The 54,720-nt window shown below is 73.7% G+C and carries 57 protein-coding genes and 3 pseudogenes (2 of these 60 only partly in view); 25 read left to right on the forward strand and 35 right to left on the reverse strand.

Annotated elements, in window-relative coordinates; translation table 11 throughout:
* The 3 genes from ACFYWG_RS03185 to tgmB all read left to right on the forward strand — a co-directional run.
* Positions 1-218: the 3' portion of a YkvA family protein gene (locus ACFYWG_RS03185; protein WP_376334981.1), read on the forward strand. It extends 94 nt beyond the left edge of the window; 218 of the gene's 312 nt are visible here — the last part of the coding sequence; its start codon lies off the left edge, out of view; the stop codon is at positions 216-218.
* Positions 219-350: 132 nt separating this feature from the next.
* Complete coding sequence (tgmA, locus tag ACFYWG_RS03190; RefSeq protein ID WP_333933193.1) at positions 351-542, forward strand: putative ATP-grasp-modified RiPP; 192 nt, start codon at positions 351-353, stop codon at positions 540-542.
* Between the two features lie 15 nt (positions 543-557).
* Positions 558-1,541 (forward strand): ATP-grasp ribosomal peptide maturase, encoded by a 984-nt coding sequence (gene tgmB / locus ACFYWG_RS03195; protein ID WP_389198936.1) that lies wholly within the window; start codon positions 558-560, stop codon positions 1,539-1,541.
* A gap of 75 nt (positions 1,542-1,616) precedes the next feature.
* On the opposite strand, the gene ACFYWG_RS03200 is transcribed toward tgmB, so the two are convergent.
* The 3 genes from ACFYWG_RS03200 to ACFYWG_RS03210 all read right to left on the reverse strand — a co-directional run bounded on the left by ACFYWG_RS03200 (position 1,617) and on the right by ACFYWG_RS03210 (position 3,895).
* Positions 1,617-1,820, reverse strand: a complete 204-nt coding sequence (locus ACFYWG_RS03200; RefSeq protein WP_376334984.1) for a hypothetical protein — start codon at positions 1,818-1,820, stop codon at positions 1,617-1,619.
* 513 nt (positions 1,821-2,333) lie between these two features.
* A complete protein-coding gene (locus ACFYWG_RS03205) occupies positions 2,334-2,585 on the reverse strand; it encodes a DUF5133 domain-containing protein (protein ID WP_376330169.1) in 252 nt (83 codons plus the stop codon).
* 452 nt (positions 2,586-3,037) lie between these two features.
* The gene (locus ACFYWG_RS03210; RefSeq protein ID WP_389198939.1) at positions 3,038-3,895 is read right to left on the reverse strand and encodes an aldo/keto reductase; all 858 of its coding nucleotides are present in this window, start codon (positions 3,893-3,895) and stop codon (positions 3,038-3,040) included.
* Between the two features lie 226 nt (positions 3,896-4,121).
* Here ACFYWG_RS03210 and ACFYWG_RS03215 point away from each other — a divergent pair, with 226 nt between their 5' ends.
* The 3 genes from ACFYWG_RS03215 to ACFYWG_RS03225 all read left to right on the forward strand — a co-directional run bounded on the left by ACFYWG_RS03215 (position 4,122) and on the right by ACFYWG_RS03225 (position 6,106).
* Positions 4,122-4,352: a hypothetical protein gene (locus ACFYWG_RS03215; RefSeq protein ID WP_376330166.1), complete on the forward strand. Its 231-nt coding sequence runs from the start codon at positions 4,122-4,124 to the stop codon at positions 4,350-4,352.
* 151 nt (positions 4,353-4,503) lie between these two features.
* On the forward strand, positions 4,504-4,917 hold the full coding sequence (locus ACFYWG_RS03220; protein WP_389198941.1) for a VOC family protein: 414 nt from the start codon (positions 4,504-4,506) through the stop codon (positions 4,915-4,917).
* Between the two features lie 289 nt (positions 4,918-5,206).
* Positions 5,207-6,106: a Gfo/Idh/MocA family protein gene (locus ACFYWG_RS03225; RefSeq protein WP_389198943.1), complete on the forward strand. Its 900-nt coding sequence runs from the start codon at positions 5,207-5,209 to the stop codon at positions 6,104-6,106.
* Between the two features lie 79 nt (positions 6,107-6,185).
* On the opposite strand, the gene ACFYWG_RS03230 is transcribed toward ACFYWG_RS03225, so the two are convergent.
* Complete coding sequence (locus ACFYWG_RS03230; RefSeq protein ID WP_389198945.1) at positions 6,186-7,082, reverse strand: GNAT family N-acetyltransferase; 897 nt, start codon at positions 7,080-7,082, stop codon at positions 6,186-6,188.
* A gap of 320 nt (positions 7,083-7,402) precedes the next feature.
* Here ACFYWG_RS03230 and ACFYWG_RS03235 point away from each other — a divergent pair.
* Positions 7,403-7,580 (forward strand): annotated as a pseudogene (locus ACFYWG_RS03235) (glycosyl hydrolase); the annotation flags it as partial.
* An 85-nt stretch (positions 7,581-7,665) separates the two neighbouring features.
* The gene (locus tag ACFYWG_RS03240; protein WP_383512005.1) at positions 7,666-8,787 is read left to right on the forward strand and encodes a PP2C family protein-serine/threonine phosphatase; all 1,122 of its coding nucleotides are present in this window, start codon (positions 7,666-7,668) and stop codon (positions 8,785-8,787) included.
* A gap of 115 nt (positions 8,788-8,902) precedes the next feature.
* Here ACFYWG_RS03240 and ACFYWG_RS03245 read toward each other — a convergent pair whose 3' ends face one another.
* Positions 8,903-9,139, reverse strand: a complete 237-nt coding sequence (locus tag ACFYWG_RS03245; RefSeq protein WP_376330155.1) for a chaplin — start codon at positions 9,137-9,139, stop codon at positions 8,903-8,905.
* A gap of 202 nt (positions 9,140-9,341) precedes the next feature.
* Between ACFYWG_RS03245 and ACFYWG_RS03250 the strand changes: the two genes are divergently transcribed.
* Positions 9,342-9,548 carry a hypothetical protein gene (locus tag ACFYWG_RS03250; protein WP_385414111.1) on the forward strand — a complete coding sequence of 69 codons (207 nt, stop codon included), beginning with the start codon at positions 9,342-9,344 and terminating at the stop codon, positions 9,546-9,548.
* Positions 9,549-9,707: 159 nt separating this feature from the next.
* On the opposite strand, the gene ACFYWG_RS03255 is transcribed toward ACFYWG_RS03250, so the two are convergent.
* The 4 genes from ACFYWG_RS03255 to ACFYWG_RS03270 all read right to left on the reverse strand — a co-directional run bounded on the left by ACFYWG_RS03255 (position 9,708) and on the right by ACFYWG_RS03270 (position 15,199).
* Complete coding sequence (locus ACFYWG_RS03255; protein ID WP_383510417.1) at positions 9,708-10,199, reverse strand: DUF5709 domain-containing protein; 492 nt, start codon at positions 10,197-10,199, stop codon at positions 9,708-9,710.
* Between the two features lie 268 nt (positions 10,200-10,467).
* Positions 10,468-11,958, reverse strand: coding sequence for a hypothetical protein (locus ACFYWG_RS03260; protein WP_389198948.1), 1,491 nt, complete (start codon positions 11,956-11,958; stop codon positions 10,468-10,470).
* 152 nt (positions 11,959-12,110) lie between these two features.
* Entirely contained in the window at positions 12,111-14,465 is a 2,355-nt protein-coding gene (locus tag ACFYWG_RS03265) for a glycoside hydrolase family 65 protein (RefSeq protein WP_389198950.1), read from the reverse strand.
* Positions 14,462-15,199 (reverse strand): HAD family hydrolase, encoded by a 738-nt coding sequence (locus ACFYWG_RS03270; RefSeq protein ID WP_389198952.1) that lies wholly within the window; start codon positions 15,197-15,199, stop codon positions 14,462-14,464. Before ACFYWG_RS03270 ends, ACFYWG_RS03265 begins: the two co-directional genes overlap by 4 nt.
* A gap of 114 nt (positions 15,200-15,313) precedes the next feature.
* Here ACFYWG_RS03270 and ACFYWG_RS03275 point away from each other — a divergent pair, with 114 nt between their 5' ends.
* From ACFYWG_RS03275 to ACFYWG_RS03285, 3 genes are all read left to right on the forward strand, one after another.
* The gene (locus ACFYWG_RS03275) at positions 15,314-15,970 is read left to right on the forward strand and encodes a nucleoside/nucleotide kinase family protein (RefSeq protein WP_389198954.1); all 657 of its coding nucleotides are present in this window, start codon (positions 15,314-15,316) and stop codon (positions 15,968-15,970) included.
* Positions 15,971-16,060: 90 nt separating this feature from the next.
* Positions 16,061-16,552, forward strand: coding sequence for a GNAT family N-acetyltransferase (locus tag ACFYWG_RS03280; protein WP_383510404.1), 492 nt, complete (start codon positions 16,061-16,063; stop codon positions 16,550-16,552).
* Between the two features lie 208 nt (positions 16,553-16,760).
* Positions 16,761-18,425 (forward strand): ArnT family glycosyltransferase, encoded by a 1,665-nt coding sequence (locus ACFYWG_RS03285; protein ID WP_389198957.1) that lies wholly within the window; start codon positions 16,761-16,763, stop codon positions 18,423-18,425.
* Positions 18,426-18,443: 18 nt separating this feature from the next.
* On the opposite strand, the gene ACFYWG_RS03290 is transcribed toward ACFYWG_RS03285, so the two are convergent.
* A complete protein-coding gene (locus tag ACFYWG_RS03290; RefSeq protein ID WP_383510408.1) occupies positions 18,444-18,845 on the reverse strand; it encodes a DUF3662 domain-containing protein in 402 nt (133 codons plus the stop codon).
* 51 nt (positions 18,846-18,896) lie between these two features.
* Positions 18,897-19,058 (reverse strand): hypothetical protein, encoded by a 162-nt coding sequence (locus ACFYWG_RS03295; RefSeq protein ID WP_376330139.1) that lies wholly within the window; start codon positions 19,056-19,058, stop codon positions 18,897-18,899.
* A gap of 157 nt (positions 19,059-19,215) precedes the next feature.
* Between ACFYWG_RS03295 and ACFYWG_RS03300 the strand changes: the two genes are divergently transcribed.
* The 4 genes from ACFYWG_RS03300 (at position 19,216) to ACFYWG_RS03315 (ending at position 23,961) form a co-directional block, all read left to right on the forward strand.
* Complete coding sequence (locus tag ACFYWG_RS03300; RefSeq protein WP_376330137.1) at positions 19,216-20,133, forward strand: MurR/RpiR family transcriptional regulator; 918 nt, start codon at positions 19,216-19,218, stop codon at positions 20,131-20,133.
* 292 nt (positions 20,134-20,425) lie between these two features.
* Positions 20,426-20,803, forward strand: coding sequence for a hypothetical protein (locus ACFYWG_RS03305; RefSeq protein ID WP_376330135.1), 378 nt, complete (start codon positions 20,426-20,428; stop codon positions 20,801-20,803).
* 43 nt (positions 20,804-20,846) lie between these two features.
* On the forward strand, positions 20,847-21,413 hold the full coding sequence (locus ACFYWG_RS03310) for an antibiotic biosynthesis monooxygenase (RefSeq protein WP_376330133.1): 567 nt from the start codon (positions 20,847-20,849) through the stop codon (positions 21,411-21,413).
* A 109-nt stretch (positions 21,414-21,522) separates the two neighbouring features.
* Positions 21,523-23,961, forward strand: a complete 2,439-nt coding sequence (locus ACFYWG_RS03315) for a SpoIIE family protein phosphatase (protein ID WP_389198961.1) — start codon at positions 21,523-21,525, stop codon at positions 23,959-23,961.
* A 439-nt stretch (positions 23,962-24,400) separates the two neighbouring features.
* On the opposite strand, the gene ACFYWG_RS03320 is transcribed toward ACFYWG_RS03315, so the two are convergent.
* From ACFYWG_RS03320 to ACFYWG_RS03340, 5 genes are all read right to left on the reverse strand, one after another.
* Positions 24,401-25,141: a peptidoglycan-binding protein gene (locus ACFYWG_RS03320; RefSeq protein WP_389198963.1), complete on the reverse strand. Its 741-nt coding sequence runs from the start codon at positions 25,139-25,141 to the stop codon at positions 24,401-24,403.
* Positions 25,142-25,278: 137 nt separating this feature from the next.
* On the reverse strand, positions 25,279-26,277 hold the full coding sequence (locus ACFYWG_RS03325) for a YdcF family protein (protein WP_389198965.1): 999 nt from the start codon (positions 26,275-26,277) through the stop codon (positions 25,279-25,281).
* A gap of 244 nt (positions 26,278-26,521) precedes the next feature.
* Positions 26,522-26,962 carry a hypothetical protein gene (locus tag ACFYWG_RS03330; RefSeq protein WP_383511308.1) on the reverse strand — a complete coding sequence of 147 codons (441 nt, stop codon included), beginning with the start codon at positions 26,960-26,962 and terminating at the stop codon, positions 26,522-26,524.
* A gap of 108 nt (positions 26,963-27,070) precedes the next feature.
* Complete coding sequence (locus tag ACFYWG_RS03335; protein WP_389198968.1) at positions 27,071-27,973, reverse strand: hypothetical protein; 903 nt, start codon at positions 27,971-27,973, stop codon at positions 27,071-27,073.
* Positions 27,974-28,057: 84 nt separating this feature from the next.
* Entirely contained in the window at positions 28,058-29,182 is a 1,125-nt protein-coding gene (locus ACFYWG_RS03340; RefSeq protein ID WP_389198970.1) for a hypothetical protein, read from the reverse strand.
* A 490-nt stretch (positions 29,183-29,672) separates the two neighbouring features.
* Between ACFYWG_RS03340 and ACFYWG_RS03345 the strand changes: the two genes are divergently transcribed.
* Both ACFYWG_RS03345 and ACFYWG_RS03350 read left to right on the forward strand, forming a co-directional pair.
* Positions 29,673-30,341, forward strand: a complete 669-nt coding sequence (locus tag ACFYWG_RS03345) for a TetR/AcrR family transcriptional regulator (protein WP_376330175.1) — start codon at positions 29,673-29,675, stop codon at positions 30,339-30,341.
* A gap of 166 nt (positions 30,342-30,507) precedes the next feature.
* Entirely contained in the window at positions 30,508-30,933 is a 426-nt protein-coding gene (locus ACFYWG_RS03350; protein WP_376330121.1) for a Zn-ribbon domain-containing OB-fold protein, read from the forward strand.
* Positions 30,934-30,988: 55 nt separating this feature from the next.
* Here the strand turns inward: ACFYWG_RS03350 and ACFYWG_RS03355 are convergent, their stop codons facing one another.
* On the reverse strand, positions 30,989-31,369 hold the full coding sequence (locus ACFYWG_RS03355) for a PPOX class F420-dependent oxidoreductase (RefSeq protein ID WP_383511303.1): 381 nt from the start codon (positions 31,367-31,369) through the stop codon (positions 30,989-30,991).
* A 44-nt stretch (positions 31,370-31,413) separates the two neighbouring features.
* Positions 31,414-32,592: a MalY/PatB family protein gene (locus ACFYWG_RS03360; protein ID WP_389198972.1), complete on the reverse strand. Its 1,179-nt coding sequence runs from the start codon at positions 32,590-32,592 to the stop codon at positions 31,414-31,416.
* Between the two features lie 209 nt (positions 32,593-32,801).
* Here ACFYWG_RS03360 and ACFYWG_RS03365 point away from each other — a divergent pair, with 209 nt between their 5' ends.
* On the forward strand, positions 32,802-34,163 hold the full coding sequence (locus ACFYWG_RS03365; RefSeq protein WP_376330116.1) for a S1 family peptidase: 1,362 nt from the start codon (positions 32,802-32,804) through the stop codon (positions 34,161-34,163).
* A gap of 124 nt (positions 34,164-34,287) precedes the next feature.
* Here ACFYWG_RS03365 and ACFYWG_RS03370 read toward each other — a convergent pair whose 3' ends face one another.
* The 5 genes from ACFYWG_RS03370 to ACFYWG_RS03390 form a co-directional block, all read right to left on the reverse strand.
* Positions 34,288-34,473 (reverse strand): hypothetical protein, encoded by a 186-nt coding sequence (locus tag ACFYWG_RS03370; protein ID WP_333933234.1) that lies wholly within the window; start codon positions 34,471-34,473, stop codon positions 34,288-34,290.
* A 234-nt stretch (positions 34,474-34,707) separates the two neighbouring features.
* Positions 34,708-35,403, reverse strand: coding sequence for a L,D-transpeptidase family protein (locus tag ACFYWG_RS03375; protein ID WP_389198975.1), 696 nt, complete (start codon positions 35,401-35,403; stop codon positions 34,708-34,710).
* A gap of 168 nt (positions 35,404-35,571) precedes the next feature.
* The gene (locus tag ACFYWG_RS03380; protein ID WP_376330112.1) at positions 35,572-36,486 is read right to left on the reverse strand and encodes an SDR family oxidoreductase; all 915 of its coding nucleotides are present in this window, start codon (positions 36,484-36,486) and stop codon (positions 35,572-35,574) included.
* A 90-nt stretch (positions 36,487-36,576) separates the two neighbouring features.
* A complete protein-coding gene (locus ACFYWG_RS03385) occupies positions 36,577-37,206 on the reverse strand; it encodes an MBL fold metallo-hydrolase (RefSeq protein ID WP_389198977.1) in 630 nt (209 codons plus the stop codon).
* Entirely contained in the window at positions 37,206-38,291 is a 1,086-nt protein-coding gene (locus ACFYWG_RS03390; protein WP_389198979.1) for an S-(hydroxymethyl)mycothiol dehydrogenase, read from the reverse strand. Before ACFYWG_RS03390 ends, ACFYWG_RS03385 begins: the two co-directional genes overlap by 1 nt.
* A 162-nt stretch (positions 38,292-38,453) precedes the next feature.
* Between ACFYWG_RS03390 and ACFYWG_RS03395 the strand changes: the two genes are divergently transcribed.
* Positions 38,454-40,208 carry an ABC transporter ATP-binding protein gene (locus ACFYWG_RS03395; protein WP_389198981.1) on the forward strand — a complete coding sequence of 585 codons (1,755 nt, stop codon included), beginning with the start codon at positions 38,454-38,456 and terminating at the stop codon, positions 40,206-40,208.
* A 59-nt stretch (positions 40,209-40,267) separates the two neighbouring features.
* On the opposite strand, the gene ACFYWG_RS03400 is transcribed toward ACFYWG_RS03395, so the two are convergent.
* A complete protein-coding gene (locus ACFYWG_RS03400) occupies positions 40,268-40,555 on the reverse strand; it encodes a hypothetical protein (RefSeq protein WP_376330105.1) in 288 nt (95 codons plus the stop codon).
* Between the two features lie 173 nt (positions 40,556-40,728).
* Here ACFYWG_RS03400 and ACFYWG_RS03405 point away from each other — a divergent pair, with 173 nt between their 5' ends.
* Entirely contained in the window at positions 40,729-41,094 is a 366-nt protein-coding gene (locus ACFYWG_RS03405; protein WP_376330103.1) for a nuclear transport factor 2 family protein, read from the forward strand.
* A 19-nt stretch (positions 41,095-41,113) separates the two neighbouring features.
* Here the strand turns inward: ACFYWG_RS03405 and ACFYWG_RS03410 are convergent, their stop codons facing one another.
* Both ACFYWG_RS03410 and ACFYWG_RS03415 read right to left on the reverse strand, forming a co-directional pair.
* Positions 41,114-42,205 (reverse strand): CU044_5270 family protein, encoded by a 1,092-nt coding sequence (locus tag ACFYWG_RS03410; protein WP_389198983.1) that lies wholly within the window; start codon positions 42,203-42,205, stop codon positions 41,114-41,116.
* A gap of 442 nt (positions 42,206-42,647) precedes the next feature.
* Positions 42,648-43,154 (reverse strand): annotated as a pseudogene (locus tag ACFYWG_RS03415) (RNA polymerase sigma factor); the annotation flags it as partial.
* 106 nt (positions 43,155-43,260) lie between these two features.
* Between ACFYWG_RS03415 and ctaD the strand changes: the two are divergent.
* Both ctaD and ACFYWG_RS03425 read left to right on the forward strand, forming a co-directional pair.
* Positions 43,261-44,868, forward strand: coding sequence for a cytochrome c oxidase subunit I (gene ctaD, locus ACFYWG_RS03420; RefSeq protein WP_389198985.1), 1,608 nt, complete (start codon positions 43,261-43,263; stop codon positions 44,866-44,868).
* Positions 44,865-45,224 carry a hypothetical protein gene (locus ACFYWG_RS03425; protein WP_389198987.1) on the forward strand — a complete coding sequence of 120 codons (360 nt, stop codon included), beginning with the start codon at positions 44,865-44,867 and terminating at the stop codon, positions 45,222-45,224. Before ctaD ends, ACFYWG_RS03425 begins: the two co-directional genes overlap by 4 nt.
* 97 nt (positions 45,225-45,321) lie before the next feature.
* Here the strand turns inward: ACFYWG_RS03425 and ACFYWG_RS03430 are convergent, their stop codons facing one another.
* On the reverse strand, positions 45,322-45,981 hold the full coding sequence (locus ACFYWG_RS03430) for a TetR/AcrR family transcriptional regulator (RefSeq protein WP_383686557.1): 660 nt from the start codon (positions 45,979-45,981) through the stop codon (positions 45,322-45,324).
* A 144-nt stretch (positions 45,982-46,125) separates the two neighbouring features.
* Between ACFYWG_RS03430 and ACFYWG_RS03435 the strand changes: the two genes are divergently transcribed.
* Positions 46,126-47,379 (forward strand): YncE family protein, encoded by a 1,254-nt coding sequence (locus ACFYWG_RS03435; protein ID WP_389198989.1) that lies wholly within the window; start codon positions 46,126-46,128, stop codon positions 47,377-47,379.
* An 83-nt stretch (positions 47,380-47,462) separates the two neighbouring features.
* On the opposite strand, the gene ACFYWG_RS03440 is transcribed toward ACFYWG_RS03435, so the two are convergent.
* Positions 47,463-49,436: a GTP-binding protein gene (locus tag ACFYWG_RS03440; protein ID WP_389198991.1), complete on the reverse strand. Its 1,974-nt coding sequence runs from the start codon at positions 49,434-49,436 to the stop codon at positions 47,463-47,465.
* Between the two features lie 185 nt (positions 49,437-49,621).
* On the opposite strand from ACFYWG_RS03440, the gene ACFYWG_RS03445 reads away from it, so the two are divergent.
* On the forward strand, positions 49,622-50,728 hold the full coding sequence (locus ACFYWG_RS03445; RefSeq protein ID WP_389198993.1) for an XdhC family protein: 1,107 nt from the start codon (positions 49,622-49,624) through the stop codon (positions 50,726-50,728).
* A 134-nt stretch (positions 50,729-50,862) separates the two neighbouring features.
* Here the strand turns inward: ACFYWG_RS03445 and ACFYWG_RS03450 are convergent, their stop codons facing one another.
* The 7 genes and pseudogenes from ACFYWG_RS03450 to ACFYWG_RS03480 form a co-directional block, all read right to left on the reverse strand.
* Complete coding sequence (locus tag ACFYWG_RS03450) at positions 50,863-51,372, reverse strand: metallophosphoesterase family protein (protein ID WP_376330089.1); 510 nt, start codon at positions 51,370-51,372, stop codon at positions 50,863-50,865.
* 139 nt (positions 51,373-51,511) lie between these two features.
* A complete protein-coding gene (locus ACFYWG_RS03455; protein WP_389198995.1) occupies positions 51,512-52,315 on the reverse strand; it encodes a class I SAM-dependent methyltransferase in 804 nt (267 codons plus the stop codon).
* A complete protein-coding gene (gene rfbD, locus ACFYWG_RS03460; RefSeq protein ID WP_389198997.1) occupies positions 52,302-53,189 on the reverse strand; it encodes a dTDP-4-dehydrorhamnose reductase in 888 nt (295 codons plus the stop codon). The genes ACFYWG_RS03455 and rfbD overlap by 14 nt, the downstream gene beginning before the upstream one ends.
* A gap of 44 nt (positions 53,190-53,233) precedes the next feature.
* A pseudogene (locus tag ACFYWG_RS03465) lies at positions 53,234-53,368 on the reverse strand (sugar phosphate nucleotidyltransferase); the annotation flags it as partial.
* 118 nt (positions 53,369-53,486) lie between these two features.
* Positions 53,487-53,660 carry a hypothetical protein gene (locus tag ACFYWG_RS03470; protein WP_376330084.1) on the reverse strand — a complete coding sequence of 58 codons (174 nt, stop codon included), beginning with the start codon at positions 53,658-53,660 and terminating at the stop codon, positions 53,487-53,489.
* Positions 53,661-53,937: 277 nt separating this feature from the next.
* A complete protein-coding gene (locus tag ACFYWG_RS03475) occupies positions 53,938-54,357 on the reverse strand; it encodes a CBS domain-containing protein (protein ID WP_383511334.1) in 420 nt (139 codons plus the stop codon).
* 96 nt (positions 54,358-54,453) lie between these two features.
* Positions 54,454-54,720, reverse strand: partial view of a LysR family transcriptional regulator gene (locus ACFYWG_RS03480; protein ID WP_376330081.1) — the 3' end only. 669 nt of this gene lie beyond the right edge of the window; only the last 267 of its 936 coding nucleotides appear in the window; its start codon lies beyond the right edge, outside the window — the gene reads right to left on this strand; its stop codon occupies positions 54,454-54,456.

Genomic DNA, 54,720 nt, shown 5'->3' on the forward strand with positions numbered 1-54,720 from the left:
CCCGGCGGGATCTGCGGCGTGCGGGACTGCCCGCGGGTCCGCGCTGGGTCTTCTGGGGCGCGCTGCTCTATTTCGTGCTTCCCGTCGACCTGGTGCCCGACCCGGTGTACCTGGACGACATCGGTGTCCTGCTCCTTGCTCTGCGCACTGTCCGCGGCTCCCTCGGCGAACGGGAGCGCAGTACGGATCACCGGCCGGACCGCCTCCCGGCGCGATGACTACGGAAAGTAAGGAAACCAACCACCCGTTCGATTCGTATAAGTCTCTGGAAGCCGATTCCCGTCGGCGGGGCGGGCGTTCACGTGTCCGCACCGACGACCGGCCGGCGCAGCACCGACGAGGGAGAGACGATGCAACCGTTCGCGCTCAACTACGCGCGCCCGGCAGTGGAGTTGGACGCTGCCATTCCGTACGTGTACGACGCCGGACAGCAGTTGAACGTGCTCCGTGACGGCCGGGTCGCCGCCTGCGACTTCGCCCTGCTGAGGGAGTTCGGCACCACGACGTCCACCGCCGGCTCCAAGACGCACTTCGACGACTGATCACGGGCAGCGAAGATGACCGTACTGATCCTCACCTGCGAGGAGGACGTCACCGCGGACATGGTGGTCGTGCACCTGAACGCGACGGGGGTCCCGGTGGTCCGGATCGACCCCGCCGACCTGACCCGCGGGGTCGCCCTGTCCGGTGAGTATGTGCACGGCCGGTTCCGCGGCCATCTGTCCGCCGGGGGGCGGCTGGTGAGTCTCGCCGGGCTGCGGTCGGTCTGGGTGCGCCGCCCCGGCGCCCCGGCCGGGAACGCGGCCCATCCGTCCTCCTGGCTGACCGAGGAGGCGTCGCAGGCCCTCTACGGCATGCTGCGGGGCACGAACGCGCGCTGGATGAACCATCCGGACGCGGCCCGCCGGGCCCGGCACAAGCCCTGGCAACTGCGGTTGGCCCAGCAGAGCGGCCTGCCCGTGCCGGCGACGCTGATCACGACGTTCCCGCGTGCCGCCCGGGAGTTCGCCGAACGCTATCCGGACCTGGTGGTGAAGCCGGTGTCGGGCGCGCATCCGCAGGATCCGCCCCGGGCGGTGCCGACCAGCCGGGTGGCACCGGACACGGACTTCGCCGCGGTGGCGTTCGGGCCGACGCTGCTGCAGCGGCGGATCGGCAAGCGGGCGGACATCCGGCTGACGGTGGTCGGCGAGCGGATGCTGGCCGCGCGGAAGGAGACGCCCCGGGACGCCGATCCGGACGAGGTCGACGTGCGGTTCGCCGCGCCGGGCTCGCCGTGGCTGCCGGTGGAGGTGCCGTCGTTCATCGGGCCGGGCGTCGGCGCGTACATGCACGAGGCCGGACTGGCGTACGGGGCCTTCGACTTCGTCGAGGACGCGGACGGGGACTGGTGGTTCCTGGAGTGCAACCAGTCGGGTCAGTTCGGGTTCGTCGAGGTGGAGACGAACCAGCCGATCGCACGGACCATCGGCGAGTGGCTGGCGCGCCCGCTCCCGGTCGTGCCGTCGCAGTTCAACGGCTCGGCCACCACGGTCCGTTGACCGCCGTGACCGTGCGGTGTCCGGGCCCGTCGCGGTCCGGGCAGCCGGTGGTGCGCGGCCGGGTGCGGGCGGGGGTCACTGGGGTCGCGGGCCCGGGAGCATGCCCGCGCGCTGCCAGCCCGCGCCCGGGGAGTGGGGCCGGTCGTACCCGAGGGACTGCGAGGGCCGCATGACCAGCTCCAGTTCCCTGCTCACACGTTCGGCCTCGCGGCGCACCTGTCCGGGGACATCGCCGCGCTCCGCGATGAGTCGGTCGTAGATGGGGGAATCCTGGAACACCCGTCAACGTGCCTTTCTGCTCGTCGGCTCCGTACGGTGCCGAGACTGCGAGTGTAGGCGGCAGGATGTCCCGGAGTGTGAATTCCCGGGGATGACTTGACGCAGACCGGACATCCGTGGCCGGCCGACGCACGGCCCGCGGCGGATCCTCAGGCTCCGGTGGTGGATCCGCGCCGGACGCCCACAGGGACGCCGGCCGTCGCGCGGGGCACGTCGAAGACCCCGGTGGGCATGCCGAGTTGCACGGTGCCGCCGTACTCGACGGCCTCATCCCCCTGAGCCGGCCGGGGAGTTCCACCCGGATCCGGCGTACGAGGTGACCTTCGGCACACCGGCGGCGGAGGAACGAGCGAGGCATCCTCAGCCGCACCAGCGTTCCGGGGCGGCCGTCAGGGTGGCGGGGATCACACCGTGCGCCCACCGCGCGGCGTTGCACGGAAAGACCACCGCCCCGGCGGCCCCTTCCTGGGGCCGCCGGGGCGGGACAACCGGTGCCGCCGGGTCTCGCCGCTGTCAGCCGACGAGCTTCAGGCCGGTGTCCCCGTCCGCGTCGGCGACGTCGGGCTTGCCCTCGGTGAGCAGCAGGACATCCGCCTTGGCGATGGCATCGCTGATGTCGGACGTCCCCATCATCACGCACAGCGTGTAGCTGACGTCGTCCAGTTCGCGTGCCGCCGCCGGCACGTGCCTCTCCGACTGAGCGATCCTCAGCGACGCGTACCGCGTCAGCAGCTCTCTGACGATCTTCCGGTCCGGTACCAGCACGTAAGCGCCCCTCTCTCTTTTCGCTGCGTATGCCCGAACCGCACACATCCATTCACACGTTTTTCGCACCTGGGGCGGATATGACGAGAACTGATCGGATGCGCAGCGGGCTCAGCCGAGCCGGCCGCTGTGCAGGGCGGTCTCCGCGCCACCCCGGCGTTCGAGTTCCTCTGCTCGCCGACGAGGGTCTCCGGACTCCGAGCAGCCGGTCGACGAACGTCGTCGCGTTGGCGTCGCGCAGGGCCACCCGCGCGGTCTCCGCACGGGTGGCCGGAATCAGGCGGGTCACTTCGGTCACATGGGACGAGGAACAGCTGCCGCATGCGGGTGCACAGCGCCGAGCGCAGGGCCGTGCCCATGCGGCGGACGCTGATAAGCGGCAGCAGCCAGACGGGGCTGTGCAGTGGGCCCCGGGGCGGCGGGCTGCCGTCCACGGGGCCCGGCAGGAGGGCTCAGGCGGCGTCCAGCTCCGCCAGTTCCCGCGGTGTCAGCGTGAGGTCGGCGGCGGCCAGCGAGTCGCGGATGGTGGCCGGGCGGCTCGCGCCCGGGATGGGGACGACCACGGGCGACCTGGCGAGCATCCACGCCAGGCAGACCCGCTGCGGGCTCACCCCGCGCGCCTCGGCGATCCGGCCGAACGCGGCGTGTCCGGAGCCGAGTTCACCGGCTTTGGAGATGCCGCCGAGCGGGCTCCACGGGAGGAAGGCGATGCCGAGTTCGTCGCACAGGCGCAGTTCCGGCTCGCTGGAGCGGAACGCCGGGGAGAACTGGTTCTGCACGGAGGCCAGTCGGCCGCCGAGGATGTCGTTCGCCCGGCGGATCTGCTCGGGGTTCGCGTTCGAGATGCCGGCCATGCGGATCTTGCCCTCGTCCAGCAGGTCGCGGAGCGCGCCGACGGACTCCTCGTAGGGGACGCGCGGGTCGGGGCGGTGGAACTGGTAGAGGCCGATGGCCTCGACGCCCAGCCGGCGCAGGGAGTCCTCGCAGGCGCGCTTCAGGTGGCGGGGACTGCCGTCGAGGGTCCAGCTGCCGTCACCGGGGCGGAGGTGGCCGCCCTTGGTGGCGACCAGGACGTCCCGGCCGCCGCCGTGGGTGGCCAGGGCCTTGGCGATGAGCGTCTCGTTGTGACCTGTCTCGTCGGCGTCGCGGTGGTAGGCGTCCGCGGTGTCGATCAGGGTCACACCGGCGTCGAGCGCGGCGTGGACGGTGGCGAGGGACCGCTCCTCGTCCGGCCGCCCCTCGATCGACATGGGCATCGCGCCCAGTCCGATCGCGCTGACCTCGACGTCACCGATGCGGCGGGTGTGCATGGCTCGTGACCTCTTCCGGATGCCGGGCGATGGTGCCCTCCAGCCTGATCCCCCCGCGGCCGGGGGTCCAATAGAAAGAGGAGAACGCATTCAGCACCCGGGGCACTGAATCGCGACGCGGATGGGCGTACCTGACGGCCCGGCTGTCGGAAGTCCCGGGCGGACGCCTACCGCTTCCGGGCGCCATCGAGCTGCGAACCGGCGGTCCGGCAGGCATGGTGGGGCTATGGACGGTCAACCCCCTGTGGTCGTACAGCCGCCCGCGACGGACGGCGGACGGCTGGTGACCATCCGCGGCGAGGACAAGGGCGTCGCCTACAGCCTGTTCGACGTGCTCGACCTGGTGCACCGCGAGGGCCTGCCCACCACCGACACGGCCGTGGACGACACCGAGCTGATCGAGTGGCAGGGCGGCGGCCCGTACGACTGGAACACCGGGGCGGCCGAGGAGAGCTGAGCCGCCGTACGGCGGTCGGCCCCGTCCCGGGTGACGCGGTGGCGCTCCCCCGGCGGCGCCCCCGGGCCCGGGGGCGCTCGGCACGCCGCGGCCGGTACCCGGCGCTACGCTGCCCGAAAAGGGCTCTTCGCCCCCTTCCGGGAGGTTTCTCATGGTCTCGCGTCTCAACCCGTACCTCACCTTCAACGGCGAGGCGCGGCAGGCGATGGAGTTCTACCAGCAGGTCTTCGGCGGCACGCTCGACCTCAGGAGCTACGGCGACTTCGGGCAGGCGGACGCCCCGAACGCCGACAAGATCATGCACGCCATGCTGCAGACGCCGAGCGGCTTCACCCTGATGGGCGCCGACAACCCGCCCGGGACGGAGTCCGAACACGGCGGCACCTTCTCGGTGAGTCTGAGCGGCGACGACGAGGCCGAGCTGCGCGGCTACTGGGAGAAGCTGTTGGAGGGCGGCTCGGTGGCGGTCCCGCTGGAGAAGCAGATGTGGGGCGACGTGTTCGGCATGTGCACGGACCGCTTCGGCGTCCCGTGGATGGTCGACATCAGCGGGTCCGAAGGCTGAGCGCCGGCGCCGGGGCCGGTGCCGCGGCCCCCGGCGCTTCGCCGGTCAGGAGCCGGTGAGGACGACGAGCTGCTGCGTCGCCCTGGTCATGGCGACGGCGTCCCGGTCCAGGGCCTGGCGGCCTTGGTCGCAGGGGTCACGTCATGCTCCCGTCTGCGCAGGTCATCGGCTCAGGCCGGACATGGTGCGGGGGCCCGACTCCCCGTCTCTTGCGTGGCGCGGCCCCTCCCGCCGGCCGGCCGGCCGCGTGTGTCAGGCTCGTCGTCCAGGCACAGGGAGAGGCGGCGGCATGCGCATAGGACTGCTCGGCACCGGACCATGGGCGCAGATGGCCCACGCACCCGCTCTGAGCGGACACGGGGAGCTGGACTTCGTCGGCGTGTGGGGCCGCCGGCCCGAAGCGGCGAAGGAACTGGCACAGCGGCACGGCGTGCGGGCCTACGAGGAGGCGGACGAGCTGTTCGCCGACGTGGACGCGGTCGCCGTGGCGCTGCCTCCCGAGGTGCAGGCCGCGCTGGCGGTGCGGGCGGCACGGGCCGGGTGCCACCTGCTGCTCGACAAGCCCCTCGCCCCGACGGTGCGGCAGGGGCGGGCCGTGGTCGAGGCGGTGGAGGCGGCCGGGGTGGCTTCGGTCGTGTTCTTCACGACCCGCTTCCAGCCGGAGCCCCGAGCCTGGATCGAGGAGCAGGCCGCGGTGCCGGGCTGGTTCACGGGCCGCGCCCAGTGGCTCGGGGCGGTCTTCAGCGGGGAGAGCCCCTTCGCGACACCGTGGCGGCGGGAGAAGGGCGCCCTGTGGGACGTGGGCCCGCACGCCCTGTCGGTGCTGCTGCCGGTCCTGGGCGACGTGCGGCGCGTGACGGCGGCGGCGTACGGTCCCGGGGACACGGTGCACGTCGTGCTCGACCACGCCGGTGGCGCCTCCAGCACCCTCACCCTGAGCCTGACGGCACCGCCCGCGGCGGCCGGTTCCGCCGTGGAGCTGCGGGGCGAGGCGGGGGTGGCCCTCCTCCCGGAGAGCTCCGACGGCGCGGTGCCCGCCCTCCGGCGGGCCGCGGACGCCCTGCGCACCGCCGCGCGGACCGGCCGCCCCCACGCGTGCGACGCGGCGTTCGGCCTGCGGGTGACGGAGATCCTCGCGGCGGCCCAGGAGTTGCTGGACGGGGGCCCGCGCCACTCCTCGGCGGACTGAGGACCCGTGGGGAGGGGACCGGAAGGGGATGCGCACCGGAGTCGTCCGGCGCGCTCCCTCCTTGTCTGCCGACGGCCCGTCAGGAGGCGGCTGGCGCCGCGAAGTTGAGCCGCTCCTTCACCACCGGGTAGCCGGCCTTGGCGAAGTGGGCGGCCATGGGCACGTTGGTCCGGTCCGTCGCGGCGGCGACGAACTCGGCGCCGCGTTCCACCAGGAAGTGGGTGCACTCGGCCAGCAGGTCGTAGGCGTAGCCGTGGCCCCGCTGTCCGGGCAGGACCCCGATGAAGCCGACGCACGGGCCCGACGAGTTGTGCGCCGGGATGTGGATGCCCACCGGCTCGCCCTCGGCGGTGTGGGCCACCTGCCACCACTCGCGCGGCGAGGGGCACCAGTGGAAGAAGTCGAGTTCCTCCTGCGCCGCCCGGTCGAGTCCGCCCTGCTCGATCGCCTTCAGCGCGTGGGCGTCGAGGGTGACCGAGTGGATGCGGCGCAATGCGTCGAAGAAGACGGCGTCGTCGGGTTCGGACCGGAAGGTGAGGCGCCCGGGCCGTTCGGGCAGGCCGTCGGCGGGTGTCCAGCGGTACAGCAGGCGCTCGACCAGCAGGTCGTAGCCGGCCCTGCGGGCGGCGGTGGCGCGGGCCTCGGCCGCGGCGCGCAGGGCGGGATCCGCGCGCCAGCCGGCGGGCAGGTTCACTTCCAGTTCGACCTGCCAGGGCGCCGAGCGCAGCAGGGCCGCGCCCGCGTCCTCCTCGCCTTCGGCCACGTCGAACCAGTTGACGTTGAGGGGCTCGGCGTCGTCCGGGCCGCCCCACCAGGCGCCGCGGGCGACGACACGGCCGTCGCGCAGGGCCACCCGCTTCCAGTCGGGGCGGTGCCGGGTGTGCCGGTGGCCCTCGCGGGCGCCCAGCGGGTCGGGCAGGGAGTCGAAGAGTTCGGCGTCGCTCGCGTCGAGCGCGCGGATGACCGGATCGGTCATGGGTGTCCTCCGGGACGGTGCTGCGTGATGGAGCGCTCCCGGGGATCAGCCACTGCACGCCGGAACTACGGGGAGGGAGCGCGGGATCGGTGTGAACTGCACGGCTCTGCCCTCCTTCCGCAGGTCTCGGGGCGCGACGCGGGACACGCTACGCGATGGGCTCGCGGCCCGTCCATCGCATTGCCGCGACGCTCAAGCGGGCCCTCACACGGGGTCAGGCGCGTCCCGGAATCCTCAACTGCCTGTGCTACTCAAGGGATTTCCTCGCACGGGCGGGTTGGCGGGTGTGCGTGCCGTCCGTAGCATCCGGACCCGAGAACGGGCACGGGTTCAACCGGTCCACCCTGCTCGCCTCCGCCGCGCAGCCGACGACCGACCCGGAGTCGTTCTACGGCACCGGTCTGGCCAACCGGGTTCGCCTTCGACGACGTGGCGGACTTCGCCTCCTCCATCCAGGACACCGCGCCCACCGGCCTCCGGCTGACGCTCACGCCGTTCTGGCCGGGCCCTGCGGCCGCACGCCGGGCCCCGCACGTGCGGGGCCCGGCGTGCGGTGTCCGGTGCGGCGTTGCAGCGTGGTGGTGTGAGCGGAGCCCGTGTCCGGCTGCCGCCGCGCCGGGACCGCGACGGGGACCGGCGCGGCTGGCTGCGCGGCGCACCGCCGCCCCTGTGGGCGCGCGTGCTGCCCTGGGCCTTGCTGGTCCTGGTGTGCCTGGCCGAGCTGGTCAGCCCGGAGCCCCTCGACATCGGCTTCCTGCTGGGCGCCATCCCGCCGCTGAGCGTCCTCGCGCACGGGCCGGTGCTGACGGCGGTGCTGGGGACGCTGGCGGTGCTGGTGCTGACCACCCCGGTCTTCGGCCTGGACGACCCCGGCAGCACCGATCTGCTGACGGTGTGCTTCGTGTCGCTGCTGAGCGTGCTGCTGTCGTTCGTCCGCAGCAGGCGCGACGCCCAGCTCGTCACCGAGCGGACCGTCGCCGAGGTCGTGCAGCGGGCCGTGGTGCCGCCGCTGCCGGAGCGGGTCGGGCCGGTGCGCTGCGCCGGGCTGTACCGGGCCGCGCAGCGCGGGACGCTCGTCGGGGGCGACTTCTTCGACGTACGGGCGGGCCCGTACGGGGTGCGGGCGGTCATGGGCGACGTGCAGGGCCACGGGCTGTCGGCCGTGGCCACGGTCACCTCCCTGCTGGGCGCCTTCCGGGAGGCCGTGCTGGACCAGCCGGACCCGGGGGCCCTCGCGGCACGGCTCGACCGCAGGCTGACGGTGGACTCCGCCGACGATCCGCACGCCGAACTGTTCGCCACGGCTCTCCTGCTCGACTTCTCCGCGGACGCCGGGACGGTGCGGATCGTCGCGTGCGGGCAGTCCGGGCCGCTGCTCCTGCGGGACGGCCGGGCCGAGGAACTGGACGTGGAGCCGGGCACGCCGCTGGGCCTGGGACTGGCCGAGGCCGCCCCGCCGGGGGTCGTCACGGTGCGGCTGCGCCCCGGGGACCGGTTGTTCCTGGCCTCGGACGGGGTCACGGAGGCCCGGAACGCCTCCGGCGCCTTCTACCCGCTGGCCGAGCGGCTGCCGGGCCTGGACCGGGAGGATCCGGCGGCCCTGGCCGAGCAGGTGTGGTCCGACCTGCTGCGGCACAGCCCGGACGTGCAGGACGACGTCACGATGCTGGTGCTGGCGCCCGGACCGAAGGTGCCGGGCCGATGAGCCGGGTCCGACCGCACGGCCCGCGTGCGCCCCGGCCTGGAGCCGGGCGCACAGCGGCCGGCGGCGACCCGCGAGTGAGCGCGGGCCGCCGCCGGCGAGCCGTACGGCCGGTGCGTCAGTCCTTGATCTCGCAGACGTTGCCGAACGCCGGGTTGAGCAGGCCGATCACGTTGATCGTGTTGCCGCAGACGTTGGCGTTGATGTCGATCGGGATCTGGATGACGTTGCCGGAGAGAACGCCGGGGCTGTCGGTGGCGATACCGACGGGGCCCGAGTCGGCGCTCGCCGTACCGGCGAAGGCCAGCAGGGCGGCGCAGGCCAGGCCGGCCGCGGCGGTCACACGTGTGCGCATGGAAAAGCTCCTGTCAGTCGCAGGGACACGTGACTCCACCGTCACCCGGTGTAGCGCCGTGCGACATCCCTGGGGGTCCGAACGGGGTGCACGGGCCTTTCCCGTCCTCTCCGGATGCACGCGGCGCTCCGGCGGGGAATGGTGATAGCGGACCCTTTTCAGCACCGGGGCCATCAGCGATCCGGACCCTAGGAGCAGAGACATGTCGACCTCACAGCCCTCCGCGAGCCAGTCCCCCGAGGACCGTTGCACCCCGGACCGTCTGCTCCACACCCGCACCGGCACGGACGTGTCGGCGGAGGACCTCGTCCTCGCCTCGGGCAAGGACATCACCCCGCACAACATCGCGTGGGCCGAGCGCAAGCTGGCGCAGGAGGGGCCGGCGGCCATGGAGAAGCTGCTGCCTTAGCACCCGCGCGCACTTACGAGGCCACCGACCCGGAGTGTCCGGGTCGGTGGCCTCGTCACGAGACGGCTCGCGGGCCGGGCAGAGGATCCGAGGAGGTCCGCGGCGCCGGCGGCCCGCCCGTACCGCTGCGGACCGCGCGCGAGCACCGCCGCCGGCGGCTCACACCCTGCCGTCGTCCTCCGGGAGGAGGGTGTCGTCCTCCACGACGTGCATGGCGGCCTCCTCCGCACCGGCCGCGCCGCCGTCGATGCCGAGGTCGGTCGCGACGGCGTCCTTCTCGGTGTCCTCGTGGGCGCCCTCGTCCGGGGCGACGAGGCGCCCGGCACGGGCGGTGCCCGCCTCGGGGTCCACCGGTTCGCCGTCGCTGTCGGGGCTGTCGCCCACGCCGTCGCCCACCGGCTCGGCGGACACGTCCGGGACCTCCTGGGACAGCCGCTCGTCGAGCGTCTCGCCCTCGTGCTGCTCGGCCGCGGTGACGCCGTGCTTGGTGACGCCCAGCGGCTTCTCGGGCGGGGAGTAGCCCTCCTCGACCATGTCGTCGTAGGTGCGCTCGTCGAGGGCGTCCTGCATGTCCAGCGGCGACGCGTCCTCCTGCTCCTCGTTCGTCCCGGTGGGCTGGTACGCGTCGTCCGCCATCTGTTCGGAGTCCATCCGTTCCGTGCCCATCACTTGCCTCCCTGTCGCGCCCCGCGCGACGTGTCCGATCGTTTCTGCCCGTTCCGCGTTTCCCGTTCCGCGGGCTCTAACCTCGGCGGACGCCCGCCGCCCGGCGGGTCACCCGGATGCCGCGCGGCTCGGCGCGGGCGGCGGCGCACCGGCGACGGGGGCGAGAGTGGGTGCGCCACGAGCGTCAGCGATCGCCGACGGTCAGCGACGGCGACGGGTCAGCGGTCGCGGACGGGTCAGCGGTCGCGGACGGTCACCGGTCGCCCTCGCGCCCCGGGGCGGGCGCGATGCGGACGTCCAGGTCCGAGACGCGGTGCACCGGCCAGTCGCGGGCGTAGCGGGGCGCGGCGCCGCCGGCCGGGGCGATGTGGGCGACCGGCACGCGTGCGGCGGTGTCCAGGACGCCCGCGACCGTCATGTTCTCGTTGTTGCCGGACGTCGCGCCCGAGGAGCAGCCGGTGTAGTAGCCGATGGGGATGGCCTCGTGGCCGGTGAGCAGGCACGGCGGCCGGACACCGAGGCGGTGCAGGGCACCGCCGGTGCGGTCCCAGTCGACGCGGTTGGCGGTGTTGCGGGTGACGGCGCCGTGCACCACGGCGAGCTGCACCGCCAGGTGCCCGGCCAGGCCGAGGACGACCAGGGTGGCGGCGACCGGGCGCCAGGTCCTGCGCGGTGTCCTGACCAGGTACCACAGGCCGTCCGCGACGGGGATCGCGAGCAGGGCGTAGGCGGGCTGCAGGAAGCGGGGCGCTGCGTAGCCGATCATGAACAGGTACGGCAGGGCCGCCGTGGCCGCGCAGGCCAGCGGGACCAGGGTCCGCTCCAGGCGCCGGGCCCGGCCCGCGACGACCAGGCCGAGACCGGCCAGCACCGGCAGCACGAACCACCACGCGAAGACCACCGGCTCGGGCATCGGCCCGGTGCAGGGCCGGCACAGGGCCCGGCCGCCCAGGCTGCGCAGCTGGTCGTCGACGGCGATCTGCCAGCCCAGCCCGCCCTGGATGCGGGAGGCCTCCGCCAGCCGCTGCCCCAGCCCGCCGAATGCGGCGTACGCCTCGATCACCCACGGGACCGCGCCCGCCGCCAGCCCCGCGGCGAGCGGGACGAGCAGGCGCCGGTGGCGGACCAGGGCGAGGACCAGCAGCGGGACACTCGCCCAGACCGCGTCGGTGGGGCGCATCCAGGCCATGAGCGCGGTTCCGGCGGCGATGCCCCACAGCGCGCGGGGCGAGCGGCCCGCCCGGGCCCGCAGGAAGCAGCCCGCGGCGGTCAGGGCGCCGATGGCGACCCAGTAGTTGGGCATGGCCTGCGGCCCGTAGAAGAGGGTCACCCACAGGGAGGCGAAGAGGGCACCCGCGGTCACCAGGACACGCGTCGGGAACAGGCCCCGCCAGCAGCGCAGGGCGAGGTAGAGGGCGAGGCCGGACAGCAGGGCCAGGTAGACGCGCAGCAGCGGGACGGACGACGACCAGGACGCGACGGGGGCGACCAGCAGGGACACGCCGCGGGAGCGGGGCGCGCTGAAGAAGGCGGCGGGGTGGTGCGCGGTGACCTGGCTGACGTAGACGATCTCGTCCCAGCCGAGGCCCAGCACCGGGCGTACCAGTGCGAGCTGGGCGAGGGTGAAGACCGCGGCGAGCAGGGCGAGCGGCCGGTCCGGGCGCCTTCTGCGGCGGGCGCCGGAGGATGTCGCGTGGTCGCGTCGCCGCCTGCGGACGAGGAGGGCGTTCGCGCCGTCGGTCATCGTCCACCCCTTCCCCCGCACAGCGTCGGGCCGCCGCAGCCTCCCACCCGCCGGGGGCCGAAAGCCGAATGATCACCAATACGGCCAAACTAACCCGCACGACGGGGCGACGAGGGATGGAATACGGCCGATCGTCTGACCGGCCGGGTCCGTCAGCGGGCGTTCGGGGCGCGGTGCGGGGGCTGGCTCGGTGCCGGGCGGCGGGCGAGCGCGGGGATGGTCCGCTCGACGGGGCCGTCCTCGCTCACCGTCAGCTCGGTGCCGTGGTGGTGGATCGTCAACGGCCCGCCGGAGTGCAGGGTGTACGTGGCCCGGTCCCTGGTGAGCTCCACGCGCAGGCACCGGCCCAGGAACTGGAGCCGGAAGGCGAGCCGGCTGTACCCCTCGGGCAGGCGCGGAGCGAACCGCAGGGTGCCGTCGGTGCAGCGCATGCCGCCGAACCCGGCCACCAGGGCGAGCCAGGTGCCGGCCAGGGAGGCGATGTGCAGTCCGTCGCGGGTGTTGTGCTCCAGGTCGCCGAGGTCCATCAGCGCGGCCTCGGTGGTGTAGGCGCGGGCCAGCTCCAGGTGCCCGGTGCGGGCGGCCATGACGGCCTGGACGCAGGCCGACAGCGAGGAGTCCCGCACGGTCAGCGGCTCGTAGTAGGCGAAGTTGCGGGCCATCTGCTCCTCGTCGGAGAACTCCGCGAAGAAGCTGTCGCAGGTGTACATGGCGAGCACGAGGTCGGCCTGCTTGACGACCTGCTTGCGGTACAGGTCGAAGTAGGGGAAGTGCAGCATGAGCGGGTACTGGTCCGGCCGCGTGCCGGCGAAGTCCCAGCGCTGGTAGCGGGTGAAACCGGCGTGCTGCTCGTGCACGCGCAGTTCCTCGTTGTACGGGACGTGCACGGCCTCGGCGGCGTCCCGCCAGGCCGCCCGCTCCTCCTCGTCGGCGCCGAGCCCCTGCGCCCGGTCCGGGTGGCGTTTGCAGGCGTCGGCGGCGGCCAGCAGGTTCGCCCGGGCCATGAGGTTGGTGTACGTGTTGTCGTCGGCGATGGCGCTGTACTCGTCGGGCCCGGTCACGCCGTCGATGTGGAAGACGCCCCGGTCGTCGTGGTGGCCGAGGGAGAGCCACAGGCGGGCCGTCTCCACGAGCAGTTCGACGCCGACCTCGCGCTCGAAGGTCTCGTCGCCGGTGGCCGCCACGTAGCGGACGACGGCGTCCGCGATGTCGGCGCCGACGTGGAAGGCGGCCGTGCCCGCGGGCCAGTACGCCGAGCCCTCGGAGCCCTCGATGGTGCGCCAGGGGAACGCCGCCCCGCGCAGGCCGAGTTGGGCCGCTCGCTCCCGGGCGGCGGGCAGCGTGTCCAGGCGCCAGCGCAGCGCCTCGGCGGCGGCCCGGGGCGCGGTGTACGTCAGCAGCGGCAGCACGAACGCCTCGGTGTCCCAGAAGGCGTGTCCGTCGTAGCCGGAGCCGGTGAGGCCCTTGGCGGGGATGGCCCGCTGCTCGGCGCGGGCACCGGCCTGCAGGACGTGGAAGAGGGCGAAGCGGACGGCCTGCTGGATCTCCTCGTCGCCGTCCACCTCGACGTCGGCCCGGGACCAGAAGTCGTCCAGGCAGGCCCGCTGGTCCGCCAGCAGTCCCTGCCAGCCGCTGTGCGCGGCCGCCGCCAGGGCCGCCTCCACCTGGTCGCTCATCGCGGGCCTGGAGCGGGCGCCCGACCAGCCGTGGGCGACCAGCTTCTCCACGCGCAGCCGCTGGCCCGGCTCCAGCACGGAGGTGACGGTCAGCCGGGCCACGTCCACGTTGGACTCGCTGCTGGTGGTGGTGCGTTCGGGGCCGGTGACGGTGTGGTCCGCCGCCACGGCCACCCGCAGGCCGCTGCGGCGGGTGCGGTGCACCAGGCGCAGCCGGTTCCCGGCGGCGAGATCCTCCTCGGCCTCCAGGGGCGACTTCAGGGCCTTGGCGGCGCGCGGGTCGCCGTCGGGCTCGGGCAGGCTCTCGTTGGCGACCAGCTCCGACTGGACGACCACCCGGATGCGGCCGTCCACGGGCTCGACCTCGTAGGCGATGGCGGCGATCGCCCGCTGGGTGAGCGAGACCAGCCGGGTGGAGCGCACCCGGACGGTGGAACCGGCCGGGGAGGTCCACTCGCAGACCCGTTCCAGCACGCCCCGCCGCAGGTCGAGGGTCCGCTCGTGCGTGACGAGCCGCCCGTGGCGCAGGTCGAACGGCTCGTCGTCGACCAGGAGGCGCAGCACCTTGCCGTCGGTGACGTTGATGGCGGTCTGGCCGGACTCCGGGTAGCCGTAGCCGGCCTCGGCGTACGGCAGGGGGTGCAGTTCGTGGACGCCGTTGAGGTAGGAACCCGGCAGACCGTGCGGCTCGCCCTCGTCGAGGTTGCCGCGCCACCCTATGTGCCCGTTGGACAGGGCGAACACGGACTCGCTCTGGGCCAGCAGGCCGAGGTCCAGTTCCGTCTCGCGCACGGCCCAGGGTGCGACGCCGTAGGCCCGCTGGGTGATCACTGCTCGCCTCCCAGTTCCCCGAGGTCCTGGACCACGATGTCGGCGCCGTGGGCATACAGGGCGTCCGCCTGCCCGACCCGGTCGACGCCGACGACGTAGCCGAATCGGCCCGCGCGGCCGGCGTCCATGCCGGCCAGGGCGTCCTCGAAGACGGCCGCCCCGGACGGTTCGACGCCGAGGTCCCGGGCGGCGGCCAGGAACGTGTCGGGGTGCGGTTTGCCGGGCAGGCCGCGCTCGGCGGCGACCACGCCGTCGATGCGCACGTCGAAGTAGTGCTCGGCGCCGATCGAGCGCAGCACGTCGCGGCAGTTGGCGCTGGAGGAGACGATCGCGGTGCGCAGGCCCGCCGCGCGGACCGCGTCCAGGTAGCGCAGGGTGCCCTCGTACGCCTCGACGCCGTCGGTGCGGATCTTCTCCAGGACGAGGTCGTTCTTGCGGTTGCCGAGGCCGTGCACCGTCAGGGCGCCGGGCGGGTCGTCGGGCTCGCCGTCGGGCAGCTCGATGCCGCGTGAGGCGAGGAAGGTGCGCACGCCGTCGGCGCGCGGCCGGCCGTCCACGTACTCGTCGTAGTCGCCCGCCTCGAACGGCCGGAAGTCCTCGCCGTCGCGTGCGCGCAGGAAGGCGTCGAACATCTCCTTCCAGGCGGCCGCGTGCACGACGGCCGTCCGGGTGACGACTCCGTCCAGGTCGAAGAGGCAGGCGTGGATGTGTCCGGGGAGACCGAGCAGCGTCATAAGCAACCCGTTCCCCGCCGCGGGCCGGTCCAGTGGGTGGCGCACGCCACACGGTGGCCTCGCGCGGGCGGCCGGCCCCGCGGGGTCACGGGCCCGGGTGACACACTTTCCCGCGTGGCGCTCACCTTCGACGACCTGGTCCACCGTGCCCGAGCCCTCCCCCGGGACGGCCGGCGCGCGATCCTCGGCATCGCGGGCAGCCCCGGGGCCGGCAAGTCGACGCTCGCCGAGTGCCTGGTGCGGGAGCTGAACGGGACGGGCGAGCCCTGGGTGGCGCACGTCCCCATGGACGGCTTCCACCTCGCGGACGCCGAACTGGAGCGGCTGGGTCTGCGCGAGCGCAAGGGCGCTCCCGAGACGTTCGACGCCGCCGGGTACGCGGCGCTGCTGCGGCGGCTGCGCGACGACGACCCGGCGGAGACGGTGTACGCCCCCGGCTTCGAGCGCGGTCTCGAGCAGCCGCTGGCGGGGGCCATCCCGGTTCCTCCCCCTGCCCGGCTGATCGTGACCGAGGGCAACTACCTCCTGCTGGAGTCCGGGGCCTGGGCGCGCGCCCGCCTCCTGCTGGACGAGGTGTGGTTCTGCGCGCTGCCCGAGCGGGAGCGCCTGCGCCGTCTGATCGCCCGGCACGAGGAGTTCGGCAAGAGCCACGCGGAGGCCGTTGCCTGGGTGCACCGCTCGGACCAGCGCAACGCCGAGCTGGTCGCCACGACCCGGGACCGGGCGGACCTGCTGGTGCCGGAGGCGGCCCTGCCGGGGGCGGACGGCTGAACCCCGCGCGCGACCGGGACCGGGCCGGGGCCCGCGTCAGGCGGGGCGAACGCGTTGAGTCCGTCGGCCCGTTGCGGCAGGATCGACCCCATGATCAGGCCCGCGACCGTCGACGACGTCCCCGAGATCCGGACGATGATCCGCGAACTCGCCACCTACGAGAAGGCCGCGGAGCAGGTCCGGTCCAGCGAGGAGCAGCTGCGCGCCGCGCTCTTCGGGGAGTCCCCTGCCGCCTTCGCGCTGATCGCCGAGGACGACGACTCGGGCGAAACGGTGGGGTACGCCGTGTGGTTCCCGCGCTTCTCCACCTGGACGGGCAGGCGGGGCATGCACCTGGAGGACCTGTACGTGCGGCCCGGGGCCCGGGGCGCGGGCCACGGCAGGGCGCTGCTCGCGTATCTCGCCGCGCTCTGCCGCAGCCGCGGCTACGACCGGTTCGAGTGGTGGGTCCTGGACTGGAACGAGCCGGCGATCGGCTTCTACCGGTCGATCGGCGCCCAGGTGATGGACGAGTGGAAGGTCTGCCGCCTCAGCGGTGACTCCCTCGCCCGGCTCGCGGCGCAGGCACCCGGCGGCGTCTGAGGGGCCGTCCGCGCGGGGCGTGCCCCGGTGGCCTCGGCCCGGCCTCCGGAGCAGAGCCGGCACGCAGGCGGTCCCGTCGTGCCGTCGGACCTGCCCCCGTCGCCCTCGGCGGAGGGCGGCGGCCGGACCGGCGGCGATCGAACCCCTGTCGGTGGAACTCGTGCGCCGTTGACGCCGTGGGCCGCGGTGGCGGGGGCACAGTGGGTCCATGAGCGACCGCGCGACCGCACCCGCCGTGCCCCGGCCGGTGCCCCTCCCGCCCCCGGCCGGTCCCGGACGGTGGCCGCGCGGCCGGTGGCCGGTCGTGCTCCTGGTGGCCGTGCTGCTGGCGCAGATGGCCTTCGCGATGGTCACGACGGCCGTCCGGCAGACCCCGACGATCGACGAGCCGGTGTACGTGGCCGCGGCCGCCGAGTACGTGCACGAGCACCGGCTGCGGCTCAACCCCGAGCATCCCCCGCTCGGCAAGCTGGTCATCGGCGTCGGCGTCGCCCTCGCCGGCCCGCATCCCGGCGCCTCCTCGACCGGGGACCAGGGGGAGTCCGGGCGGCGCCTGCTGTACGAGTCGGGCAACGACCCGTGGCGCCTGATGCTGTGGGCGCGCCTTCCGGTGATCGCACTGACCCTGGCTTTCGGGCTCGTGGTGTTCGCCTTCGCCCGGGACCTGGCCGGCACGGCCGCCGGATCGGCCGCGCTCGCCCTGTACTCCTTCTCCCCCGACGTCGTCGCGCACGGCGCGCTGGCCACGCTCGACGTGCCCGCGGCCGGCTTCCTGCTGACGTCGGCGTGGCTCATGTGGCGGGCCCGGCGGAGGCCGGCCGTGTACGTGCCCCTGGCCGGGGTGGCGCTGGGCGCGGCGCTCGCGACGAAGATGAGCACGCTGCCCGCGGCGCCGGTGCTTGCGGTCCTGGCCGCGCTGTCGGTGTGGCGGGCCCGCCCCGGGCCGCGGCGCGCCCTGCGCGCGGTCGGCGGTGCGGCGGTCGTGGCGCTCGTCGCGACCGCCGCCGTCTGGGCGGCGTACCTGGCCGTCGACCCGGGGCTGCGCTGGTCCCCCGCCCAGCACGTGCCCGTGGTGCACGGACTGCGCGGGCTGCTGGTGGAGCTGCTGCCGTTCCCGGAGGCCTACCGGGACGGCATGCGCGTCCAGTTCGGGCTGGAGAACCGGCCCTGGCAGGGGTTCCTGTTCGGCCGGCTCTACGACGGCTCGCTCTGGTACTACCTGCCGGCCGCGCTGCTGGTGAAGACGCCGCTGGGGACGCTGGTGCTGTGGGCGGCGGGTGCCGCGGCCGTGGTGGCGCTGCGGCGGTCGCGTCCGGCCGCGCCGTACGTGCTGACCGTGCCCTCGGTGTCGCTGGCGGCGGCCATGTGCGGTGCGCGTGACTTCGGCACTCGCTACGCCGTGTTCCTGCCGCTGTTCCTCGCGGTCGCGGCCGGGTGCGTGCTGCTGGTGCGGCGCCGGTGGACGGCCGTCGCGGTGGCGCTGCTGGTGGGGTGGACGGCCGTCAGCTCGGTGCGGGCGTACCCCTTCTATCTGCCGTACTCCAACGAGGCGTTCGGGGGGCCCGGCCGGACACGGGAGTGGCTGCACGACTCGAACGTGGACTGGGGGCAGGACCTCGGGCGGCTCGCCGTCCGGCTGCGGGAGCGGTATCCCGGTGAACGGGTGTGGCTGGTGTACAAGGGCAGCGGCGTACCGGCGTACTACGGCATCCAGGCGGCGGATCCGCTGGGGGTGCCGCCCGAGCGGGTGCGGGGCCTGCTCGTGGTGTCGGACTCCGCGGCGGCCAAAGCCACGGGGCGGCTGGCCGAACTGCTCGGCGGCAGCCGCCCCGTGGACGACGTCGGGCACTCCCTCACGATCTACCGTCGTTGACGGATGCCGCGCAGTGCTTCAGTGGGCCGCACGGAAGAATCCGTCGGCGCTCACGTGGGGCATCACCCTGCTGGCCACCCGGTAGCGGCCGTTGGGGATGTCGGGGCACCGCGCCACGTGGACCGTCAGGGGTCCGGCCCATGCGTAGCCGCGGCGTTCCGCGTGCCGGGACAGGCTGTCGGTGAGGGCTTGGCCCACCTCGGTGCCGCTGCGGGCGAGGTGCTCGTGCACCTCGTCGGGCAGTTCCACGTCGTAGGCGTTGGGGACCATCACCCGCCCCTCCCCGCACACCACGGCGTTGTCGTCGCACTCGCGCCGCAGGGCGTCCACGACCTCGACGGGTTCCTTGTCGAGGACGCGTGCCCACAGGGCCTGCCATCGGTTCTCGAGGGTCTCCTCCAGCGCGCTCAGGGCGCCCATGCGTGTCTCACCTGCCGGGAACGTCGTCGGTGCGCCCGCGCGGGGCCTGGCTCACTTCTCGTCGAAGTCGTCGGGGCGTACGTCGGCCTCCTCCAGTGCCTCGCGCAGGGTGCGGCCGGTGGCGCCCTGGTCCTTGGCGCGGTCGTCGTCGTGCTGCTGAAGGACCTCGTCGGTGGTGTGGGTCTTGGGCCGGCTTTCCTCGGGGGTGCTCATGTCGGTGACTCCTCTCGGGATCTTCTGCGGCGGCGGGTTCCCGCCCCGGCCTCGGGTATCCCTGTCGGCTGCGGCTCATGTGCACCCGCGAAGAAGCCCTGGTCACCACGGTGGGTGAGCTATGTTGAACTCCGTGGGGAACGAAGGAGGCGTACCGGTGCCATCGCCGCAGCAGGCACGCGCACAGGCATCCGCCATCACCTCGGGCAAGGCCGCCCCGGAGACGGAGGTCTCCCCGTCCTCACGGCTGCGCACGCTCTTCGACCGGCCCCGGCTGTCGCCGGGCCAGCGGCGGATCGCCCAGTACCTGATCGAGAACATCACCGAGGCGGCGTTCCTGTCGATCACCGACCTCGCGGACCGGGTCGGGGTGAGCCAGCCGTCGGTCACGCGGTTCGCCTCGGCGGTCGGCTTCAGCGGCTATCCGGCGCTGCGCGAGAAGCTGCAGTCCATCGCGCTCGGCACCCTGGCGGGCGGCCCGGCGGAGGAGAACCGGGGCAACGAACTGCAGGCGGCGGTCGACGCGGAGATCGAGAACCTGGAGAACCTGCGGCGTGACTTCGCCGACCCGGCGCTGGTCATCGACGTCGGCCGCAAACTGTCCTCGTCCACCCCGCTCACGGTCCTCGGGCTGCGCATCTCCGGCTCGCTCGCCGAGTACTTCGCCTATGCCGCGCGCCGCATCCACCCCGACGTACGGCTCGTCACCCGCGGCGGCAGCACCGCCTACGACGCCCTGCTGCAGTCGCGTGAGGCGGGCGGCACCTGGGTCCTGGCCTTCTCGATGCCGCGGCACGCCCAGGAGACCCTGACGGCGGTCCGGGTGGCGCGCGGCGCCGGGCTCAAGGTGGCTCTGATCACCGACCTGGCGCTCGGGCCGCTGGCGGACGAGGCCGACGTCGCCTTCGCCCTCGGCACCGGCTCGCGCCTGGTGTTCGACTCCTACGCCGCCCCGGGCGTGATGTGCTCGGCGCTGCTGCAGGCCATGACGGACGCCGACCCGGAGCGCACCCAGGCCCGCCTGGAGGAGTACGAGCAGGTCGCCGACCAGCACCAGTTCTTCCTCAAGGACTGACCCGGCGCCGAGGCCCCCGCGTCGCGCGGGCGGGCCTGAGTGCGGACCCGCATGCGGAGCGTCCGCAACAAAGCACGCATGAATGTTTTCATGCTTCTTGCAAACCGGAAGGCATATATAAATACTGCTCACGGATCGCGACCCGGCCTTGTCCGGTTCCGTTCCGCACCCGAGGAGCCGGGTCCTACCCACTCCGGCTCCCCGGGTGTCCGTGGGCGGCCCCGGTCATCCCCTGGGCCAGGGGCCGCCCCGAACCGTCGTCCACCCTCACGACGCCGCACACCCGGAAGCGATGATCATGTCCCTGACGTCCACGCGCATCAGCCCGGACTGGCCCTGCCAGGTCAAGACCCCCGGGAGTTTCGACTGGGAGCGCTCGGCGGCCAAGTGGCTGCGCGAACTCGTACCGGCCCGCTACGCCGGCTACCCCGTGTTCGTCCGCCACCCCGTCCTCCTGGCGCGGCACGCCCAGATCCAGGTCCAGCACGAGATCCGGGTCGCCCGCACCGCCCTGCAGACCGCCCGCGCCGACCTGCCGGGCTTGGGCCTGCACGAAGGCGTCATCGAGCACACGATCAAGCTGTACGCGGCCGAGGTCATGCAGTTGCAGCACATCGCCCGCAGCGTCCGCGCGGTCACCCGGGCGCTCACCGAGTCCGGCCGCCACTGATCCGGGGCGCATGACCCGCTCGCCGCGTGGCACCCGGGTGAGGATGAGCACCACCCGAGACCGCCGGGCCGAACCGGTGACCACGGTGCTGACCTGGCAGGTGCGCCCCGGCCGGGAGCAGCAGTTCGAGGAGTGGACGCACGGGATCACCCGGTGCGCCCGGCGCTTCCCCGGCAACGAGGGCGTCTCCTGGCTGTCACCGGAGGACGGGCACCGCTACCACGCCGTGCTGCGCTGGTCGGACCGGCACCGGCTCGCCGCCTGGCTGGAGTCGGAGGAGCGCGAGCACTGGCACCGGCGGATCCACGACATCGCCGTCGAGGTCAGCAGCGAACGCCAGTCCACCACCGGCATGGAGACCTGGTTCAGCCTGCCGGGCACCACCGTCCAGGCCCCGCCCCGCTGGAAGATGGTCCTCACCACCTTCTTGGGCGCCTACCCCTTCGTCCTGCTGATCCAGTGGCTCGTGACACCCGCGACGGCCGGCTGGCCGCTGCCGCTGCGAGCCGTCGTCTTCCCCCTGGTCCTGCTGCCCTTGCTGACCTACCTGGTGATGCCCCGGCTCAGCCGGCTGCTGCGCCAGTGGCTCTACCCGCGCGACGGGCGCTGACGCATCCGCCGAGCCCTCGCCGCCACCCCCCGGGGGCGCATGTGAAGAGGGTGCGTCACCTGCCCACAAGGCGCTCTACCGATCCGCCCCGGTGTGCAATGCTCGACGCGTGACGAGCGAGCCCGCGACACCGGCACAGCCCGGTGCCGCACCGGACCTGGTCGAACTGGCCAAGATCGCCGCCCGGCAGCGGGCCGAGCTGGACCGGCTGCGCGACCAGGCGGCCGTCTCGGCTGTCGTCGAGCGGGCCAAGGGCGCGGTGATGGCGCTGACCGGATGTACCGCGAACGCGGCGAGCGAACAACTGCGCCGCCGGGCCAAGGACGCACGCCGCACCCTGCTGGAGGAGTGCTGGATCACGCTCGGCGCGCTCGGCCCTGCGGCGCTCCCGGCGACCGACCCGGACACCTCCGGCGGCGGCACGGCCGGTCCCCGTGTCATCGGCACGGAGCGGACCGCCGTGCCCGACGACGTGAGCGCCGCTCTGGCCCGCCTCGGCCAAACCCTCGTTCGGGTGACGACGCCCCAGGATCTCGCCCGGTGCCTGCTGGAGCACCTCGCCCCGGACATGGCGGCGGACGCGGTGCTGATCTACCGCCACCGGGCCGACGGCGGTCTGCGGCTGATCGGGCACGCCGGTGTCGAAGACCGGCTGGCCGCCCAGTGGCGCCAGGTGCCGCCATTGAGCGGGGTGGCCGCGCTGGACGCCCTGCGCGCGGGCGAACCGCGCTGGCTGGAGGACTTCGACACCGACGCCAAGCGCTACCTGCTCATAGGCGACCCGCCCGAGCGGTGGCGCTCGCGCGCCTGGCTGCCGCTGCCCGGCGAGGGCCCGGCCGAGGTCTGCCTCGGGGTGCTGCGCGCCCGGGCCGGCGAGTTCACCGCACAGGACCGCGCCCACCTGCACGGCGTCGCCGGCTTGTGCGCCGGGCGGCTGCGGGCCCTCGACACCCCGCCGGAGCGCTCCGCCGACGCCGGCGCGGACGCGGTGCAGGCCCTGTTCGAGGCGCTGCCGCTGTCGGCGATGCTGCTGACGCCGCTGCGGACCGCCTCGGGCGACGTCGAGGACTTCCGGATCGAGGCCGCGACCGCCCGGGCCGGCGATCTGCTGGGCCGCAACGGCGAGGCGGCGGCCGGCCGGCGGCTGCTGGAACTGCGCCCGGCGATCCCGGCCGAACCGCCGTGGCAGGGCTGCCTCCAGGTCCTGGAAACCGGGCAGGAGTACGAGAGCGAGCCCTTCGCGCACGAAGAGGTCGTGGCGGGCATCGCGGCCCTGTTCATCTACACGGTCCGGGTCGCCCCGCTCGGCGACAGCCTGGTCGTCTCCTGGATCCGGCACGGCTCCTCGGACCGGCAGGAGCAACGGCTGGCCGACCTGCAGCGGCTGGGCAACCTCGGCTGGGCGAACTGGAGCCTGCACACCCCGGAGGTCTCCTGGTCCACCCAGGTGTTCGCGCTGCTCGACCGGGACCCGGCCGACGGGCCGGTGCCGCTGACCGGCGTGCCGGAACTGGCCCTGCCGGAGGACACCCCCACGCTGACCCGCGCCGTCGCCGGCCTCGTCCACCACGGCAAGCCCGTCGACGTGCCGTTCCGCATCCGGACGGGCAACGGCATCCGCCACCTCCGCCTCACGGCCGAGGCGGTGTGCGACCGGCACGGCACGCCCGTCGAGGTGCACGGCTTCGTGCAGGACACCACGGCCCGCAGGCGGGCGGAACTGGCCCTGGTCGAGAGCGAGCGGGCCATCCTCACCCAGCACGACGTGCTGCGGGCCGAGCGGACCCTGGCCTCCCGGCTCCAGCACGCCCTGCTGCCGATGGCCAACCGGCCCGTGCACCTGGCCGGGCTGCGCGTCGAGGTCGCCTACCTGCCCGCCCAGTCGGGCGTGCACGTCGGGGGTGACTGGTTCAGTGCGATCGAACTGCCCGACGGGGACGCGCTGCTGGTGGTCGGCGACGTCGCCGGGCACGGGGTCGACGCCGTCGCCACGATGGCCCAACTGCGCTTCACCGCCAAGGGCATGGTCATCACGGGTTCCTCCCTGACCGGAGCGCTGGCCCGGTTGAACACGCTGCTGCTGCACTCGCACGACACCTACGCCACCGCCACGATGGTCCTGGCCCGCTACAGCCCCCGCGACCGCCGGCTGGTCTGGGCGCAGGCCGGGCATCCCCCGCCCCTGCTGCTGCGGGACGGCGAGCCGCAGTACCTGGACCGCCCGCGCGGCATGCTCATCGGGGCGTCCCCCACCGCGGTGTACGAGGAGGCGGAGTGCCGTCTCGAACCGGGCGACCGGCTCATCCTGTTCACCGACGGACTGGTCGAGCACCCGCCGGAGAGCATCGACCGGGGACTGGAACGGCTCGGCGAGGCCGTGGCAGCGCCGCACACCGACCGGCCCGGATCGCTGGGACCCCTGCTCGCTCGGATGCTGCCGGACGAGCGCAGGGACGACGTGTGCGTGGTGGACGTCCGGGTGCCGGACGTGCGGGGCCGGCCGGTCGGGGCGCAGGCAGCCGTACAGGCGGGTCGGGCGCCCGGGTAGGTCGGGCGCGCGGGCGGGAGGGGTGCGTGCCGACGTGATCCGGCTGCGGCGTGCGTGATCCTAGAGCGGGTCAGGAGTCGCCGCGGTGGCGCCAGTACCACCACAGGCCGACGAGCAGGGCCAGCAGGAACAGGACGGGCAGCACCAGGCCGGGGATGCGGGAGCCGTTCATGGGCGTGGCCTTCGGTTCGCGGCGGACTACGGCGGCGGGGCGGCGCCGAGTCGTCCGTGGCGGGCCGGTGCGGCAGGTGCTGGTGCTCGTGGAGTCGCCCCGGGCCAGGGTGACGCACCGCGGCGCTGCCGCACCGCCGCTTTGACCTTCCGTTGCCGGGAGTTCGATACGCGGCACGTGCGCGCGGTCGACGACGCGGGTCCGATCCGGCCGGCGGACCGGCCCGGCACCCTGCCCTCGGCCGGCCTCGGCGCGTGGCCGCGGGCGTCAGCTCGTGACGGGTGCCGTGCGGGACTCCAGGGCGGCCCGGGTGTCGTCGCCGTAGACGCCGGTCTCGTCGCCGCTGACGCCGTACCAGAGCTGGAAGCGGGCCACGGCCGCGGTCAGGACCGGGTCGTAGCGGCCGCTGGTGGAGCCGTCGCGGTAGACGTCCGGGATGCGCAGCAGGCGCTGCTGTAGGTCGGTCACCGCGGGGCCAGTGGCTCCCTCGCGGAGCGTCCCGGCGCCGTCGGGGTCGGGGACGGGTGGGGTGGGTGCGGGGGCGGATCCGGACGTGGGGGCCGTCGCGGGGGCGGAGGCGGGCGGCCGGGGGGCGGGGGCCGCGGCGGGGTCGCCGTGCTCCCGGTGCACCAGCGTCGCCCCGGCGAAGCCGATCGCCGCCGCGGCGAGGACGGCCGCGGCGACGGCGGTGCGCCGCCGCCCGCCCGCACCGCCGGAGGCGTCGGCACGGTGGGCGGAGGTGGGCCTGCGGGCCGTGCCGGCGACGGGGGGCCCGCTCCGGCGGGGTCCCCCGTCGCCGCCGACCGGCGGGAGTTCCCGCGTGCTGTCCTGCGAACCGGGCGGTGGTCCGGGCAGGGCGACGGACTCGTAGGCGGGCTCCCGGCCCGTCTCCCCCCGGAACTCGCGCATCAGTTCCGCCAGGGCGTCGGTGCGCCGGGGCCGCAGGACGCGGATGGGTTCCAGGACCGGGCCGTCGTGCGGCGGCCGGGGCTCGGACGGTACCGGCACTCCGCTCTCCTTCCGTCCGGGCCCGGGGCGGGGGCCGCCGGGGCCGTGGATCGTCCTGCCGCTGGATACGCGGCCACCGCGCCGGTTGTTCAGGACTCCCCGCGTCGGGACCTCCTGCGAAGTCCGCGCCGGGCGCGTCAGCGTGCGAAGACCGCCGTCGCCACGGGCACTGCCAGCAGCAGGCTGAGTCCGACCAGGCGCAGCCGGTCCAGCCACAGGACGGCGGCGTACTCGCGCAGGGTCGCGGCCAGCCAGTAGGCGGGGGAGGTCGGCGCGCCCACGACGTGCACGGGCACACCGGCACGGCGGGCCAGCAGGGTCGTGCGGTAGACGTGGAAGCCGCTGGTGACCACCGTGGCACGGGGGCCGGGGGTGGTGCCGTCGACGAGGGCCGCGCTGAAGCGGAGGTTCTGCCCGGTGTTGACGGAGCGGTCCTCCCGTACGATCCGGTCCGCGGGCACTCCGCGTCCGCGCAGGTAGTCGGCCATCGCGTCCGCCTCGGAGCGGACCTCGTCGTCGCCCTGGCCGCCCGAGACGACGAACACCGCACGGGGCGTGTCCGGTGTGCGGGCCGCGTCGATCGCGAGGGCGCGCTCCAGCCTGCGGGTCAGCAGCGGCCCTGGCCGGTCGCCGTCGAGCCCGGCACCCAGGACGACGACATGGGTGGTTCCCGGCGGAGCGGTGGCGCGCCCCCGGACGAGCACGTATCCGGCGAAGACGAGGAAGAGCAGACTCAGGTGACCCGCGGCCGCGTTGACCGCGATCACGAAGGCACCGAACGTCTCGCCGCCGACCGCGTGGAAGACCGCGTCGAGGCCGAGCACCGCCAGCACCGCGCAGCCGGCGGCCGCGGTCGCCAGCAGGGCCGCCTGCGGTCCGTAGCGCCGGACCAGGAGGACGCCGTCGGCCAGGAGCAGCAGGCCCAGCGCGAGCGCCAGGAGCAGGGCGGCGACCGCGAGGACGGTGGCGGCGGCCGGGAAGTCCGCCGCGCTGCGGACGGCCAGGCCGAGCCCGGCGGAGGTCACCGCCAGGCAGAACAGGACGGCGGTGGAGAACCGGTGCGGTGCCAGCAGGGCGTTGACCACGCCGCCCGCGGCGAACAGGGCCGCGGCGAGGTACTCCGGGTACTCCGGCATGTGCCGCACCGCTCCGCTCTTCCGCCCGCCGCCCGCAGTCCGCGGGTCCCCGACCCGGTACGGACATCTGCCTGCCATCCTCCCAGACCTGTGGTGGTGCGCCGCACCCGGGCGGGCGGTGATGCGCTCGGCGGAACCGGCAGACCGTGCCGGCCGTGCCGCCGGGCGGCCGCGCGGGAGCCGCGAGGCGCACCGCGACGGGTGCCGGCCGACGCGGTCGGCACCCGTCGCGGCTCCGCGGGGATCAGCAGGAGTTGACCCAGCGGTGCGAGGAGATGTTGTCGTTCATCGCCTGACCGCCGCCGGCCCCGTTGTTCGGGAAGTAGTCGTACCGCATGTCCATCAGGTAGTGCCCGTTGGCCAGGCAGTAGGAAGCGCCCCCGTACCCGGCGTCCCAGTACAGCCGCACGTCGTCGTAGGCCCCCGCGTAGCCTTGGTTGTCCACCGACGACGCCTGGTTGCGCATGTTGCGGTCCGACCAGTTGGAGCTGTCGCCGAACCAGGCGGCTTGGCGGCCGCCCTTCCACGAGTGCTCCCACGCGTAGAGGTTGCCGTCGGCCGCCACGGCCCTCTCCGACGCGGGGGCGGTCTCCGCGGTGCCCGCCGCGTGGGCGGTGGTCGGTGCCACGAGCGCGGCGGCGAACACCGCCGCCGTGAGCAGGGACTTGCCCCGGTTCATCAGCATGTGCTTTCTCCTTGTGGGTTCGTCACTCTTGTTGTCCTCGACCGGCGTCCGGGAAGGGCGGGCAGGGCCCGCGCTCCCCTGCGGTGAGGGTTCCGGGGTCCCGGCGCCTCAGCGCGCCAGGACGGTGCGGGCCCGCGGAAGGGCGTCGGCCCGCAGGCGTTCGACCAGGTCCACCTCGGCCCGGTGCTCGTCGCGCAGTTCCCGGCCGTAGCGGCGGTCCAGGCGCCGCGCGACCGAGGACAGGCCGCTGCTGCGCGCGCACCGGGCCTCCCGGACGGCGACGCGGACCTCCCGCGCCGTGTCGCGGGCCCCGTGGTGGCCGAGGAACTCGGTTCTGGCCTGGGCGGGGTCGCGGTAGCGCAGTCCGTCGGCCCGCATGCACGCCGACCACTTCTCCGCGGCCCGGGTGAAGTCCGGGTGGGCGGTGACGCGCTGTTGCGTGAGGGCGCCCAGGTTGTCCACGAGCGTGCTGGCCGCGTACCAGGCGGACAGGTCGCCGTACAGGGTGCGCCAGGCCTTCGCCCGGCAGCCGGTGGCGCTGTGGCCGATGACCGCCCCGCCGGGGAGTTCGGCCCGCAGCCCTTCGCGGCGGGTTCCGTTCAAAGCGGTGATCGCGGCCCGCCGGCGGTCGTCGGGCAGACCGCGCAGATAGACCTGGTTGGGATCCTCGGCGCGGAGCCTGCTGACCCGTGTCTCGAGGGCACTGCCGTAGCCGTACCGCTTCGCCCACGCCGGATCGTCGATCACGTAGGGGAAGTCACGGGCCTCGGGCAGCGGGTCCTCGGGCACGGCCCAGAACCGGAACCCGGCCGCTCGCATGCACCTGCGCTGCAGTTCCTGCTCGGCGTCGTAGAGCAGACTCCGCTCCCGTGCCGTGGCCGGTCCCGCCGTCGACGAGGTGCCCGCCGCCTCCGGTGCGCGGCCGCCCGCGGGCCCGCCGGAGCAACCGGCGGCGAGCAGCAGGAACAGCCCCGTCACGGCGGTGGCCACGCTTCTGCGCCATCGCGTCATCGTGTGTCCTCCGTGTCCGCCCCACCGGGGTGGGGGTCCTCCGGCGGGAGTCACCGCCCTCCCGGAGTGCCTCGTGACCCCTGCTCAGCAGGCGGGCACGGAGGGCAGCTGGTTGCCGGGTGAGCTGATGTGGATGTTGGTGACGTAGCCGCCGTACTGGGGCAGATAGGCCCACCAGTCGTTGGTGTAGGGCGGTACGGAGACCTCCTGGCCCCGCTTCTGGCAGCGGACGAGCACCTCCACGCCGGCGGGCAGCGTGGTCAGCGTGTCGGACGCGGTGGTCGGCAGGGCCCGGACCCGCACGCCCGAGCCCCAGGTGCCGAACCAGGTGCCCGCGGGACGGGTCCCGCCGGGCACGTCGAGGGAGCGGACCAGCCGGCCCACGTCCGTGAAGGCCTTGCCGTACGGGGTGCCGTCCGGGTGCAGGGTGAGGACGGCCACGATGGAGCGGTCCCCCGCTCCCACCGTGCCGGTGGTGTGCAGCGCCTCCCGCACGAGGTCCACCGCGGCCGCGCCCTCGGTGCGGGGGGCGCCGGTCGCCGACCCGGTGGCGCCTGCGGCCGACGCCGAGGCCGTGCAGTCCCCCGAGGCGAAGCCGGACCAGCCCTGCTTGACCGCCCACGGCCGGTCGAACGCGCCCGCCACGCCGAAGTACTGGTCGAAACCGTCGGTGCCGCACCGCGTGGACTGCCGCAGGTTGCCCATCACGTAGTCGCGTACGGCTGCGGGGGCGTCGTCCAGGAGGTAGCGGTAGATCCGCACGGTGTCGGCGGCGGTGAGGGCCGTGTAGCCCCAGTAGCCGGGGTGCGTCGCCGGCGGCTTGGCGGTGTGGGTCAGTCCCAGCCGGGCGACCATCCGGTCGATGACGGCGCCCTGGCCGTTCTGCACCCAGTAGTGGGTGGCCGCGTCGTCGTCACTGCTGCGCAGCATGGCGTCCAGCCGCGTGCGGTCGGCGGACGGGATGTCGTAGGAGGGACCGCGGTTCCACAAGTGGTCGAGGGCGATCAGCAGTTTGACCACGGAGGCCGCCCGGAACTGCCGGGTCGTGTCGAGTTGCTCGGTGAAGGTTCCGGTCTGCCGGTCGAACACCGCCACTGCGGCCGTCACCCCCGCGGGCACCTCGACGGACCGGGCCCGTGCCGGGTCCGCGGACGCCGTCGGTGCGACACCCCCGCCCAGGCACAGAGCCGTCGCCGCCAAGGCGAGCACGGCCTTCCCGGCGGTCGCCGAACGACCGGCTGCCCTCCGGGGTGTTCCCGGCCGGGCGGCTGCCGACCGGGCGCCTGTCGACCCGGTGGCTGTCGTTCGGGCGGTTCTCCTGCGCAGGGCAAACGGCATCGACGGTCCCCCGTTCCTGAGTGCACACGACTGGTCCCGCGGTTCCGCCCGAGGCCACGCGACGCGGCCGGGCGGGAGCGACGAACGTCCTGTACGGATGCGCAGGCGCGAGCGTTCCCTTCCCGCGCCGGCGGTGATCGCCCCGGTCGGTGGGGCGCTCCCCGACACTCGCACGGGGCGGTCCCGCTGTCAGCAGCCCAGGTCATGGAAGATGCCTCGCGATCGATGAGGAGAAATCCATCACCGCAGGCAGGCCCACGACGGGACGTCTGCGGCACTGAGTGCCAGGAGAGGACATACAGGTGCTACGTTCCAGATCATGAGCTCCGAGAAAGCCGGGACGGGGGCCGGCCGGCCGCCCATGCGGGACGCGTTGGTGGAAGCGGCCTTCCAGTTGTTCCTCGCCCGGGGGTACGAACAGACCACCGTCGACGACATCGTTGCCCTCGCCGGCGTCGGGCGGCGCTCGTTCTTCCGCCACTTCCCGTCCAAGGAGGACGTGGTCTTCCCCGACCACGAGCGCTGCCTGGCCGACATGACGGCCTTCCTCGCGGACGGTTCCGGGGAGGAGGAGCCGGTGGCGCGGGTCTGCGACGCCGCCCGGCTCGTGCTGCGGATGTACGCCGAGAACCCCACCTTCTCCGTCCAGCGCTACCGCCTCACCAAGCAGGTCCCGGGCCTGCGCGCCTATGAGTTGTCGGTGGTGTGGCGCTACGAGCGGGCTCTCGCCGCGTACCTGCGGCGGCGCTTCGCGACCCGCCGGGACGGCACCCTCCAGGCCGACGTGATCGCCGCGGCCGTGGTCGCCGCGCACAACAACGCCCTGCGCTCCTGGCTGCGTTCGGACGGGCGGGGCGACGCGGACGCCGCGGTGGACCACGCGCTCGCGCACGTGCGGACGGCGTTCGGCGGCACCACCGCCGCGCCGGCCGGCGAACGGCCCGACGACGTGGTCGTCGTGGTGTCCCGGCGCGGGGCGCCCCTGTGGCGGGTCGTGCAGGAGCTCGAGTCGGCGCTGGGCCGCGCCTGACGCCTTCCGCTCCCGGGAAGCGGTCCAGAGAGAGGGTACGGAGTGCCTTTACGAGTGGCACTGAGTGCCATACTCTGTGCTGCGTGCACGGTGGCACGGCGACCGGGCACACGTGTGCGCGGGCGACCCGCACACGCATTCCGGGCGAGTGCAGGGAGTTGACAGCGTGTACCACCACTCAGGAAGCGTCGCTCAGCAGACGGCCGGCTCCGCGACGGGCCTGCTCGCCCCCCAGGGCCAGGGGCCGGGCATGGACAGGGACGCCCTCTGTTTCCAGCGCTGCACCTGGTGCGGCACGGCCATGTACCACCGGCTGCTGTGCCCGGTCTGCCGGGGCAGCGACCTGCGCACCGAGCGCGCCGAGGGCACGGGCACGGTCCGCCACTCCACGGTGGTGCACCGCAACACGCCCGCTGCGCGCAACGTGTCCATGGTCGAGATGGCCGAGGGCTTCGTCGTACGCGGCCGGGTGATGGGCCCGCCCATCGGCATCCACAGCGGGGACCGGGTGCGCCTGTCCACCGCCAAGGACCCGGTCCGGGGCGAGCCGGTGTTCCAGCTGCTGGACGAGCCCTACCGGGCCTGGAGCTGACCGCTCGTCGGCTCGACGGCGGAACAGCTCCGCTGCGAGGCGAGGGCCGTGGGCCTCACGCGGTGATGCGGATGCCCACCGTGCCGTCCGTGCCCCGCCGCAGCCGGCTGCCCAGGAGCGTCAGCCGGCCCATGAGCCCGTACTTGCGGGCGATCAGCTTCCGGTAGCGGGCGGTGGTGGCCGCGTCGCAGATCTCGGCGGTGGCGGGCACCTGGTCGCCGGTGGGGTTGCCGCGCAGGTCGCACGGGCCGACCAGGACGTCGGCCCGGTTGCGGATGCGTTTGACCTTCCACGAGTCGGCGGCCGTCCAGACGCCCAGCGCGTCCCCGTCGCGCACCACCCACACCGGGGTGGCGACCGGCGTCCCGTTCCTGCGGTAGCTGGTGATCAGCAGGTACTTGCCCGAGCCCAGGTGGTCCAGCTCCCTGTCGTCCATGGCGGGCAGTGTACGAGTGTGCGGTGCGTCGCGCGGGCACCGGGTCAGTGCGCCGCCCGCGCCATCCTGCGGACGGCTTCCGTGATGACCTCTGCCGAGGCCGCCAGGTTGAAGCGGGCGTGCCCGGCACCACCGGTGCCGAAGGGCCGTCCCGAGGTGAGGGCGACGCGCCCGCGGCGCAGGAAGACGTCCGCCGGGTCGTCGCCGAGCCCGAGCGCGCGGCAGTCGAGCCAGGCGAGGTAGGTGGCCGCGGGCGGGCGGTGGCGGACGCCGGGCAGGTGCTCGGCCAGCAGCTGCGCGAGCAGGCGCCGGTTGTCGTCGAGCCCGGCGAGCAGGGCGTCGAGCCAGTCCGTGCCGTCACGCAGGGCGGCGGTGTGGGCGAGGAGGCCGACGTGGCTGGGACCGTGCCCGACCTCCTCCGGCATCCGGGCCAGGTCGTCGGCGGCCCCGGGCCCCGCGAGGGCGAGAGCGGCCTTGAGCCCGGCGAGGTGCCACGCCTTCGACGCCGACATCAGCGACAGTCCGCGCTCGGCGCCCGGCACGCTCAGGTACGGCACGAACCGCGCGCCCTTCAGGACGAGGGGTGCGTGGATCTCGTCGGCGACGACCCGGACGCCGTACCGCTCGGCGAGCCGCGCGACGGCGGACAGCTCCTCCGCCGTGTGCACGGTGCCGGTCGGGTTGTGGGGGCTGCACAGGAGGTAGGCGGCCCGCCGGCCCCCCGCGACGCACCGGCGGAAGGTCTCCTGAAGGACGGCGAGGTCGATCCGGCCGTCCGGGCCGAGCGGGGCTTCGACGACCCGCCGGTCCATATGGGAGACGAAGTGGAAGAAGGGCGGGTACACCGGCGGGTTCACGACCACGGCGTCCCCGTACCCGGTGACCAGTTTGAGCATCTCGACGACGCCCAGCATGACGTCGGGCACGATCGCGGTCCGTTCGACGGCGATCCCGTCCCAGTTCCAGCGCTCGGCGGCGAAGGCGGCCAGCGCCTCGGCACAGCCGGTCCCGGCGGGGTAGCCGGTGTCGCCCAGGTCCATCGCGCGGGTCACGGCCCGTACCACCGGCTCGGCCACCGGTACGTCCATCTCGGCCACCCACACCGGCAGCACGTCCTCGGGGTACGTGCGCCACTTGGTGCTGGTGCGGAGCCTGAGCTGCTCGAGCGTGAGGACCTGGAGGGGGTTCGGTGGGCCGGACGTCTCGCGCGGGGTCCTGGTCATGCACTCACGATAGGGGCGGGACGGCCGCCGGGCAGGGCGGGAACGGGCCGCGGCCGCGGGGTGCGGGAGGGTGAGACGTGCCCTGGGCCGTGAAGAGATCATCCGCCGGGTGAACGCGGCGGGGTCGCGCCCCGTATGGAGGGAGGGCGTTCAACTCCGGGAGCGGCCCCCGGTGTTCGCACCGTGATGTTCGGGTTCGGGAGCCATGCATGAGGCACGCACGACGACGGGTCGTCCGGCGAGTGACACGACTGGCGGCCGTCGGCGGACTCCTCCTCGGAGGAGCGATGGTCACGAGCGCCGTGGCGAGCGAGCCGCCGGCCCCGGTGATCGGCGTCCCCTACACCGCCCCGCCGGCCACCGGTGAGGGCACCGGCCTCGTGGCCCGGCTCGGGGCCTCCCGCACGGCGGGCAGCTGGGTCGACGGGGCCGGGCGGCCGGTCGTCGCCGTCACCGACGAGAAGGCGGCCGCCGAGGTGGAACGGGCGGGGGCGCGGGCGAAGCTGGTCCGTCACAGCATGAGCGACCTCAAGTCCGCGACGGCCACGCTGCGTTCGGCACCCCGGGTGGCGGGGACGTCCTGGGCCCTGGACTACAAGCGCAACGAGGTCGTCGTACGGGGTGACAGCACCGTCTCGGCCGCCGCCTGGGCCCGGCTGACGAAGGTCGCGGACGGCATCGGCGGGTTCGTGCGCATGGAGCGCACCCAGGGCACCTTCACCACGCGGCTCAACGGCGCGCAGCCCATCCTCTCGACGGCGGGGCGCTGTTCGGCCGGGTTCAACGTGACCGACGGCAGCAGTGACTACATCCTCACGGCCGGGCACTGCGGTCCGGACGGCTCGATCTGGTTCGCCGACGACCGCGGCCGCCGGCAGGTCGGCACCTCGCTCCGGGGCAGCTTCCCGGGCGACGACTACTCCCTGGTGAAGTACGACGGCGGCCGCGCGGGCAAGGGCGCGGACGTGGTGGCGGTGGGCGACGGCAAGGGCGTGCGCATCACGGGCGTCGCCGATCCGGAGGTCGGGCAGAGGGTCTTCCGCAGCGGCAGCACCAGCGGGCTGCGGCAGGGGGAGGTGACCGCCCTGAACGCGACGGTCAACTACCCGGAGGGCACGGTCACCGGGCTCATCGAGACGGACGTGTGCGCCGAGCCGGGCGACAGCGGCGGGCCGATGTTCGCGAACGGCATCGCGCTCGGCGTGACCTCGGGCGGCAGCGGGGACTGCGCCGCCGGGGGCACGACGTTCTTCCAGCCGGTGACGAAGGCGCTGACCGAGCTCGGCGTCAAGCTGATCGTCTCCGAGCGGTCCGGCGGCGCCGGTGCCGCCCCCGCCCCGTCGGCGTCCCCGGGCGCCGCGTCCGCGGGCGCCGCCTCCCCCGGCACCTCGGCGCCGATCACCGGCGAGACGGTGTCGACACTGCTGAGCCGGCTCAGTGACCCGCGCAACATCGGTCCGGGCCTGCTGGTGATCGCGGGCAGCCTCGTCGCCCTGGTCGCGACGCGCTTCATCCGTGCGGAGCAGGACCGCAAGGCCTACCGGCGGTACTACTCGGCGACTTGGGGATGACCGGCCGCACACGGGCACGCGAGACGGGAACGCGAAAAGGGCACCCACGCGATCCTGGGTGCCCTCGGACGAAGAGCCGACGTATGCGGAGAGGCCCGGCGTGTCGACGGGGAGCGGGCGGCGGTCAGGCCGCCGGCGCCTTCTGCGGGGCCGCGGCGGCCCACTCCAGGACGAGCCGCTGGTACTGCTCGCGCTGCTCGACGCTCAGTGTCCCGCCCGACCGGCGCCACAGGGCCCGGATCTCCTCGTTGACCTCGTCAGCCGATCGCTCGGATGATGGTTCAACAGTGGTGGACATGCTGTGAAGCATACGTCGCCCGACGTGAAGACGATGTGAGTAATCCCGAGCCAATCGGACAAATCAGACAGTGGTGCTGATCACGTCCATCTGCCGGTAAACGTGAGGCTGTTCACATCATCCGCCTGCGAGTGCCTTTTCCCGGCGCGGAGTTCGCCACGGATCACGCTCCGGCCGGAAGCCGCGGACCCCACCCTGCCGGGCATCGTCGGGCTGGAGCCGGCGCGGCAGGGCGGGGTGCGGCGATCAGGTGCCCGGCTTGCGGCCGTAGACGAAGACGTCGTCGCCCTTCTTCAGCAGTGACCAGTACTTCTTGGCGTCGGTCCGGGTCATGTTGACGCAGCCGTGCGAGCCCGGCAGGTTCCACATGCTGACGCCGACCGAGTGGAAGGCCTGGCCGCCGTCGAAGAACTGGGAGTAGGGCATCGGCACGTGGTAGATCGACGAGACGTGGTCGATGTTGCGCCAGTAGATCTTCTTCAGGCCGGTGCGGGTCTCGTAGCCGTCGCGCCCGGTGCGGACCGGGACGGGGCCGTAGACGAGCTTCTTGCCGTCCTGGATCCAGCTCAGCTGGAGGCTGAGGTTCACGCAGGCGATGCGGCCCTTGTTCACCGGGCACTTGCCGTCCTTGTTGGGGTTCGTCCCGACGGCCTTCTGCTTCTGCATCAGGTCCATCACACCCCAGGTGACGGGCCCGGCGTAGCCGGCGTTCGGGGAGATGCCGTGCTTGGTCTGGAAGGCCTGGATGGCCTTGCAGTCGGCGGCGGACTGCTTCCCGTCGACCGGACGGCCGAGGAACTTCTCCACCTGCTTCTGGTACGGGCCGGCCTGCGTGGTGCAGCTCGCGGCCTGCGCCGGCGTGGCGCCGAGCGCGAGGGTGAGCGGCGCCACCAGTCCGGTGATCCCGAGTGCGACGGCGCCCCGTCTGCGTACGTCCCCCATGAGCGGTCCTGCCCTTTCGCGGAAGTGGTCACATGGTTGCGATCCCTGCCACGTAGACGGGTGGACGGCCGCTTCGGTTGTACGGCCGGCGCCGCTGGGACCGATCGGTGACATTCCGCACAGCGGGGTGACGCCGTCGGGCTGCGGGCGCGAGCGCGCCCCGGCGCCTCACCGGTACCCGGTGGTGTCCGCCGGCTTGCCCGGGTCCTGGACCTCGACCAGGTAGCGCCAGGCGTCCGGGCGGCTGCCGTCGAGGTCGGTGAAGCCGTACTCCCGGGCGAGGCCGCCGCTGGAGAGGGACCGGCCGTTGAGGCGTGCCACGTCCGGGTCGGCGGCCAGGGCGGCCACGGCCCGGCCGACGTAGCGGGGGGTCTCCGAGATGGCGAAGTGGGGGACGCGTTCCAGCGCGTCGCGCCAGTTGTCCTCGCTCACCCCGTAGGTCTCCAGCATCAGCTCCGAGCGCAGCCAGCCGGGGGTGAGGGCGACGGCGGTGGCGCCGCGCGGGCCGAGCTCGTGGCCGAGGGCGAAGGCCATGCGCAGGACGGCGCTCTTGGCGAGGTCGTAGAAGAAGTTCACGCGGTAGTGGTCGCCGTTGTAGTCGGCGGTGCCGTCGGTCACCTCGACGACCAGGCCGCCGGGGTGGCGCAGCAGCAGGGGCAGGGCGTGGTGGCTGGTGACGGCGTGCGTCTCGATCGCCAGGCGCAGCAGGCGCAGTCCGTTGTCGAGGTCGTGCTCCCACAGCGGGGTGTCCCACTCGAAGAGCTTCTCGCCGCCCCAGATGTCGTTGACGAGGACGTCGAGGCGGCCGTGGTCCCGCGCGATGCGGTCGACGAGCGCGCGGACCTGCGCCGGGTCGAGGTGGTCGGCGGGCACGGCGATGCCGTGCCCGCCGGCCGCGGTGACCAGGTCGGCGGTGTCCTCGATGGTCTCCGGGCGGTCGTACTCCGAGCGGCGGGCCCGGGTGCTGCGGCCGGTGACGTAGACGGTGGCGCCGGCCGCGCCGAGTTCGACGGCGATCCCCCGCCCGGCGCCCCGGGTCGCCCCCGCGACCAGTGCGACCTTGCCGTGGAGTTGAGCTGGCATGTCCGGCCTCCCGTGCCCTCGACTGTGTGCCGTGTCCAGGGTGTCGGGTAAGCCGGACATCCTCTGTCGCCTTTTGCGGGCGACACGCGGTCAGTGGCCCCGGGTGATCCATTCCTGTAGGTGGGGGGCCTCGGCGCCGATGGTCGTCGAGTCGCCGTGCCCGGTGCGGACGGTCGTCTCGGGCGGCAGGGTGAGCAGCCGGTCGCGGATGGATTCGATGATGGTCGGGAAGTGCGAGAAGGACCGGCCGGTGGCGCCGGGCCCGCCCTGGAAGAGGGTGTCGCCGGTGAAGACGGTCCCCAGTCCGGGCTCGTGGAGGCAGACGGCACCGGGTGCGTGTCCCGGTGTGTGGATCACGCGCAGGTCGGCGCCGCCGGCCTCGATCACCTGGCCGTCGACCAGCCAGGCGTCCGGCTCGCGGTCGGGGTGCGTCTGCTTCCACAGCGGCAGGTCGTCGTGGTGCAGCCAGATGGTGGCGCCGGTGCGGTCCGCGAGTGCCGGGGCGGCGTCGATGTGGTCGTTGTGGGCGTGCGTGCACACGATCGCGGCCAGCCGGCGGTCGCCGAGGGCCGCGAGGATGGCGTCGGCGTCGTGGGCGGCGTCGATGACGACCGCCTCGTGGTCGTCGCCGACGATCCACACGTTGTTGTCGACGTCCCAGGTGCCGCCGTCGAGGGTGAACTGCCCGGAGGTGACGAGGTGTTCGACGCGCGTCGTCATCACAGCACCACCACCGAGCGCAGCACGTCGCCGTGGTGCATCCGCTCGAACGCCTTCTCCACCTCGTCCAGCCGGATGGTCTCGGTGACGAACGCGCCGAGGTCCAGGCGCCCTTGCAGGTGCAGGTCGATCAGCATGGGGAAGTCGCGGGAGGGCAGGCAGTCGCCGTACCAGGAGGACTTCAGGGACCCGCCGCGGCCGAAGACGTCCAGCAGCGGCAGTTCGAGCTTCATCTCGGGTGTGGGGACGCCGACGAGGACGACCGTGCCGGCCAGATCGCGGGCGTAGAAGGCCTGCCGGTAGGTCTCCGGGCGGCCGACGGCCTCGATGACGACATCGGCACCGAAGCCGCCGGTCAGTTCCCGGATCGCCTCGACGGGGTCGCTCTCGCGGGAGTTGACGGTGTGCGTGGCGCCCATCGACCGGGCGGTCTCCAGCTTGCGGTCGTCGATGTCCACGGCGATGATCGTGCGCGCCCCGGCCAGGTGCGAGCCGGCGACGGCCGCGTCACCGACGCCTCCGCAGCCGATGACGGCGACGGAGTCGCCGCGCCCGACGTTGCCGGTGTTGAGGGCGGCGCCGATGCCGGCCATGACGCCGCAGCCGAGCAGTCCGGCCACCTCGGGGGCGACGGCCGGGTCGACCTTGGTGCACTGCCCGGCGGCGACCAGCGTCTTCTCCGCGAAGGCGCCGATGCCCAGGGCCGGGGACAGCTCGGTGCCGTCGGTGAGGGTCATCTTCTGCTGCGCGTTGTGGGTGTCGAAGCAGTACCAGGGCCGGCCGCGCAGACAGGCCCGGCACTTCCCGCACACCGCACGCCAGTTGAGGATCACGAAGTCGCCGGGCTCGACGTCCGTGACGCCGTCGCCGACCGCCTCGACCACGCCCGCGGCCTCGTGCCCGAGCAGGAAGGGGAAGTCGTCGTTGATGCCGCCCTGCTTGTAGTGCAGGTCCGTGTGGCACACCCCGCAGGCCTGGACGCGGACGGCCGCCTCTCCCGGGCCGGGGTCGGGCACCACGATCGTCTCGATCCGCACCGGTTCGTCCTTGCCGGGCGCGATCACACCGCGTACTTCCTGGGCCATGGTGGTGACTCCTTCGTGGGCCTGGTTCGTTCCGTTCCGACCCTACGCGCGACTGATCGCCGAGGGGCGCGGATCGGGCGCCGGCGGCCGCGGAACCACCGGGCCGGCCGGGCCGGCACCGACGTAGCCTGAACCGTCCGCCCGAGGTGCCGAAGGAGCGACGTGAGCATCGCTGAGACCCAGACCGCCGTACCGCCCTGGCGGCTGCTGCTCGGATACGTCCGGCCGCACCGCTGGTCCCTGCTGGCGGGTGCGGTGCTCTCCCTGGTCACCGGGGCGACCGGGCTGCTGCTGCCGCTGGTGGCGCGGGGGCTGATCGACGACCTGTCGCACGAGCGGGCCATCACCGGGGCGCTGCTGGCGATGTCCGCGCTGGTGGTCACCAACGCGGCGCTGGGCGCGCTGGGTTCGTACGTGCTGCAGCGCACCGCCGAGTCGGTGGTGCTCGGCGCGCGCCGGGCGCTGTCGTCGTACCTGCTGCGGCTGCGGGTCGCGGCGGTGGACCGCAGCGAGCCCGGGGACCTGATGGCCCGCATCACCTCCGACACCACCCTCCTGCGCTCGGTGACGACGAACTCGCTGGTCGGTCTCGGCACCGGCGGCCTCACCCTGGTCGCGACGGTGGTGATGATGGGCCTGGTGGACGCCGTCCTGCTGGGGGTGACCCTGGCCGTGATCCTCGGCGCGTGCGTGGTGCTCGGCGTGATCGTGCCGCGCATCAACAAGGCGAGCCGGCAGGCGCAGGACGCCATCGGTGTCATGGGCGCCTCGCTGGAGCGCACCCTGGGTGCCCTGCGCACCGTGAAGGCCTCCGGCGCCGAGCACCGCGAGGAGGCCACGCTGCACGAGGCGGCGCGGGAGTCGTGGCGGCAGAGCGTGCGGGCCGCCAAGTGGTCGGCCGCGGCCGGGAACACGGCGGGGCTGGCCATGCAGATCGCCTTCATCACCGTGCTCGCGGTCGGCGGCGCGCGCGTGGCGACCGGGGCCGTCGACGTGGGCACGCTGGTGGCGTTCCTGCTGTACGTCTTCTACTTGATGTCGCCGATCCAGCAGGTCGTCGGCGCCGTCACGCAGTACCAGACGGGTGCCGCGGCCCTCACCCGCATCCAGGAGGCGCTGCGGCTGCCGGCGGAGCCGGCCACCGCGTCCGCCCCCCTGCCCGGCCCGGACGCACGGCCCGCAGCGGTCGCCTTCGAGGACGTCCGCTTCCGCTACGCCGACGACCTGCCCCCCGTCCACCACGGGGTGACGTTCACCGTGCCCGCGCAGGGCATGACGGCCTTCGTCGGCCCGTCCGGCGCCGGCAAGACCACCGTCTTCTCCCTGATCGAGCGGTTCTACGACCCCGACTCCGGCGTGATCACACTCGACGGGCGCGACCTGAACGACTGGGAGCTGCCCCGGCTGCGGGCCGCGATCGGCTACGTGGAGCAGGACGCGCCGGTGCTGTCTGGGTCGCTGCGCGACAACCTGCTGCTGGGCGATCCGGACGCCGGCGAGGACGCCCTCGCGCGCGTGCTGAAGACGACCCGGCTCGACGGGCTGGTGGCCCGGCTGCCCGACGGGCTCGACACGCTCGTCGGCCACCGGGGGACGAAGCTGTCCGGCGGGGAGCGGCAGCGCGTCGCCGTCGCCCGGGCGCTGCTGCGCCGCCCGCGGCTGCTGCTGCTCGACGAGGCGACCTCGCAGCTGGACGCGGTGAACGAGGCGGCGCTGCGCGACACCGTCGCGGACGTGGCCCGCTCGACGACCGTCCTCGTCGTGGCCCACCGGCTGTCGACCGTGACCATGGCCGACCGGATCGTGGTGATGGACGCCGGGCGGGTCCGCGCCGTGGGCACCCACCGCGAGCTGGTGACCGCCGACCCGCTGTACGCGGAGCTGGCCGCGACGCAGTTCCTCGCCGCGGCGGACTGAGGCGCGGACACGGGTGAGGGCCGCCCCGGGCGGGGGCGGCCCTCGCAGGTCCGCTGCCGTCAGCGGATGTTCGGGACGAAGCCGAAGAGCGGGGAGACGAGACCGACGACCTGGTTCAGCTGGTCGAGGTCGTTGAGGCGGTTGAGCCCGGCCAGCTGCGACGAGGGCCGCGGGATCTCGTCCTTGTGCGCGGCGGGGATGTCGCTCACGGTCAGCGAGTCGAGCGCGGCCATGGGGCTGAGCGGGCTCTTGGCTCCCGTGTCGGCCGCCTGCGCCATCGGCGCGGCGAGACCGGTCACCCCCGCGGCGAGACCAACGGCGGCGACGATACGTCGTGTTGAGATCATGCCTATCGCAACGCGGGCGGGTCCCCGGCGGACACGGGTGCTGCGCCCCGCTCACCCGTCAGGACCAGCGCCCCCGGGCTTGCCGAGCGCGCCGCGCGGGAGGAGGCTCGACATGGGAAGGCCCCACGCGGCCCGCCTCCGACCGGGCCGCGGCCCCTTCGAGGGAGGTCATCATGGGCACGACGACGGACGCCGTCTTCGACCGGGAGACTCTGCGCCGGGGCCTGGAGGGCGATACCCCGGACATCCTGATGTCGCTCTACGCCGACGACGCCGAACTGCGCATCGTCGACCGGACGAGCCAGCCCAGCCACCCCAAGGTCCTGCACGGCCGGGAGGAGATCGGCCGGATGCTGGAGGACGTCTACAGCCGCGACATGACGCACACCCTGGAGCACTGCGTCGTCCAGGGCGACGAGGCCGCTTACAGCGAGAGCTGCCAGTACGCGGACGGGGTGCGCGTCCTGTCCGAGTCCATGCTGTCGCTGCGCGACGGCAAGATCACCGAGCAGACCCTGGTGCAGGCCTGGGACGAGTGACCGCGGGCGGAACCGGCCGTCAGCGCATCCACGCGCTGTAGGACAGGACGTCCCCCTTCCGCACGCCGTACCGGGGGTCGGGGGCCGTCAGGGTGCTCTCCAGGCCGAGGACGGCGCCGGTGGCCGGGTCCATGATCAGCATGCGGCGGACGCCGCGTGCGTCGGTCACGTACGCCTGACCGCGCCGGCCCAGCCGGTCGGTCACCTGTCCGGCCGGGCGCAGCGCCTCGGCGCCGCTGAGGAGCCGGGCGAGCGCGGCGTTCTCGCGCTGGCCGAGGGTCCAGTGGTCCAGCAGCGTCGCCACCGCGTCCAGCAGTTCGGGCGTGGTGGGCGGCGTGCCGGTGAAGGCGGCCTCCGTCAGGTAGGCGCGCAGCCGGTCCGGGTCGCGCGGCGGAGGCGACTGGGGCGGGGCGTCGCTCCAGCTGGGCGGGTGGCTCCGGTCGAGCAGGACGTGGCCGTCGCCGACGAGTCGCGGTGCGCCGCCCCGGTCGGTGAGGACCGGGCGGCCGGGGTGCTCCGGGGCGGTCGCGACGACGAGTTCGGTGCGGCTGCCGTCGGGCCGCCAGCGCACGAGCCGTTCCTCGGGCAGGGTGACCGGGGGTGCGTCCTGCGACATGTCGAGGCTCCACGACCGCACGTGGGTGCCCTTGCGCAGGCGGGGTGCGCCGGCCGCCCCGATCGCGGCGGAGGCCCGCTCGGCCAGCCGGTCCAGGGGCAGGGCCGCGGAGCCGGTGTCGACGACCAGCGGCCGGGGCGCGGCGACGGCGGGCGGGGTGGCGGGGCCGCTCAGGACGAGGGTGAGGGTCAGGGCGGTCACGACGGCCGCGGCGAGCAGGCCCCAGGCGAGCGGGGCCCGACCGGGGGCGGGCAGCCACCGGGGCCGCCCGCCGGTGAGGGGAGACGCCGGGGGCGTCCCGGCCGGCCGGCTCCCCCCGGGCCGGACCCGGCCGTGCAACCGCAGCCACCGGTCCCGCCGGCGCTCGGCCGGCCTCGCGCACAGCAGTTCCTCCAGGCGGCGCTCGGCCCGGTGGTCCAGAGGTCCGTCGCCGAAGCGGGAACCGTCGGCAGGCACCGGGTCGGCGCCCCGCAGCAGGTCGAGTTCGTCAGCCATGGCGGGGCTCCTCCGGGACGGTCACGCACGGGTGCGCGGCAGGCGGGAACGGGGGAAGCCGACGGTCGTCTCCGTCAGCCGGGACGGTCACGCCCGGGTGCCCGGCGGGCGGGGACGACGGATGCCGCCGGTCGTGTTCGACAGACGGGGCGCTCGCGCCCGGGCGCCCGGCGGGCGGCAACGACGGGCACAGCCGGTCGTGTTCGTCGGACGGGGCGGTGAGGCGCGGGTGCCCGGCGGGCGGGGACGACGGACGCCGCTCGTCGCCTCCGTCAGCCGGGGCGCTCGCGCCCGGGCGCCCGGCGGGCGGGGACGCGGGGCGCTGGTGGTCGCCTCCGTCAGCCGGGACGGTCAAGCCCGGCCGCCCGGCGGGCGGCACCAACGAATGCCGCCGGTCGTCCCCGTCGACCGGGGCGCTCGCGCCCGGGTGCCCGGTGGGCGGGGACGCGGGGCGCAGGCGGTCGATCTCGGCTGTGAGGCGGCGCCGTGCCCGGTGCAGCCGCATCGCCGCGGCCCTGCTGCCGCAGCCGAGGGCGACGGCGACCTCCTCGATGCCGAGTTCCTCCCAGGCCGTCAGCCGCAGCACCTCCTGGTCGGCGGCGGAGAGCCGGGCCAGGGCCTCGTGCACCCAGCCGCCCGGTGTGTCCGCCTCCGGGCCCGCCGCGATGTGCCGGCGGTGGGCGGTGTCGTCGTTGCCGAGCCGGTCGAGCAGCCGACGGCGGCGCCCGTGGCCGCGGACGGTGTTGGCCAGGCAGTTGCGTGCCACGCCGTACAGCCAGGGCAGCGGGGCGGCCGGGAGGTCGGCCCGGCGTCGCCAGGCGACCGTGAACACCTCCGCCACCACTTCCTCCACCTCACCGGCACGCCCGTCCAGCCGCCGCGCCACATAGCGGCTGACCGCCCAGTAGTGCTCGCGGTAGGCAGCGGCGAAGACCTCGTCGTCGCTCATGTCCCGTTCGTGTCCGGCAGGTCCCCGATCGTCACACCCGGTTTCCGTGACGCTCGTCGCGTCCTGGCAGTGTGACGTCCCGCCGGAGCGCGGACACAGGCGGGGCATGAGGCACCTGAAGTGGCTGACGACCACGGATCACAAGACGATCGGCACGCTGTACCTGGTCACGTCGTTCGCGTTCTTCGTCATCGGTGGCGTGATGGCGCTGTTCATGCGCGCCGAGCTCGCCCGGCCTGGTCTGCAGATCATGTCGAACGAGCAGTTCAACCAGGCGTTCACGATGCACGGCACGATCATGCTGCTGATGTTCGCGACGCCGCTGTTCGCGGGCTTCGCGAACTGGATCATGCCGCTGCAGATCGGCGCGCCGGACGTGGCGTTCCCGCGGCTGAACATGTTCGCCTACTGGCTGTACCTGTTCGGCTCGCTCATCGCGGTGGGCGGTTTCCTCACCCCGCAGGGTGCGGCCGACTTCGGCTGGTTCGCCTACAGTCCGCTGTCGGACGCGGTCCGCTCGCCCGGTATCGGCGCCGACATGTGGATCATGGGCCTGGCCTTCTCCGGCTTCGGCACCATCCTCGGCTCGGTCAACTTCATCACCACGATCATCTGCATGCGCGCACCCGGCATGACGATGTTCCGCATGCCGATCTTCACCTGGAACGTGCTGCTGACCGGTGTGCTGGTCCTGCTCGCCTTCCCGGTTCTGGCGGCCGCGCTGTTCGCGCTGGAGGCGGACCGCAAGTTCGGCGCCCGCATCTTCGACTCCGCCAACGGCGGCGCGTTGCTGTGGCAGCACCTGTTCTGGTTCTTCGGGCATCCAGAGGTGTACATCATCGCGCTGCCGTTCTTCGGCATCATCAGTGAGGTCATCCCGGTCTTCTCCCGCAAGCCGATGTTCGGTTACACGGGTCTGATCGGCGCGACCATCGCGATCGCGGGCCTGTCCGTGACGGTGTGGGCGCACCACATGTACGTCACCGGCGGTGTGCTGCTGCCGTTCTTCTCCTTCATGACGTTCCTCATCGCGGTCCCGACCGGTGTGAAGTTCTTCAACTGGATCGGCACGATGTGGCGCGGGAGCCTGTCGTTCGAGACACCCATGCTGTGGGCGACCGGCTTCCTGATGACGTTCGTGTTCGGCGGGCTCACCGGTGTGCTGCTCGCCTCACCGCCCCTGGACTTCCACGTCTCGGACTCGTACTTCGTGGTCGCGCACTTCCACTACGTGATCTTCGGGACGGTCGTGTTCGCGATGTTCGCCGGTTTCCACTTCTGGTGGCCCAAGTTCACGGGCCGGATGCTGGACGAGCGCCTGGGCAGGATCACCTTCTGGACGCTGTTCATCGGCTTCCACGGCACGTTCCTGGTGCAGCACTGGCTGGGCGCCGAGGGCATGCAGCGGCGCATCCCCGACTACCTCGCCGTGGAGGGCCTGACGACGCTCAACATGGTGTCGAGCGCCTTCTCGTTCCTGCTGGGCCTGTCGCTGCTGCCGTTCTTCTACAACATCTGGAAGACGGCCAGGTACGGCGAGCCGGTCGGCGTCGACGACCCGTGGGGCTACGGCCGCTCCCTGGAGTGGGCCACCTCCTGCCCGCCGCCGCGGCACAACTTCGTCGCCCTGCCGCGGATCCGCAGCGAGTCCCCGGCGTTCGACCTGCACCGGCCGGCCGCCGCCGGGGCCGAAGCGGAACTGACGCTCCGGTGACCGCGCGGGACGAGACCCCGGTGGACCTGCGGGCGTTCCACAACGACGTCGAAGGTCACCTCCTCGCCGCCGCAGCGCACCGGGAGGCCCGCGCCGCGGCCGCCCGGTGCGCCGCCGCCCTCGACCGGCTGACGGCGGCCCAACGGGCCCAGGTGGAGCACGTGTTCGCGGAGGAACACCTCGCGCTCACCCGGGCCTCGTGGCAGCACACGGCCCGCCGCAGTGCGGAACTGCGGGCCGAGTACGAGGCCGCGTACCGCTCGCTGCGCGCCCGGCTCCTGGCCGGCCTCCTGCCGGCCGGCGCGCTGGTGGTGACGGTGGACCTGGTGGTGCTGGCCTCGGGGTGGCCGTCCTGACGCGGGCCACCGTGACCTCGGCCCCCGCCCCGGGAACGGCGGCCGGGACACTCGGTCCCGGGCCGGGTTCGCGCCCGCGGCCCACCTGCGCCCAGGATCAGCCCCCTGGCTTCCACCCGGGTGGGCGCAGGATGGCCAGGAGCTGACGGACCAGTTCGTCGACCACCTCGTCGAGCGTGGCGTCGACCCAGCCGGCGCTCCAGTCGTGCAGCAGGCCGTTGACGCTGCCGATGAAGCCCGTCGCCGCCAGCCGGTAGTCGCGGGGCGCCGCCTCGCCGCGGGCGGCGGCCGCGTCGGCCTCCGCGCAGATGAGGTCGACCCACCCGGCCCGGCGGGAAAGCCGCTGCTCCTCCAGGCGCGGGCTGACGCCGATGATCTCCACGAACGTGATGCGGATGCGGCGCGGGTCGGCGGTGACGCTGCCCGCGTACGCCCGGAAGATCGCCGTGACGCGCTCGGCGAGCGGCAGGTCCGCCGCCCCCGCGGCCGCCTCCAGCACCGCCGCCTCGGCCCAGCCGTTGACCTGCAGGTGCAGCGCGGCGAGCACGTCCTCCAAGGTGCGGAACTCCTCGTAGAACTGGCGGGTCGACAGTCCTGCCGCCTCGCTGAGCGCCGCGACGGTGGTGGCCCGGTAGCCGGGGGTGTCGCCGAAGAGCCGGAGCGCGGCGTCGAGGAACCGGCGGCGCCGCTCGGCCTGCCGCTCCTCGGCCGTCCTGCCGCCGTAGCGGCCCGTCGGCGCCCTGAGTCTGCCCGGCACCCGCTCCCCCTTCGTCGCCCGCTCACGATTTTGTCGTGTACGCGGTCTTGTGGAGAAGGCCACCCCTTCCTTACTTTGCAGTAAGTTCACTGTGAAAGCACGTGTGTTCAGATTCCTCACCCCACCGCAGAGGAGGGATCAGCCATGTCCGTCTTCCGACGACGGCACCTGTGCTCCCTGACCGCCGCCCTGGCCCTGACCGCAGCCGCCCCCGCGACCGCCGCGGCGGCGCCCCCGGATTCGCCCGCCGCGCTGCGCGAGGTGATGTTCGTGGGCAACAACTGGGACGGCACCGCCGATGTCATCGCGTCCAGCGGCGACTTCGGGAGGATCGGCCGGATCGACGTCGTCCCCGACAAGAAGCAGCGGATGGCGGAGATCAACGCCGACCCGATCAAGTGGATCTACTTCATGGCGATCCGCAACAGCGTCGGCGAGGGCCACGACCAGTTCGTCGACGACATGTACTCCACCCCGGACGGCACCGCGATGGTCGTCTCCCGGCCGAGCTTCGCCGACGTCGTCTCCCTCGACCTCGCCTCCGGGCGCATCAACTGGCGCTTCCCCGTGTCGGGTCACCGGTCCGACCACATGGCGGTCTCCCCCGACGGCAGGCGCGTCGCGGTGTCGGCGTCGACCTCCAACACCGTGCACGTCCTGGACATCGTCTCCGGCAAGGAGCTGGGCAGGTTCGCCACCGGCGACAAACCGCACGAGAACGTCTTCACCCAGGACGGCACGTACATCTACAACATGGCGATCGGCGACGTGAACACGCAGACGGACGCCCCGTGGCTGGACTGGACGAAGGGCGACCGGCGCATCACCGTCGTCGACGCGACGACGTACAAGCAGGTCAAGGTCATCGACATGCGGGCGCAGCTGGACGCGATCGGGCTGAAGGACTACTCCGACGCCGTCCGGCCCGCCGTCTTCTCGCCGGACGAGTCGAAGCTGTACTTCCAGGTGTCGTTCTTCAACGGCTTCTTCGAGTACGACATCGCCACCGGAAAGATCACGCGTACGAAGACGCTGCCGAAGAATCCCGCGACGAGCGACGACCGCACGACCTTCGTCAACGACTCGCGCCACCACGGCATCTCGATGAGCCCCGACGGCAGCAAGCTGTGTGTGGCGGGGACGATGGACGACTACGCGACGGTCGTCGACCGGGCGACCCTCCAGGAGGGCCCGCTGGTCGCCGCCGCCAAGCCCTACTGGGCCACGGTCAGCGGCGACGGCAAGTCCTGCGTGGTGTCCGAGAGCGGCACCGACCAGGTCACGGCCATCGACTTCGCGACCGGCAAGAAGGTCGTGTCCGTGCCGGTGGGCGACCATCCCCAGCGGGTGCGGCTCGCCCGTGTCCCGGCCGGCTGGACGGGTCCCAGGGCCGGCTGACCTCCGCCGCCACCTGCCGCTCACCGGCGTGCGGTCCCGGACCCGGCACTGCCGGACGGTGAGCGGCGGGCGGCCGGCGCTGCTCAACCCCCCATTCTGCGGGTCACGTTGAGCAGGTACTCCTTCCTGTCGAGCGGGTTGTGGTCGATGCGCGGACGCTCGGGGACCGTGCCGTGCGTGACGGGTGCGTAGTGAGCGAAGGCGCTCTCCAGTTCCCCCTCGCCCCGGGTCAGGCCCGGCAGCCGCTGCCCCAGGGTGTGCACCCGGGCCGCGGGCACGGTGCCGTCCAGGACGCAGGCGCCGTCCCGGGTGTGTGTCGTCTCCGGCACGGCTCCCAGCTGTGTGAGGACCGGCAGCAGGGCGCCCAGCGTGTCGGCGGGCGCCTCGAGCCGGAAGCGGTGCACCGGCTCGTGCACGCGGGTCCCGGCCCGCCGCAGCGCCTCGGTCAGCACGAGCGGGGTCAGCCCCCGGAAGTCGGCGCCGGTGCTCGACATGCTCTTGTCGAACCCCTGGTGGGCGTGGCTCTGGCGGGGCGAGTAGCCGCAGTGGGTCATGGTCACGGCGCAGTCGGGGACGCGCCAGCCGTGCAGGCCCTGCTCCAGGGTCTCGCGCACGGTGTCCTCCACCGCCTTGAAGAAGGCGTACGGCATGGAGCCCAGTTCCACCTCCAGCCGGAAGCCGACACCGGACCCGGGCGGTGCGGGCTCGACGCGCAGACCGACCGTGGCGAGGAACGGGTTCGGGTCCTTGTGGAGGAACTCCACGGCCTCCCCCGTGCCGGTGAGCCGCTCGACGCACAGCGGGGTGGTCGCGCGGAAGCCGACGTCGAGGCCGAACTCGTCGGCGAGCGTGGCCTGCACGACCTCCTTCTGCACCTCGCCGTACAGCGACAGGGAGGTCTCCCCGCGGCGCTCGTCGTGCCGCAGGCCGATCAGCGGGTCCTGCTCCGCGAGCCGGGTGAGCGCCAGGTGCAGCGCGCCGCCGTGCGCTCCGGGTCCGGGGACGACGACCGTCTCCAGCGTCGGCGGGGCGAAGACGTGCTCGTACTCCTTGTGCGGTGCGCCGACCGGGTCCCCGATCCTGATGCCGTCCAGGCCGGTGACGCGGGCGATCTGCCCGGCGCCGACGCTGTCCGCGCGGAGGTCGGCGCCCCGGGCGAAGACGCTGATGCCGGTGACCCGGCCCTCGGCGCCGTCCGTGCCGAAGGGGACCCGGTCGCGGGTGCGCAGGGTGCCGGAGAACATCCGCACGTAGGCGCTCCTCTCCCCCGCCGGGCCCCGCTCCACCTTGAACACGGTGCCGGAGACCGGCCCGTCGCTGTCGCCGGCGGCCGGGGGCAGCAGGTTCTCGATCCCGGACAGGAGCGCGTCCACACCGGCGCCCGTGGCGGCGGAGCCGAAGTAGACCGGGTGGACGCGCGCCTGCCGGGTCTGTGCGGCGAGGGACCTGTGCAGGAGGGCGTCCGTGACCGTGTCCTCGACATAGGCGGCCAGCAGGGCGTCGTCGTGCTCGGCCAGCACGTCCAGGGCGGCGGCCGGCCCGGGACCGGGCGTGGCGCGGGCCGTACGGGTGCCGAGGCCGGTGACGGCGGCCAGGGGGACGACGGCCGGGGTCAGCCGGGCCGCGATCTCCCGCAGGACGTCCCCGTGCCGGGCCCCGCGGCGGTCGATCTTGTTGACGAAGAGCAGCGTCGGGATGCGCAGCCGCTGGAGCGTCCGCATCAGCACCCGCGTCTGCGCCTGCACCCCTTCGACGGCGGAGACCACCAGGACGGCGCCGTCGAGCACCCCCAGCACGCGCTCGACCTCGGCGATGAAGTCGGGGTGCCCCGGGGTGTCGATGAGGTTGACGGTCACGCCCTCCAGCGGGAACGAGACGACGGCGGACTTGATGGTGATGCCGCGCCGGCGCTCCAGCGCGAGGGTGTCGGTGCGGGTGTTCCCGGCGTCGACGCTGCCGGGCTCGTCGATGACCCCGGCCGAATGGAGCAGCCGCTCGGTCAGGCTGGTCTTACCGGCGTCGACATGGGCGAGGATTCCGAGGTTGAGCAGGTGCACGAAGCGTCATGTCCTTCGAGAGGGAAGCCGTGTGGGACCGGAGGGACATGAACGCTGGACGCATCTGTGCGGCTCCTCTGACTCGGTGACGTGCTGTCCTGTGCAGTGCAGCAGACCGGCCGGCGGGGCATCAACGGATTTATCCGCCGCCGGGGGTACCCGGGGCGCCGGGAGAGGAGCGGTTCGTGCGGGACGTACTGCCGGTGCTCGGCCGCTGGTACGCGGCCGGGGTCCCGTTCGGCCTGGCGACGGTCGTCGAGGTCTCCCGCAGCGCGCCGCGCGAGGCGGGCGCCGCGATGGCGGTGGGCCCGGACGGGGAGGTCGTGGGCAGTGTGTCCGGCGGCTGCGTCGAAGGTGCGGTGTTCGAGCTGGCGCAGGAGGCCGTGGCGGACGGCGAGGCCCGGCGGGAGACCTTCGGCTACAGCGACGAGGACGCCTTCGCCGTCGGGCTGACCTGCGGCGGTGAGATCACCGTGCTGGTGCGTCCCGTCACGCCCGCGCTGGACGCCGCCTTCGGCACGGTGGCGGAGTGCGTCGCGGCGGGCCGGCCGGTGACGCTGGCGACGGTCACGGGCGGGCCGGCGCGGCTGGGAGCGGCGCTCGCCGTCCGCCCCGACGGCGTCTCGGGCACGCTCGGCTCGGACGGGCTGGACGCGTCGGTGACGGCCGACGCCCGCGGGGAGCTGGCGCTGGGCGCGAGCGGCTTGCGGCACTACGGGCCGCAGGGGCAGCGCCGCGAGGACTCGGTCGGGGTCTTCCTGCAGTCCTTCGCACCGCCGCCGCGGATGCTGGTCTTCGGCGCGATCGACTACGCGGCGGCCGTGGCCCGGATCGGCCAGTTCCTCGGCTACCGCGTCACCGTCTGCGACGCCCGGCCGGTGTTCGCCACGCCCCGGCGCTTCCCGGAGGGCGTCGAGGTGATCGCCGCATGGCCGCACCGGTACCTGCGCGACACCGGCACCGACGAGCGGACGGTGGTCTGCGTCCTCACCCACGATCCCAAGTTCGACGTGCCGCTGCTGACCGAGGCACTGCGGCGGCCGGCCGCGTACGTCGGGGCGATGGGCAGCCGGCGCACCCACGCCGAACGGGCGGCGCGGCTGGCCGCGGCGGGGCTGACGAAGCGGGAGCTGTCCCGGCTGCGCTCACCGGTGGGACTGGATCTCGGAGCGCGTACGCCGGAGGAGGTCGCGGTGTCCGTCGCCGCGGAGATCGTGGCGCTGCGCTGGGGCGGCAGCGGGGCTCCGCTCAGCGCGACGGACGGCGCCGTGCATCCGCCCGACGCCCGCTGACCTCACTCCGCGGCGCGGCGGGCATGCGGCACCGTGCCGCGCTCACCGGCGAGGCCGTGGGCTCCGGCCGGCCCGCCGGTCGTCCCGGCGGCCGTCCCGCATGCCGACGGCGCCTCGGCCGCCGGCCGCGGCGGTCAGCCGGGCGTACGGGCCGGCAGCCGGTGCAGCTCCACCTCGCCGAGCCGTCCGCCGGCGACGGTGGCGGTCATGTACGTGCAGTGCGGCTGACGGCGGCGGTCCGTCGGCGAGCCGGGGTTGAGCAGCCGCAGCCCCGACGGGGCCGTGGTGTCCCAGGGGATGTGACTGTGCCCGAACACCAGCACGTCGAGGTCCGGGAACCGGGCGGCGCAGCGTGCCTCCCGCCCCTGCTTGCCTCCGGTCTCGTGGACCACCCCGAACCGCACCCCGCCGAGCTCCGCGTACGCCACCTCGGGCAGCCGCGCGCGCAACTCGGGCCCGTCGTTGTTGCCGTACACGGCGACGAGCCTGCGGCAGCGGTCCTCCAGCAGGTCCAGGGTGTCCACGTCGACCCAGTCCCCGGCGTGGAACACGACGTCGGCCCGCGGCAGTTCGTCCAGCAGCGCGGCGGGCAGCACCTTGGCGCGCTTGGGCAGGTGGGTGTCGGACATGAGCAGCAGACGCACGTGCTCAGCGTACGGCCGCGTCCCGCGGTCCGCGGGAGGACGCCGCCGTCCGCGCGGGGCGCCCGGTGCTGTCCGTGGACGTGCGAGCCGCAGGCCCGGGCGCGGTAGGCGTCCGGGCCTGCGGCGGGCCGGGAGCGGGTCAGCGGCTGATGCCGACCTGCTCCAGCGAGCGGCGCAGGGGCTCCCAGCCGATCCGGCGGGGCACGCCGCGGTTGCGGGCCTGGGCGAGCGGGCCCCAGAAGCCGGCCTCCACCAGGGCCTCCGGACGGACCGCACCGGCCCGCTCCAGGATCGCCTCGGGCACCTTCTGCGGGTCGGGCACCTTGTATTCGGCCATGATCTCGTCGTACTTGTCGTGCAGCACCCGGTTCTCCGGGTCGGCACCGAAGACGACGAGCTGGCCGGTGGGGGCGGTGTCGACCAGGACGGTGACCAGGTCGGGGCGGTAGCGCGCCAGCACCTCGGTGATCTTGTAGACGTCACCGGTCCAGGCGTTGGTGTGCCGGTCCCGGGCCGCCTCGTCGACGCTGCGCGGCAGCATGTCGTCCAGGACGATCACGCTGGCCCAGTCCGAGTGCTTCTCGACGTTCATGAAGTCGCGCAGCGCGAACTCGAACAGGTGCATGCCGTCGATGAAGGACAGGTCGAGCGTGGTGCGGCGCCAGTAGCCGATCGGGCTGCGGCCGCGGCGCAGGTTGCGCAGCGGGTGCCGGCCGCCCTTGAGGTGCTGGAGCGGGTTGTCCCGCGCGAAGAAGTCGTCGCTGGTGGCCTTCACGAGGTGGACGTCGCAGCGCAGTTCCGAGACCACCTTGAAGGCGGGGTCGATCGCGATGCTGGGCACACGGGACAGCGTCAGGCTGCGCCCGTCGTTGACGCCGATCTCCAGGTAGTTGCGGTTGGCGCTGACCTTGTGCAGTTCCCGGAGGAACTCATGGCGTTTCACGAGGGGGACCTTCCTTGCGGATACGGGGCAGTGCTTCATGCAGGGCGGAGCGCCAGTCACGCGGCCGGGGCAGGCCGACCTGCGGCCAACGGTGGTGTGCCAGGGCGCTGTACGCGGGGCGGGGCGCGGGCCGCGGGAAGGCCGCGCTGCTGGTGGGGCGCACCCGGCCGGGGTCGGCGCCGATGAGGGAGAACACCTCGCGGGCCAGGTCGTACCAGCTGGCCTCGCCGGAGTTCGTGGCGTGGAAGACGCCGTGCGCGCCGGGGCCGAGCCGGGCGCCGAGGTCGGCGATCCGCTCGGCGACGTCGGCGCTCCAGGTGGGCTGCCCGCGCTGGTCGTCGACGACGTCGAGGGTGTCGCGGCGGGACTCCAGCTCGAGCATCGTGCGGACGAAGTTGCGGCCGTGGGCGCCGTAGAGCCAGGCCGTGCGCACGACGGCGCTCGCGCCGGGCAGTTCCTCCAGGACGGCCTGCTCGCCGGCCAGCTTGGCGCGGCCGTAGGCGGTGCGCGGGCCCGTCGGATGCTCCTCCGGGTACGGGGTGGTGCGGGCCACGCCGGAGAAGACGTAGTCCGTCGAGACGTGGATCAGGCGCGCCCCGTGCGCGGCACAGGCCCGGGCCAGCAGGCGCGGGCCCGCGCCGTTGATCTCCAGGCCGCGGGCCTCGTCGCTCTCGGCGGCGTCGACGGCCGTGTATGCGGCGCAGTTCACGACGACGCCGGGACCGTGCTCGCGCACCGCGGCGTCGACGGCGCCGGGATCCGTGATGTCGAGGGCGGCCCGGTCGAGGCCGGTCACGCTCTGCCCGCGCCGGGTCAGTTCGCCGACGACGTCCCGGCCGAGCATGCCGCCCGCGCCGGTGACCAGCCACCTCACCCGTACTCCCGGGCGACGTGGGTGGCGGAGTCGTGGCAGGGGCCGCCGGCCGCGGCGACGGGCGGCAACCCGCGCAGCGGCACGGCCTCGTGGGCCACGGGCACGGAGTGGTCGGCCGACGTGTGGGTGGTCGGCCTCAGCCGTGTTCCTGCACCACCGGACAGCACGAGAGCCTTCATTGGGCTCACCTTAGTCGCGATCCGGCGGTTGTGAACATCACTTCAGGGGGTTGCCGACGCGCTCCGTTGCCCGGATCGTCACCGCGTGTTCGTCACCGCGTGTTCGTCCACCGGGAGATCAGTCCTCGCCCCGGACGATGTTCCACTCCGCGCCGCGAGGGGCGGTCGTGGCCGTGGCCCGGTCCTGAACGGCGGGCAGGCAGGTGCGCACCGGGTTCTTGCCGCGCAGGCGGCGCGCCTGCGACCAGCCGGTCTCGGGACCGGGGAGGGCGGGCTTGTCGGGTAGGTCCATGCACGTCACGGCTCATCATCTTCCTTCTGCTTCCGCTCCTCTTCGGGTGTCCCGGGACGAACCGGGCAAACACGGCCGGTCACCCATGAGCCCGCGACAACACCGACTCCCGTGCGGTGCAGCTCCGTTGACCCGGCGCCCGCCCTCGCACAGCCCCGTTCGGACCTGTCGCGTACCCACTCTTGACCCCACACGCCCCTCCCACCACCCGCCACCCACCCCTCGCACACACGACGGCGGCCCCCAGGTGCAGGGGGCCGCCGCAGTTCCGTCGCGCTCAGGTGTGGGGGCGCGCGGCGCTGATGTCGCCGAGTGCCGACTCCGGATCGCGTTCCATCGCCAGGTCGCCCAGGGAGACGATGCCCACCGGGTGGCCCTGGTCGACGACCGGGACGCGGCGGACGGAGTGCTCGCGCATCAACTCCACGGCGTGGCCCAGGTCGTCGTCGGCGGTCACGGTCACCAGGTCGTCGCTGCATGCGCCGGCCACGGTGGTCTGCTCCGGGTCGCCGCCCTGGCAGATCGACCTCACCACGAGGTCCCGGTCGGTGACCAGGCCCTTCAGGTCGTCGCCGTCGGTCACCAGGACGACGCCGAGGTCCTCGTCGCGCATGATGCGCGCCACCTCGGCGACAGAGGTCTGCGGCTCGACGGTGACCGGATCACCGGTCATGATGTCGCGGACGTGCTGAGCCATGACGTACCCCTTTCCTCGGCTCGTGCGGTGTCCCCCGTCCTTGCGGCGGCGGGTACCCGGCGCGCCGCGTCCCTCACCAGCCGCGCGCCCCGTCCCTCACCACTCGCGGGCCGCTTCCAGCAGCCGGTCGCGGACGAGGGCGACGTGCGGGTTGCCCGGTGCCCCGGGGCGCTGGACGAGGAAGCCGGTGTTGATCGGCGGGTCCTCGGGGGCGTCGAGCAGGACCAGCGCGCCGGAGTCCAGCTCGGCGGCGCACAGGTAGCGCGGCAGCACACTGAACCCGGCTCCCGCCGCGACCAGCGCGAGGACGGCCCTCAGGTCGGGCGCGGAGACGGCGGCGCGCTCGTTCAGCCGGCGGCCGAA

Source organism: Streptomyces sp. NPDC003456 (genome assembly GCF_042878735.1).
GTDB lineage: Bacteria > Actinomycetota > Actinomycetes > Streptomycetales > Streptomycetaceae > Streptomyces.

Coding starts and splice junctions, on each gene's coding strand:
- tgmA (WP_333933193.1), top strand. CDS start 351: ATGCAACCGTTCGCGCTCAACTACGCGCGCCCGGCAGTGGAGTTGGAC.
- tgmB (WP_389198936.1), top strand. CDS start 558: ATGACCGTACTGATCCTCACCTGCGAGGAGGACGTCACCGCGGACATG.
- ACFYWG_RS03210 (WP_389198939.1), bottom strand. CDS start 3,895: ATGCACACCCGCCGCATCGGTGACGTCGAGGTCAGCGCGATCGGACTG.
- ACFYWG_RS03215 (WP_376330166.1), top strand. CDS start 4,122: ATGGACGGTCAACCCCCTGTGGTCGTACAGCCGCCCGCGACGGACGGC.
- ACFYWG_RS03220 (WP_389198941.1), top strand. CDS start 4,504: ATGGTCTCGCGTCTCAACCCGTACCTCACCTTCAACGGCGAGGCGCGG.
- ACFYWG_RS03225 (WP_389198943.1), top strand. CDS start 5,207: ATGCGCATAGGACTGCTCGGCACCGGACCATGGGCGCAGATGGCCCAC.
- ACFYWG_RS03230 (WP_389198945.1), bottom strand. CDS start 7,082: ATGACCGATCCGGTCATCCGCGCGCTCGACGCGAGCGACGCCGAACTC.
- ACFYWG_RS03245 (WP_376330155.1), bottom strand. CDS start 9,139: ATGCGCACACGTGTGACCGCCGCGGCCGGCCTGGCCTGCGCCGCCCTG.
- ACFYWG_RS03250 (WP_385414111.1), top strand. CDS start 9,342: ATGTCGACCTCACAGCCCTCCGCGAGCCAGTCCCCCGAGGACCGTTGC.
- ACFYWG_RS03255 (WP_383510417.1), bottom strand. CDS start 10,199: ATGGACTCCGAACAGATGGCGGACGACGCGTACCAGCCCACCGGGACG.
- ACFYWG_RS03260 (WP_389198948.1), bottom strand. CDS start 11,958: ATGACCGACGGCGCGAACGCCCTCCTCGTCCGCAGGCGGCGACGCGAC.
- ACFYWG_RS03270 (WP_389198952.1), bottom strand. CDS start 15,199: ATGACGCTGCTCGGTCTCCCCGGACACATCCACGCCTGCCTCTTCGAC.
- ACFYWG_RS03280 (WP_383510404.1), top strand. CDS start 16,061: ATGATCAGGCCCGCGACCGTCGACGACGTCCCCGAGATCCGGACGATG.
- ACFYWG_RS03285 (WP_389198957.1), top strand. CDS start 16,761: ATGAGCGACCGCGCGACCGCACCCGCCGTGCCCCGGCCGGTGCCCCTC.
- ACFYWG_RS03290 (WP_383510408.1), bottom strand. CDS start 18,845: ATGGGCGCCCTGAGCGCGCTGGAGGAGACCCTCGAGAACCGATGGCAG.
- ACFYWG_RS03295 (WP_376330139.1), bottom strand. CDS start 19,058: ATGAGCACCCCCGAGGAAAGCCGGCCCAAGACCCACACCACCGACGAG.
- ACFYWG_RS03305 (WP_376330135.1), top strand. CDS start 20,426: ATGATCATGTCCCTGACGTCCACGCGCATCAGCCCGGACTGGCCCTGC.
- ACFYWG_RS03310 (WP_376330133.1), top strand. CDS start 20,847: ATGAGCACCACCCGAGACCGCCGGGCCGAACCGGTGACCACGGTGCTG.
- ACFYWG_RS03325 (WP_389198965.1), bottom strand. CDS start 26,277: ATGCCGGAGTACCCGGAGTACCTCGCCGCGGCCCTGTTCGCCGCGGGC.
- ACFYWG_RS03330 (WP_383511308.1), bottom strand. CDS start 26,962: ATGCTGATGAACCGGGGCAAGTCCCTGCTCACGGCGGCGGTGTTCGCC.
- ACFYWG_RS03335 (WP_389198968.1), bottom strand. CDS start 27,973: ATGACGCGATGGCGCAGAAGCGTGGCCACCGCCGTGACGGGGCTGTTC.
- ACFYWG_RS03345 (WP_376330175.1), top strand. CDS start 29,673: ATGCGGGACGCGTTGGTGGAAGCGGCCTTCCAGTTGTTCCTCGCCCGG.
- ACFYWG_RS03355 (WP_383511303.1), bottom strand. CDS start 31,369: ATGGACGACAGGGAGCTGGACCACCTGGGCTCGGGCAAGTACCTGCTG.
- ACFYWG_RS03360 (WP_389198972.1), bottom strand. CDS start 32,592: ATGACCAGGACCCCGCGCGAGACGTCCGGCCCACCGAACCCCCTCCAG.
- ACFYWG_RS03365 (WP_376330116.1), top strand. CDS start 32,802: ATGAGGCACGCACGACGACGGGTCGTCCGGCGAGTGACACGACTGGCG.
- ACFYWG_RS03370 (WP_333933234.1), bottom strand. CDS start 34,473: ATGCTTCACAGCATGTCCACCACTGTTGAACCATCATCCGAGCGATCG.
- ACFYWG_RS03375 (WP_389198975.1), bottom strand. CDS start 35,403: ATGGGGGACGTACGCAGACGGGGCGCCGTCGCACTCGGGATCACCGGA.
- ACFYWG_RS03380 (WP_376330112.1), bottom strand. CDS start 36,486: ATGCCAGCTCAACTCCACGGCAAGGTCGCACTGGTCGCGGGGGCGACC.
- ACFYWG_RS03385 (WP_389198977.1), bottom strand. CDS start 37,206: ATGACGACGCGCGTCGAACACCTCGTCACCTCCGGGCAGTTCACCCTC.
- ACFYWG_RS03390 (WP_389198979.1), bottom strand. CDS start 38,291: ATGGCCCAGGAAGTACGCGGTGTGATCGCGCCCGGCAAGGACGAACCG.
- ACFYWG_RS03400 (WP_376330105.1), bottom strand. CDS start 40,555: ATGATCTCAACACGACGTATCGTCGCCGCCGTTGGTCTCGCCGCGGGG.
- ACFYWG_RS03405 (WP_376330103.1), top strand. CDS start 40,729: ATGGGCACGACGACGGACGCCGTCTTCGACCGGGAGACTCTGCGCCGG.
- ACFYWG_RS03410 (WP_389198983.1), bottom strand. CDS start 42,205: ATGGCTGACGAACTCGACCTGCTGCGGGGCGCCGACCCGGTGCCTGCC.
- ctaD (WP_389198985.1), top strand. CDS start 43,261: ATGAGGCACCTGAAGTGGCTGACGACCACGGATCACAAGACGATCGGC.
- ACFYWG_RS03435 (WP_389198989.1), top strand. CDS start 46,126: ATGTCCGTCTTCCGACGACGGCACCTGTGCTCCCTGACCGCCGCCCTG.
- ACFYWG_RS03470 (WP_376330084.1), bottom strand. CDS start 53,660: ATGGACCTACCCGACAAGCCCGCCCTCCCCGGTCCCGAGACCGGCTGG.
- ACFYWG_RS03475 (WP_383511334.1), bottom strand. CDS start 54,357: ATGGCTCAGCACGTCCGCGACATCATGACCGGTGATCCGGTCACCGTC.